This is a genomic window from Streptomyces sp. NPDC057697 (genome assembly GCF_042799335.1).
Taxonomy (GTDB): domain Bacteria; phylum Actinomycetota; class Actinomycetes; order Streptomycetales; family Streptomycetaceae; genus Streptomyces.
In genome coordinates this window covers 1-57,671 of the sequence record NZ_JBHVJA010000022.1, presented here as the reverse complement: position 1 = coordinate 57,671, position 57,671 = coordinate 1, and the positions used below count along the sequence as shown (strand labels likewise).

General features: G+C 71.9%; 43 protein-coding genes (1 of these 43 running past the window's edge). 30 read left to right on the top strand and 13 right to left on the bottom strand.

Going from position 1 to position 57,671, the window contains the following annotated elements:
* The 3 genes in view from ACFVFH_RS34450 to ACFVFH_RS34440 are tightly spaced (each overlapping or abutting the next) and all read left to right on the top strand, a layout consistent with a single transcriptional unit that may run on beyond the window.
* Positions 1–1,331, top strand: the 3' portion of a protein-coding gene (locus tag ACFVFH_RS34450; protein WP_383776489.1) for a dipeptide/oligopeptide/nickel ABC transporter permease/ATP-binding protein. It extends 640 nt beyond the left edge of the window; the window shows 1,331 of its 1,971 coding nt (coding positions 641–1,971); its start codon lies off the left edge, out of view; its stop codon occupies positions 1,329–1,331.
* Positions 1,328–2,317 carry an oligopeptide/dipeptide ABC transporter ATP-binding protein gene (locus ACFVFH_RS34445; protein WP_383776487.1) on the top strand — a complete coding sequence of 330 codons (990 nt, stop codon included), beginning with the start codon at positions 1,328–1,330 and terminating at the stop codon, positions 2,315–2,317. The genes ACFVFH_RS34450 and ACFVFH_RS34445 overlap by 4 nt, the downstream gene beginning before the upstream one ends.
* Positions 2,314–3,249 (top strand): dihydrodipicolinate synthase family protein, encoded by a 936-nt coding sequence (locus tag ACFVFH_RS34440; protein WP_383776484.1) that lies wholly within the window; start codon positions 2,314–2,316, stop codon positions 3,247–3,249. Before ACFVFH_RS34445 ends, ACFVFH_RS34440 begins: the two co-directional genes overlap by 4 nt.
* Before the next feature lie 97 nt (positions 3,250–3,346).
* Here the strand turns inward: ACFVFH_RS34440 and ACFVFH_RS34435 are convergent, their stop codons facing one another.
* Positions 3,347–4,159, bottom strand: coding sequence for a chaplin (locus ACFVFH_RS34435; protein ID WP_383776482.1), 813 nt, complete (start codon positions 4,157–4,159; stop codon positions 3,347–3,349).
* Positions 4,160–4,686: 527 nt separating this feature from the next.
* On the opposite strand from ACFVFH_RS34435, the gene ACFVFH_RS34430 reads away from it, so the two are divergent.
* The 6 genes from ACFVFH_RS34430 (at position 4,687) to ACFVFH_RS34405 (ending at position 7,758) form a co-directional block, all read left to right on the top strand.
* Positions 4,687–5,088, top strand: a complete 402-nt coding sequence (locus ACFVFH_RS34430; RefSeq protein ID WP_383776480.1) for a rodlin — start codon at positions 4,687–4,689, stop codon at positions 5,086–5,088.
* 304 nt (positions 5,089–5,392) lie between these two features.
* Positions 5,393–5,626, top strand: coding sequence for a chaplin (locus ACFVFH_RS34425; RefSeq protein WP_383776478.1), 234 nt, complete (start codon positions 5,393–5,395; stop codon positions 5,624–5,626).
* Between the two features lie 249 nt (positions 5,627–5,875).
* Positions 5,876–6,166 (top strand): hypothetical protein, encoded by a 291-nt coding sequence (locus ACFVFH_RS34420; protein WP_383776476.1) that lies wholly within the window; start codon positions 5,876–5,878, stop codon positions 6,164–6,166.
* Between the two features lie 187 nt (positions 6,167–6,353).
* Positions 6,354–6,764 (top strand): rodlin, encoded by a 411-nt coding sequence (locus ACFVFH_RS34415; RefSeq protein ID WP_383776475.1) that lies wholly within the window; start codon positions 6,354–6,356, stop codon positions 6,762–6,764.
* Between the two features lie 263 nt (positions 6,765–7,027).
* Positions 7,028–7,228 carry a hypothetical protein gene (locus ACFVFH_RS34410; protein WP_383776472.1) on the top strand — a complete coding sequence of 67 codons (201 nt, stop codon included), beginning with the start codon at positions 7,028–7,030 and terminating at the stop codon, positions 7,226–7,228.
* A gap of 119 nt (positions 7,229–7,347) precedes the next feature.
* Positions 7,348–7,758, top strand: a complete 411-nt coding sequence (locus tag ACFVFH_RS34405) for a rodlin (RefSeq protein ID WP_383776469.1) — start codon at positions 7,348–7,350, stop codon at positions 7,756–7,758.
* Positions 7,759–7,906: 148 nt separating this feature from the next.
* Here the strand turns inward: ACFVFH_RS34405 and ACFVFH_RS34400 are convergent, their stop codons facing one another.
* Entirely contained in the window at positions 7,907–8,407 is a 501-nt protein-coding gene (locus ACFVFH_RS34400; RefSeq protein ID WP_383776467.1) for a DUF5949 family protein, read from the bottom strand.
* A 389-nt stretch (positions 8,408–8,796) separates the two neighbouring features.
* Between ACFVFH_RS34400 and rsgA the strand changes: the two genes are divergently transcribed.
* Complete coding sequence (rsgA, locus tag ACFVFH_RS34395; RefSeq protein ID WP_383776464.1) at positions 8,797–9,972, top strand: ribosome small subunit-dependent GTPase A; 1,176 nt, start codon at positions 8,797–8,799, stop codon at positions 9,970–9,972.
* A 103-nt stretch (positions 9,973–10,075) separates the two neighbouring features.
* Complete coding sequence (locus ACFVFH_RS34390) at positions 10,076–11,428, top strand: DNA-3-methyladenine glycosylase 2 family protein (protein WP_383776557.1); 1,353 nt, start codon at positions 10,076–10,078, stop codon at positions 11,426–11,428.
* A 6-nt stretch (positions 11,429–11,434) separates the two neighbouring features.
* On the opposite strand, the gene ACFVFH_RS34385 is transcribed toward ACFVFH_RS34390, so the two are convergent.
* The 3 genes from ACFVFH_RS34385 to ACFVFH_RS34375 all read right to left on the bottom strand — a co-directional run bounded on the left by ACFVFH_RS34385 (position 11,435) and on the right by ACFVFH_RS34375 (position 15,679).
* Positions 11,435–13,774 carry a glycoside hydrolase family 95-like protein gene (locus ACFVFH_RS34385; RefSeq protein WP_383776555.1) on the bottom strand — a complete coding sequence of 780 codons (2,340 nt, stop codon included), beginning with the start codon at positions 13,772–13,774 and terminating at the stop codon, positions 11,435–11,437.
* 308 nt (positions 13,775–14,082) lie between these two features.
* The gene (locus ACFVFH_RS34380) at positions 14,083–14,565 is read right to left on the bottom strand and encodes a DUF456 domain-containing protein (RefSeq protein WP_383776461.1); all 483 of its coding nucleotides are present in this window, start codon (positions 14,563–14,565) and stop codon (positions 14,083–14,085) included.
* A gap of 124 nt (positions 14,566–14,689) precedes the next feature.
* Positions 14,690–15,679, bottom strand: a complete 990-nt coding sequence (locus tag ACFVFH_RS34375; RefSeq protein ID WP_383776458.1) for a helix-turn-helix domain-containing protein — start codon at positions 15,677–15,679, stop codon at positions 14,690–14,692.
* Positions 15,680–15,889: 210 nt separating this feature from the next.
* Between ACFVFH_RS34375 and ACFVFH_RS34370 the strand changes: the two genes are divergently transcribed.
* From ACFVFH_RS34370 to ACFVFH_RS34360, 3 genes are all read left to right on the top strand, one after another.
* Positions 15,890–19,657, top strand: coding sequence for a S8 family serine peptidase (locus ACFVFH_RS34370; RefSeq protein ID WP_383776455.1), 3,768 nt, complete (start codon positions 15,890–15,892; stop codon positions 19,655–19,657).
* A 127-nt stretch (positions 19,658–19,784) separates the two neighbouring features.
* A complete protein-coding gene (locus ACFVFH_RS34365) occupies positions 19,785–21,707 on the top strand; it encodes a protein phosphatase 2C domain-containing protein (RefSeq protein ID WP_383776453.1) in 1,923 nt (640 codons plus the stop codon).
* Positions 21,708–21,772: 65 nt separating this feature from the next.
* Entirely contained in the window at positions 21,773–23,515 is a 1,743-nt protein-coding gene (locus tag ACFVFH_RS34360; RefSeq protein WP_383776450.1) for a pyruvate dehydrogenase, read from the top strand.
* A gap of 266 nt (positions 23,516–23,781) precedes the next feature.
* Here the strand turns inward: ACFVFH_RS34360 and ACFVFH_RS34355 are convergent, their stop codons facing one another.
* Positions 23,782–26,916, bottom strand: coding sequence for an alpha-mannosidase (locus ACFVFH_RS34355; protein ID WP_383776447.1), 3,135 nt, complete (start codon positions 26,914–26,916; stop codon positions 23,782–23,784).
* 156 nt (positions 26,917–27,072) lie between these two features.
* Here ACFVFH_RS34355 and ACFVFH_RS34350 point away from each other — a divergent pair, with 156 nt between their 5' ends.
* From ACFVFH_RS34350 to ACFVFH_RS34320, 7 genes are all read left to right on the top strand, one after another.
* Positions 27,073–28,284 carry an NAD(P)/FAD-dependent oxidoreductase gene (locus tag ACFVFH_RS34350; protein ID WP_383776444.1) on the top strand — a complete coding sequence of 404 codons (1,212 nt, stop codon included), beginning with the start codon at positions 27,073–27,075 and terminating at the stop codon, positions 28,282–28,284.
* A gap of 160 nt (positions 28,285–28,444) precedes the next feature.
* Positions 28,445–28,771 (top strand): (2Fe-2S)-binding protein, encoded by a 327-nt coding sequence (locus ACFVFH_RS34345; protein WP_383776442.1) that lies wholly within the window; start codon positions 28,445–28,447, stop codon positions 28,769–28,771.
* On the top strand, positions 28,752–30,452 hold the full coding sequence (locus ACFVFH_RS34340; RefSeq protein WP_383776440.1) for an NAD(P)/FAD-dependent oxidoreductase: 1,701 nt from the start codon (positions 28,752–28,754) through the stop codon (positions 30,450–30,452). Before ACFVFH_RS34345 ends, ACFVFH_RS34340 begins: the two co-directional genes overlap by 20 nt.
* A 108-nt stretch (positions 30,453–30,560) precedes the next feature.
* Positions 30,561–31,469 (top strand): dihydrodipicolinate synthase family protein, encoded by a 909-nt coding sequence (locus ACFVFH_RS34335; RefSeq protein ID WP_383776437.1) that lies wholly within the window; start codon positions 30,561–30,563, stop codon positions 31,467–31,469.
* A 239-nt stretch (positions 31,470–31,708) separates the two neighbouring features.
* Positions 31,709–32,710 (top strand): proline racemase family protein, encoded by a 1,002-nt coding sequence (locus ACFVFH_RS34330; protein ID WP_383776435.1) that lies wholly within the window; start codon positions 31,709–31,711, stop codon positions 32,708–32,710.
* Entirely contained in the window at positions 32,707–33,651 is a 945-nt protein-coding gene (locus tag ACFVFH_RS34325; protein WP_383776432.1) for an ornithine cyclodeaminase family protein, read from the top strand. Before ACFVFH_RS34330 ends, ACFVFH_RS34325 begins: the two co-directional genes overlap by 4 nt.
* Before the next feature lie 89 nt (positions 33,652–33,740).
* Positions 33,741–34,469, top strand: a complete 729-nt coding sequence (locus ACFVFH_RS34320; RefSeq protein ID WP_383776429.1) for a GntR family transcriptional regulator — start codon at positions 33,741–33,743, stop codon at positions 34,467–34,469.
* 200 nt (positions 34,470–34,669) lie between these two features.
* Here ACFVFH_RS34320 and ACFVFH_RS34315 read toward each other — a convergent pair whose 3' ends face one another.
* The gene (locus tag ACFVFH_RS34315) at positions 34,670–36,262 is read right to left on the bottom strand and encodes an aminopeptidase P family protein (RefSeq protein WP_383776427.1); all 1,593 of its coding nucleotides are present in this window, start codon (positions 36,260–36,262) and stop codon (positions 34,670–34,672) included.
* A gap of 222 nt (positions 36,263–36,484) precedes the next feature.
* On the opposite strand from ACFVFH_RS34315, the gene ACFVFH_RS34310 reads away from it, so the two are divergent.
* The gene (locus tag ACFVFH_RS34310; protein WP_383776425.1) at positions 36,485–38,872 is read left to right on the top strand and encodes a collagenase; all 2,388 of its coding nucleotides are present in this window, start codon (positions 36,485–36,487) and stop codon (positions 38,870–38,872) included.
* A 74-nt stretch (positions 38,873–38,946) separates the two neighbouring features.
* Here the strand turns inward: ACFVFH_RS34310 and ACFVFH_RS34305 are convergent, their stop codons facing one another.
* On the bottom strand, positions 38,947–39,333 hold the full coding sequence (locus ACFVFH_RS34305) for a barstar family protein (RefSeq protein ID WP_383776422.1): 387 nt from the start codon (positions 39,331–39,333) through the stop codon (positions 38,947–38,949).
* A 142-nt stretch (positions 39,334–39,475) separates the two neighbouring features.
* Positions 39,476–39,895 carry a ribonuclease domain-containing protein gene (locus ACFVFH_RS34300; RefSeq protein ID WP_383776419.1) on the bottom strand — a complete coding sequence of 140 codons (420 nt, stop codon included), beginning with the start codon at positions 39,893–39,895 and terminating at the stop codon, positions 39,476–39,478.
* A gap of 376 nt (positions 39,896–40,271) precedes the next feature.
* On the opposite strand from ACFVFH_RS34300, the gene ACFVFH_RS34295 reads away from it, so the two are divergent.
* Positions 40,272–40,634: an ATP-binding protein gene (locus ACFVFH_RS34295; RefSeq protein WP_383776552.1), complete on the top strand. Its 363-nt coding sequence runs from the start codon at positions 40,272–40,274 to the stop codon at positions 40,632–40,634.
* Between the two features lie 59 nt (positions 40,635–40,693).
* Here ACFVFH_RS34295 and ACFVFH_RS34290 read toward each other — a convergent pair whose 3' ends face one another.
* A complete protein-coding gene (locus ACFVFH_RS34290) occupies positions 40,694–41,767 on the bottom strand; it encodes a DUF2637 domain-containing protein (protein ID WP_383776416.1) in 1,074 nt (357 codons plus the stop codon).
* A 191-nt stretch (positions 41,768–41,958) separates the two neighbouring features.
* Positions 41,959–42,807 carry a (2Fe-2S)-binding protein gene (locus ACFVFH_RS34285; protein WP_383776413.1) on the bottom strand — a complete coding sequence of 283 codons (849 nt, stop codon included), beginning with the start codon at positions 42,805–42,807 and terminating at the stop codon, positions 41,959–41,961.
* Positions 42,808–42,953: 146 nt separating this feature from the next.
* Here ACFVFH_RS34285 and ACFVFH_RS34280 point away from each other — a divergent pair, with 146 nt between their 5' ends.
* Positions 42,954–43,703 (top strand): GntR family transcriptional regulator, encoded by a 750-nt coding sequence (locus tag ACFVFH_RS34280; RefSeq protein ID WP_383776411.1) that lies wholly within the window; start codon positions 42,954–42,956, stop codon positions 43,701–43,703.
* 120 nt (positions 43,704–43,823) lie between these two features.
* Here the strand turns inward: ACFVFH_RS34280 and ACFVFH_RS34275 are convergent, their stop codons facing one another.
* Positions 43,824–44,609 (bottom strand): hypothetical protein, encoded by a 786-nt coding sequence (locus tag ACFVFH_RS34275; protein WP_383776409.1) that lies wholly within the window; start codon positions 44,607–44,609, stop codon positions 43,824–43,826.
* A 162-nt stretch (positions 44,610–44,771) separates the two neighbouring features.
* On the bottom strand, positions 44,772–46,517 hold the full coding sequence (locus ACFVFH_RS34270; protein ID WP_383776406.1) for a PucR family transcriptional regulator: 1,746 nt from the start codon (positions 46,515–46,517) through the stop codon (positions 44,772–44,774).
* Positions 46,518–46,777: 260 nt separating this feature from the next.
* On the opposite strand from ACFVFH_RS34270, the gene ACFVFH_RS34265 reads away from it, so the two are divergent.
* The 6 genes from ACFVFH_RS34265 to ACFVFH_RS34240 all read left to right on the top strand — a co-directional run bounded on the left by ACFVFH_RS34265 (position 46,778) and on the right by ACFVFH_RS34240 (position 57,552).
* On the top strand, positions 46,778–47,668 hold the full coding sequence (locus tag ACFVFH_RS34265; protein WP_383776403.1) for an FAD binding domain-containing protein: 891 nt from the start codon (positions 46,778–46,780) through the stop codon (positions 47,666–47,668).
* A 2-nt stretch (positions 47,669–47,670) separates the two neighbouring features.
* Complete coding sequence (locus tag ACFVFH_RS34260) at positions 47,671–48,264, top strand: (2Fe-2S)-binding protein (RefSeq protein WP_383776401.1); 594 nt, start codon at positions 47,671–47,673, stop codon at positions 48,262–48,264.
* Between the two features lie 2 nt (positions 48,265–48,266).
* Positions 48,267–50,651, top strand: coding sequence for a xanthine dehydrogenase family protein molybdopterin-binding subunit (locus ACFVFH_RS34255; RefSeq protein ID WP_383776398.1), 2,385 nt, complete (start codon positions 48,267–48,269; stop codon positions 50,649–50,651).
* A gap of 387 nt (positions 50,652–51,038) precedes the next feature.
* A complete protein-coding gene (locus tag ACFVFH_RS34250; protein WP_383776395.1) occupies positions 51,039–52,490 on the top strand; it encodes an NCS2 family permease in 1,452 nt (483 codons plus the stop codon).
* 51 nt (positions 52,491–52,541) lie between these two features.
* Positions 52,542–53,693, top strand: coding sequence for an XdhC family protein (locus tag ACFVFH_RS34245; RefSeq protein WP_383776393.1), 1,152 nt, complete (start codon positions 52,542–52,544; stop codon positions 53,691–53,693).
* Between the two features lie 103 nt (positions 53,694–53,796).
* Complete coding sequence (locus tag ACFVFH_RS34240) at positions 53,797–57,552, top strand: S8 family serine peptidase (protein ID WP_383776390.1); 3,756 nt, start codon at positions 53,797–53,799, stop codon at positions 57,550–57,552.
* Positions 57,553–57,671 lie beyond the last annotated feature (119 nt).

Sequence of the window (57,671 nt, the reverse complement as noted above, 5' to 3'; positions counted from 1 at the left end):
CGATCATCTTCGAGGCCGGACTGTCCTTCATCGGCGCCGGAGTGCAGGACCCCGACCCCAGCTGGGGCAGCGTCCTCGCCTACGGCCGGCAGATCCTCCTCGCCGGCGGCTGGTGGGCCACCTTCTTCCCCGGCCTCGCCCTGCTGATCACCGTCCTCGCCCTCAACATCCTCTCCGAGGGACTCACCGACGCCTCCGCCGCACCCAGGAGCGCCAGGCCCGCCGCCGACCCCACCACGGCCACCACCACCCCCGACCCGGTCGAGGCCACCTCCACCGTCGACGTCGACGCCGCCCTCGCGAGGCTCGCCGAACGCGTCCACGCCACCGCACCGGCCATCACCCCGGTACGCGCCGACGCCGCCGAACTGCTCGTCGTACGGGACCTGTCGATCCGGTTCCCCGACCGCTACGGCCCGATCCCCGTGGTCGACTCGCTGCGCTTCACCGTCCACGAGGGCGAGACCCTCGGCCTGGTCGGCGAGTCCGGCTGCGGCAAGTCCATCACCAGCCTCGCCGTCATGGGCCTGCTCGCCCGCAACGCCGAGGTCGCAGGCGAGATCCTGTACCGCGGCCGCAACCTGCTGGAGCTCCCGCCGAAGGAACGCCGTGCCCTGATGGGCCCGGAGATCGCGATGGTCTACCAGGACGCGCTCTCCTCCCTCAACCCCTCCGTCCTCGTCGGCACCCAGCTGAAGCAACTCACCTCCCGCGGCGGCACGAAGACCCCGGCCGAACTGCTGGAACTCGTCGGCCTCGCCCCCGAACGCACCCTGCGCAGCTACCCCCACGAGCTCTCCGGCGGCCAGCGCCAGCGCGTCCTGATCGCCATGGCTCTCTCCCGGGACCCCCGCCTGCTCATCGCCGACGAACCCACGACCGCCCTCGACGTCACCGTCCAGGCCCAGGTCGTGGAACTCCTCGTGAAGCTGCGCGACGAACTCGGCTTCGCCATGGTCCTCGTCTCGCACGACCTCGCCCTCGTCGGCGACCTCTCGCACCGGGTCGCCGTGATGTACGCCGGCCGCCTCGCCGAGATCGGCGCCACCCGCTCCGTACTCACCGGCCCCACCCACCACTACAGCCGCGGCCTGCTCGGCTCGGTCGTCTCCCTGGAGGCCGGCGCCGACCGGCTGTACCAGATCCGCGGCATCGTCCCCGCCCCGCAGGGCTTCGGCGCGGGCTGCCGCTTCGCCTCCCGCTGCGACGCGGCCACCGACCTGTGCCGCACCACCGCACCCGGACTCACCGCACGCGACACCGCCGACGACCACGGCTTCGCCTGCCACCACCCCGCGAAGGCCGCACAACTCGAAGGGAGCCCCCGGTGATCAGGCTCGACGGCGTCCACGTACGCCACAGGGCACGCAGCGGCGGCGTCTTCCGCCGGGACGCCGTGCACGCCCTGACCGATGCCACCCTGGAGGTCGCGCGCGGCGAGATCGTCGGCCTGGTCGGCGAGTCCGGCTGCGGCAAGTCCACCCTGGCCCGGGTGCTGACCGGCCTCCAGAAGCCCACCGAAGGCCGGGTCGAGTTCCACGGCCGCGACCTCTGGTCGATGTCCGCGGCGCAGCGCCGTGACGACTTCGGCTCCGCGGTCGGCGTCGTCTTCCAGGACCCCTCCACCGCGCTCAACCCCCGGCTCACCGTCCGGCAGATCCTCCGCGACCCGCTCGACGTGCACAGGCGCGGCACCCGCGAGGCGCGTGAGGCACGGGTCGAGGAACTCCTCGACCTGGTCGGACTGCCCGGACACACCCTCGCCGCGCTCCCCGGCCGGCTCTCCGGCGGCCAGCGCCAGCGCGTCGCCATCGCCCGCGCCCTGGCCCTGGAACCGGAACTGATCGTCGCCGACGAACCGACCTCCGCCCTCGACGTCTCGGTCCGCGCCCAGGTCCTCAACCTCCTGGTCGACCTGCGGGAACGCCTGGGCCTCGGCATGGTGTTCATCTCGCACGACATCCAGACGGTGCGCTACCTCGCCGACCGCCTCGCCGTCCTCTACCTCGGCCGGATCGTCGAGGAGGGGCGGGCGGCCGAGGTGGCGGGCGCCCCCGCGCACCCGTACACCGAGGCGCTGCTCTCCGCGACCCCGTCCCTGCTGGAGACCACCGAACGCATCGTGCTCACCGGGCCCGTCCCCTCGGCCACCAACCCGCCGTCCGGCTGCCCGTTCCGTACCCGCTGCTGGAAGGCCGACGACGCCTGCGCCACGGTCTTCCCCGCCCCGGAAACCGGTCCGGACGGGCACCGCCGGCACTGCGTCCACCCCCAGAGCCCCGCCTCTCCCGTACCGTCCGCAAGGAGCACCGCATGACCGCCCGCACCCCCCGCCACACCGGAGTGATCCCGCCCGTCGTCACCCCGCTCACGGCGGACGGCGCGATCGACCACGCCTCCCTGGAGCGGGTCGTGGGCCATCTGCTCGACGGCGGAGTCAGCGGCCTGTTCGCCCTCGGCAGCTCGGGCGAGACCGCCTATCTGACGCCCGCCCGGCAGGACGAGGTCATCAAGGTCATCACGGCCGCCACCGCCGGCCGGGTCCCGGTACTCGTCGGCGCGATCGAGACCACCACCGGCCGGGCGATCGAGCGGGCCCGTGCCGCGGAACGGCTCGGCGCCGACGCCGTCGTCGTCACCGCCCCCTTCTACACCCGCACGCACCCCACCGAGATCGACCGCCACTTCCGCGACATCGCCGCCGCGCTGGACCTGCCGGTCCTGGCGTACGACGTCCCGGTCTGCGTACACAGCAAACTCGACCCGGAACTTCTGCTGCCGCTCGCCGCGGACGGCGTACTGGCCGGGGTGAAGGACTCCAGCGGCGACGACGGCGCGTTCCGCCGACTGGCCATCGGGGCCCGGGAACTCCCGGAGTTCTCCGTACTCACCGGGCACGAACTGGTGGTCGACGCGATGATGCTCGGCGGTGCCGACGGCTCGGTCCCCGGGCTCGGCAATGTGGACCCGCACGGATACGTGCGCCTCCACGAGGCGGCGGTGCGGGGCGACTGGGCCGCCGCCAGGGCCGAACAGGACCGCCTGGTGGCGCTCTTCGACATCGTCGGGGCGGCCCGGCCCGGCACGGCGTCCGCCACCGCCGCGGGCCTCGGCGCCTTCAAGACGGCGCTCATGCTGCGCGGGATCATCGCGACGAACACGATGAGCGCGCCGATGCGCGCCCTGGACGCGGCCGAGACCGCGGAGATCGCGGCCTGCCTGGACCGCGCGGGGCTCACCCGGGTCTGAACCGGCCCGGATCAGCGGACAGCGGTCCGTCGTCATGGCCGAGGCCGTGACGACGGACCGCTGTGTGCCGTGCTGCGCTAGCTGTCGGCGGAGCCGATCAGCTCTTGGAGGCGCGGGTACGGCGGACCAGCAGGGCTCCACCGAGCACCATGGCCGCGGCGGCCCCACCGGCCACACCCAGGTTGGCGTCGGCACCGGTGTGTGCCAGCTGCGGCTTGTGGTGGTGGTGATGGTGGTGCGTGGCCGGCGTGGGGTGGTTCGGCGGCGTGTGGTGGACGGGCGGCGTGTGGTGGGTGGGCGGCTTGTGGTGCGGGGGAGGGCAGTCGGGCGTGTGGTGGTGCGTCGGCGGCTTGTGGGTCGTCGGCGGCTTGTGCGGCGGGTGCACCGGCGGCTTGTGCGGCGGGTGCACCGGCGGCTTGTGCGGGGGGTGGACCGGCGGCTTGTGCGGCGGGTGCACCGGCGGCGGCGGGGTCTCGTGGCCACCGGACGCGTTGCCGCACTCGTTCCCGAACGCCGGGTTCAGCAGACCGACGACGTCGACGGTGTTGCCGCACGCGTTGACCGGCACGTCCACCGGAACCTGGATGAGGTTGCCGGAGAGCACGCCGGGGGAGCCCGCCGCGACGCCCTCGGCGCTCGCGCCCTGGCCGCCGCCGTCGCCCTGGCCGCCCACGTTCGCGCACTTGTTGCCGAACGCGGGGTTCAGCAGGCCGATCACGTCGACGGTGTTGCCGCACACATTGACCGGTACGTGCACCGGCACCTGGACGGTGTTGCCCGAGCCGACGCCGGGCGATCCGACGGCCGCGCCGTCGGCGGAGGCATCCGCGAACGCGTAGCCACCGGCGGCGGTCAGGATCCCTGACGCCGCCGCCATCACCAGCACGCTCTTACTCAAGGCTTTTCGCATTGATTGCCCCTTCTTAGGACAGTCCGTGCGAGCAGGAGCTCGCAGTTCGTTCATCAGGCCGGTTCGGAGGCCGCCGGGGGGCCACCCCGGCGGTGCCCGTGCATGACGCGGCAAGCGGCGGTTACGGAAATCGCAGAGACCACCAGGACGCGTTCTTCATGTGATGAGTCCTGCTTCTGCCGGTCAAGCGCCCGAACTGCACGCTTGTGACACCCATAACGAGGAGGATTTGTTCAGGAAACTCATCGGGTCGTGGAAATTTTGTGATCACTCGAATGGAGTATGTGAACAGATCGCCCGGTCCATATCGCAGCAGGTATGGGCGTTCGATTGCGCCGGTGGAAAAGGGGCCGCCGGGAGGCGTATCCGGCCGGACGGCCCGATGCCCCCGGCCCGCGTCCGACGTGCCGTTTCGTACTGCCGTTCGCGCATTTTCGGCATTCGGGTGAATGGAGAGAACCAAACGCCCGGTCATGAGTTGGGCAGGGCGCTCCGGTACGGGGCATCCAGTACGAGAAGGGTTAATCGTGATCAAGAAGGTTCTGGCGACGGGTGCCGTTGCCGCCTCCATCCTCGGTCTGGGCGCGACGCAGGCCATGGCCATCGGCGACGACGGCGGTACGACCTCGGTCAACGGCAACGGAGCCTCTCAGTCGTTCGGCAACGCCGAGACCCGTGGTGACGGCAGCCCGCAGTTCGGTCTGGTCCAGGGCAGCCTGAACAAGCCGTGCATCGGCCTGCCGGCCAAGGCCAACGTCGGCTCGCTCATCGGCCTGATCCCGGTCGCGGTCCAGGACATCAACGTGCTGTCCTCGCCGCAGAACCAGCAGTGCACCGAGAACTCCACCCAGGCCAAGGGCGACGAGCCGCTGTCGCACATCCTGGACGACATCCCGGTGCTCTCCGGCAACGGTGCCGGCAACAGCTGATCCGCAGCCGATCCAGCTGTAACGACAGGCCCGGACCGCCGGCGTTCCTCCTCCGCGCGGTTCGGGCCTGTTGCTGCCGTATCCCGACATAGGTACATCGCATTGTCGGAGAACCTCTCCGGTGACGTCGAGTGATCGATGCTGCATCATTCGGGCGATCTTTTGAAGATCTTCAGCTGGAAGAGTTTCACCTACGGTCTTAAATCGTTACGAATTACTGTGGCGGAGTTACGGGTGTCATGACCGCACTCGTGCGGCACGAAAGACGTGGCCGCTTCGCACTCCGCCGAAGAAAGGGAACAAAGTGAAGTACACCAAGGTTGCCGCCATTGCCGCCGGAACCCTGATGGCGATGGGTGCCGCCGCGCCCGCGTTCGCCGACTCCGGTGCCGAGGGCGTCGCCGCCAACTCCCCGGGCGTCCTGTCCGGCAACGTCATCCAGGTCCCGATCCACATTCCGATCAACCTGTGTGGCAACACCGTCAACGTGATCGGCCTGCTCAACCCGGCCTTCGGCAACACCTGCGCCAACGTCTGACCTCCGGTCGGACGGGCCCAGGGCCCGTGACGGGAAGGCCCCGGAACGCATTTCGACGCGTTCCGGGGCCTTCCCCGTTTCCCCCGGCATTCGATCGGGTGGTCGCGCAGAAAAACCGGCCCCGTCCAGTTGCCCTGTCGCAACCGCATCGTTACCCAGGGCGGAAGCGGCAGAAGGCACGGCTAAAGAAGGCTCGTGCGGCGCGGGTACGCGACCGAAACAGATGCCGCTGCAGAAGGGAACCCGAAAGTGAAGTACGCGAAGACTGCCGCATTCGTTGCCGGTTCCGTGGTTGCTCTCGGAACGGCTGCTCCCGCCTTCGCCGTCACCAACGCCACGGCCCCCAACTTCAGCCTCAACGGGGGCCTCAACCAGGTGGTGGAGAGCGCCCCGCGGGCCGTCGACCCGGTCGTCGGCACGGTCGACGGAGCGGCGAAGTCGGTGCAGAAGAACGGCACCGTCACCAAGCTGGCCGACCAGGCCACCGGTGCGGTCAAGGGCGCGGCCCCGCTCATCGGCGGCCTGCCGCTCGGCCGCTGACCCATCGCGTCACGGCGGTTCCCCGCTGATTTCCCGGGCTTTCGCATTCCTCCGGTGCGATGAATTCAGCGAACAACTGAACGTAAAAGCACCGTTCGAGTGAACCGGCACAACCATCCCCGTTGTCGTGAGTTGATCAGGACGCTCCGGACAGGCGGGCAATAGAGAACCCCAGAAGGGCTATTTCATGATCAAGAAGATTATGGCCTCGGCAGCCGTCGCTGCTTCGATCGTCGGCGTCTCCGCCGCGATCGCCCCGCAGGCCATGGCCGTCGGCAACGACGGTGGCACGACGTCGGTCAACGGCAACGACGCCATCCAGTCGTACGGCAACTCCTCCACCCACGGCAACATGAGCCCGCAGTTCGCCCTCATCCAGGGCTCGCTCAACAAGCCCTGCATCGCGCTGCCGGCCAAGGCCAACGTCGGTTCGCTGCTCGGGGCCATCCCGGTCTCGGTCCAGGACCTGAACGTGCTGTCCTCGCCGCAGAACCAGCAGTGCACCGAGAACTCCACCCAGGCCAAGGGCGACGAGCCGCTGTCGCACATCCTGGACAGCATCCCGGTCCTGTCGGGCAACGGCGTCGCCAACAACTGACGCCACACCGCTCCGGGCGCTCCTCGCCGGTTGTCCTGACCGGCACGGGAGCGTGCCGCGGGCAGCTTCGCACCCGCCTGCACGCGGTACCCGCAACGCCCGTGGGGCCGGCACATCCACACGGCAGCCGTTCTTCGGCCGCCCGGATGGGCCGGCCCCACTCGTGTGTCCGGGGGTACCGCGGCGCTCGAAGGGGCGGGCGGACTGGGCCGGTTGCCGTAGTGCCTGCGGACGTCGTACGCCGCACCGGGTAGGGGCCTTGCATGGACCAGTACGACAGTCAACGCCCCCGCGACCGACAGCGGCACGCACAGGACGGCACACCCATCTACGACCGGCTGCTCGCCGAGTGGCGGGCGGCCCACGGCAGTCCGGAGCCCGCGCCGCCCGCCCCGGCCGAACGGCCGTGCGCGGCAGGCAGGGTTCCCGCGGCCCGCACCTCCGGCGAGGCTGTCGAAGGGTGATCGGGAGCGATCGAACTCATGCCGGATCGAACCCGTTTGAGTGGTAGTGCGGAACCGACGCTTCCGTAGCGGGTTGATCAGTACGTTCCAGAACGGGACGCTCCGAAAGGTGAAGCGTGATGAAGAAGATGATGGCCGGCGCAGCAGTGGCCGTGTCCCTGGTCGGCCTGTCCGCCGCAGCGGCCCCCGCGGCCATGGCGATCGGCAACGACGGGGGCACCACGTCGGTCAACGGCAACGGCGCCGTGGACGCGTTCGGCAACAGCGTGACCCGGGGCGACGGCAGCCCGCAGGTCCAGCTTGTCCAGGGCACCCTGAACAAGGCCTGCGTCGGCCTGCCCCTCAAGGCCAACGTCGGTTCGCTGGTCGGCCTGCTGGTGCCGGTCGCGGTCCAGGACGTCGACGTGCTGTCCTCGCCGCAGAACCAGCAGTGCGCCGACAACTCCACCCAGGCCAAGGGCGACGAGCCGCTGTCGCACCTCGTGGACGACATCCCGGTGCTCTCGGGCAACGGCATCGCCAACGACTGACGTCGTTGAGGTGCGGGCCGTCCGGGGTTCCGCCCCGGGCGGCCCGCACCGCACAGCACGACCCGGGGCCTTCGCGCCCCAGGGCTCCACGTATGAGGATGCCCACCGCGCCACGGGGGGCGGTGGGCATCCGGCGTACCTGGGCGGCTCAGCCCAGGCTGCGGACCGGCAGGACGCAGTGGGCGGCGGTGGTGATGACCTCCGGGTCGGCCGCGAAGGACCGCAACAGCTCCTCGCTCACCGGCCGGCCGGGCGTTCCCTGCGGCCACGGGCGGGTGGCGAACATCGCGTGCACCTCGCTCCTGGCTCCGGCCGCGGCCAGCCACTCGGGCGGCGCCGGGTACTGCGCGGTGAAGTGGGGCAGCGTCAGGACCGCCTGGCCCGCCTGGACGAGCAGCTTCACCGGGAGGCCCGGGTTCTCGGAGGCGTACACCGGAGCGGTGCCGACCGGCAGGCCCGCGCGTTCCAGGGCCACGCGCATGGCGGCCTCACCGGCCGCGGGGCCGTCCGAGCCGTCCCCCAGCGAGTAGGCGAGGAGGAAGGCGACGTCCTGGCCGTCGGCGGGGTGTTCGCCGCTCCATCCGATCAGGGTGATCGTGCCCAACTGGGCTTGGGTGAACGTGCCGGAAGCGGTCTGGGGAGAGGTCATGCTCGGCACCATAACGGCCCTGAACCGGTCGTTGCGCATACGTATCACCTGATCGAGGGAGATACCGGGATATCTCTGGTGAACGCGTCCGGGAGCGGCTTCGGACGGGGTAGGTGAGGGGCGGTGTCCGGTGGCCCCGATGAAAATGCGTTGAGCGCGCCGGCCCGTGCGGGCTATCGTGTCCACTGTTCCGGACCGCGGGGATCAACCCCCGCCGTCGGTCCCGTGCTTGAACCAGGAGGTGAGGATCGTGATGGCTGTCACTGCGATGGGCGCTGCCCATAACCCGAAGAGCATCGTTCCCACCCCCGTGGTCGCCGGCTGACCTACTCCGTAACTCCTCGCGCCCGTGTGCGCGTTGCCGGGGCCACCCCTTTGAAGGGTTTCCCTTGTCTTTCCCGTCTTCTTCGTTCTCCGCTTCTTCTCTTCAGGGCTCCTCCGCGTCGCATCCCCTGTCCCCGTACGGCTGGGACGAGGGATGGGAGGCCGCGTTCGCACCGTACGCCGAGCAGGGCCTGTTGCCCGGACGGGTGGTGCGGGTGGACCGCGGGCAGTGCGACGTCGTCACCCCGCGCGGCACGCTCCGGGCCGACACCGCCTTCGTCGTCCCGCGCGATCCGATGCGGATCGTCTGCACGGGCGACTGGGTCGCGGTCGACCCCGACGGCGACCCGCAGTTCGTCAGGACGCTGCTGCCGCGGCGTACCGCCTTCGTCCGCTCGACGTCCTCGCAGCGCTCCGAGGGACAGGTGCTCGCCACCAACGTCGACCACATCGTCATCTGCCTCTCCCTCGCGGTGGAGTTCGACCTGGGGCGGGTGGAGCGGTTCCTGGCGCTCGCCATGTCCAGCTCCAGCGGCGACGCGCTGCTGCGGGACGGCGGGCAGGGCGGCGACGGCGCCGCCGAGCCGATCGTGGTGCTGACCAAGTCCGATCTCGTACCGGACGCCGCGACGCTGTCCTACCTGGTACGGGACATCGAGGGCGTTGCGCCCGGTGTGCAGGTGCTGGCCGTCAGCTCCGCCACCGGGGAGGGCGTCGACATCTTCTCCGCCGTCGTGTCCGGCGGTACGAGCGTGCTGCTCGGGGCGTCCGGTGCGGGCAAGTCGACCCTCGCCAACACCCTGCTCGGCCGCGACGTGATGGAGGTGCGGGCCGCCCGGGACGTCGACGGCAAGGGCCGGCACACCACCACCACCCGCAATCTGCTGGTCCTGCCCTCCGGGGGCGTGCTGATCGACACCCCCGGGCTGCGCGGGGTGGGGCTCTGGGACGCGGAGACCGGCGTCGGCCAGGTCTTCTCCGAGATCGAGGAGCTGGCCGGGCAGTGCCGGTTCCACGACTGCGCCCATGAGACGGAGCCCGGCTGCGCGGTGCTCGCCGCGATCGAGGACGGTTCGCTGCACGAGCGGCGCCTCGACAGCTTCCGCAAGCTGATGCGCGAGAACCGGCGCATCGTCGCCAAGACCGACGCCCGGGTGCGGTCGGAGATGCTGCGCGACTGGAAGCGCAAGGGCGCCGAGGGCCGCGCCGCCATGGAGGCGAAGCGGGGCCGGGTGCGGTAGCCGGTGGCTCCCCGGCCGGGGGGCTGGCGGGGCCGTCGGCCGGGGGTCCGCGTCCGAAATCCGCCAGTGCGGTGCCGGTGGGTGCCGCACACTGGACGGTGTGATGGACGAACGGACCAGGTACGAGGCGGTGAGCAGCCGCGACGCCCGTTTCGACGGGGAGTTCTTCTTCGCCGTCGAGACGACCGGGATCTACTGCCGGCCGAGCTGCCCCGCCGTCACGCCCCAGCGGAAGAACGTCCGCTTCTACCCCACCGCGGCCGCCGCGCAGGGGCACGGCTTCCGGGCCTGCCGACGCTGCCGCCCGGACGCGGTGCCCGGCTCGGCGGACTGGAACGTCCGGGCCGATGTGGTGGGCCGCGCCGTGCGGATGATCGGCGACGGTGTGGTCGACCGGGAAGGCGTGCCCGGTCTGGCCCAGCGGCTGGGCTACAGCGCGCGCCAGGTACAGCGGCAGCTCAACGCCGAGCTGGGCGCGGGCCCGGTCGCGCTCGCCCGTGCCCAGCGGGCCCACACCGCCCGGGTGCTGCTCCAGACGACCGGGCTGCCCGTGACGGAGATCGCCTTCGCGTCGGGCTTCGCCAGTGTGCGCCAGTTCAACGACACGATCCGGCGGATCTACGCCCGTACGCCGAGTGCGCTGCGGGCCGAGGCCGGGACGGGACTGGGCACGCCCGTCCGGGAGGCGCGGGCCGCCGGGATCCCGCTGCGGCTCGCCCACCGGGGCCCGTACGCGGCCCGTGAGGTCTTCGATCTCCTGGCCGGTGAGGCGGTCGCCCGGATCGAGGAGGTCAGCGGTGCGGCGGGCGCGCGTACCTACCGGCGCACCCTGCGGCTTCCGTACGGTACGGGCATCGTCGCGGTCGACGAGCGGTCCGCCGGGGCCTGGCTGGACGCCCGGATCCACCTCACGGATCTGCGGGACCTCACGACCGCCGTCCAGCGGCTGCGGCGCCTCTTCGACCTGGACGCCGATCCGTACGCCGTCGACGAGCTGCTCGGCGCCGACCCGCTCCTCGCGCCGGGCGTCGCCGCGCGCCCCGGACTGCGTTCGCCGGGTGCCGCGGACCCGGAGGAGTTCGCCGTGCGGACGCTGGTGGGCCGGGACGCGGCGGAGCGGCTGGTGGAGGCGTACGGGAAGGTTCTGGACGTGCCGTGCGGAGGGCTGACGCATGTGTTCCCCGAGCCGGGGGCGCTGGCCGGTGCGGCGGAGGCTCCGGAGCTGCGGGCGCTGGCCGCGGCGCTGGCCGACGGCGAGGTACGGCTCGACGCCGGGGCCGACCGCGACGAGGCCGCGCGGGCGCTGCTGCGGCTGCCGGGGATCGGCCCGGCAGCCGCGGCGGTCATCAGGATGCGTGCGCTCGGTGACCCGGACGTGGATCCGGCCGGGCGGCCAAGCGCGGACCGGTGGCGGCCCTGGCGTTCGTACGGGGTGCGCCACCTGGAGCTGTTGTGACGGGGCTCAGGCCGGCAGGCCCCAGCGCGGCGCGGGTGCGTTCGGTGCCACCGGGCGGACGGTCAGGTCCGGGCGGTCGCCCCGCGCCGTGATCAGCGCCGACTCGCCCTTGCGGAGGCGGACGCGGACCGTGCCGTCGGCTCGCTCCTCGTGCTCCAGCGGCCGTCCGTGCCGGTCCCGGACCTCCACCGGGCCGTCGATGCCATGGCGTACGGCGCAGGGCGCCCCGGCCTCGCTGGTCAGCCGCACCCAGCGGGTCCGGCCCTCCTCGCGCACCGCGCTGAGCAGGAACGCGCCCTGGGTCCGGAAGTCGTGCACGGTCAGGTCCCGCCAGGCGGTGGGCAGGGCGGGGAAGACCCTGATCGTGCCGCCCCAGGACTGGCAGACCATGTCGTGCAGGGACTGGGCCGCCGAGAGCGGGGTCTCGATGACCGGACCGGACTCCTTGTACATGGTGTTCGCCTGGATGAAGCGGCTCATCAGCTGCCCGAGGTACTTCAGCGCGTCCTCGCCCTTGCCGAGCAGCGCGGACATCGACGCGGCGCCGGTGAAGGTGTAGCCCTGAAGGGCGCCCTCGAAGCCGACCCAGTGGGCCAGCGACTTCTCGATCAGGGCGCGTTCGTCGTCCGTCGCTCCCGTCAGCTCGTACAGCGGGTACACCGCGAGCAAGTGCGAGTAGTGGCGGTGCGACTGCGCGAAGGGCACCCCGGCGCCGATCATGAACCCGTTGGCGTCGACCGGGTACGGCGCGAGCCGGGCCAGGACCTCCTGCCAGCGAGCCGTCAGCGGGTCCCGGACGCCGAGCCGCGCGGCCGATTCCAGCAGTGTGCGGCAGCCCCAACGCAACAGCATCAGGTCGTAGTTGCAGTCGGGGGCGTTGACGCCGTACTCCGGGGAGAACGTCGCCGGGAGGTGCAGCCGGCCGTCCGCGCCGGGCGTCAGGAAGTGCAGGTAGTAGTTGACCGCCTTGCGCAGCAGCGGGAACAGCGTGTCGCGCAGGATCGACTCGTCCATGGTGTGCCGGTAGGAGAGCCACACGTTGTGCAGCGCCCAGGTCAGGTTGCCGACCTCGGGGGTGGGCGGGTCCTGGCCGGGGATGCCGACCCCGTAGCCGCCTTCGGACACCGAGGCGCCGTTGACCAGCCGGGGATCGGTGGTGCGGGGGATGCCCGCGGAATCGGCCCGGTAGGGGGCGGCGACCTCGCGCGAGAGCTGGTCCCGGAATTCGCTCAGGGCGCGGGTGACGGCGTCGAGTTCGAGGTGGTTGGAGCCGTGGATCAGCCAGTACTCCAGCTGGACGTTGAGGTTCCACCAGGTGTTGGGCCAGGGGGTGGGCTCCAGCCAGGGGCCGGAGGTGGCCATCACCGGGGCGTCCTTGCGGGCCGCCGACGCGGTCTTGTAGAGCTGGATCCAGTAGAAGCGCTGGAGCCGGGCATCGGGCAGGGACAGGAAGCTCTTGCGGTAGAACCGGTCCCACCAGGCGCGGTGGGGCGCGGCGAGCGGACCGTAGGGGAGCGCGGAGGCGGTGCGCACGGTGCGCAGCGCGCGGTCCAGGGCCTTCGCCGAGGGGTGGGAGTGCGCGACCGTGACGTACAGGGTGCGGCGGGGGCCCCTGGTGCGTTCGCGCCAGGCGGTGACGTGCCGGCCGCCCGCGAGCAGCGGCTGGACGGCGGCGGTGGTGTCGCCGTGCCGCTCGGTCACCGCGGGAGGGTTGCCGGTGTAGCCGTCCGGCAGGGGCTTGAAGGCGGCTCTCGGGCTGATCGCCTCGGCCGGGTGGAAGACCCAGCGAAAGCCCCGTTCGCCCTCGGTGGGGGTGACTTCGACGGTGAGCAGATCGCTGGTGGAGTGGACGAAGGCACGGAGCTCCAGGGTGCCCGCTGTGGTGGTGACGGTGCCTTCGAGCTGGGCGGTGTGCAGCCGCATCCACCATTCGACGCCCGTGATGGCGCCGACCGGTTCGAGAGTGAAGTGGCCGATGGGGAGGCGGGCGAGGCCGAAGAGCGAGCCGAATTCGGGGCGGTGGTCCTGGACCTCGGAGTGCTGGACGTTGAAGCGGATGGCCCGGGTGGTGGCGCCGGGCTCCGCGTAGATGCCGGAGCCGAGGCGGCCGTTGCCCAGGTACGGGCCCTCGTACCAGGTCTTCGGCAGCTTCTGCCAGAGCAGGTCGGCGTCGTCGAGGACGGTGCGCCAGCTGTCGCCGGGGGAGTGCACGGTGGTCGGTGCCGGGGCGGTGGGTCCCGGGGCGGCCGGGGTGGCCGCGCGCGCCGGGGCGGGGGTACCGGCCACGAGGGCGCCGCCGAGTGCGGTGCCGGTGGCGAGAACCGTTCGCCGGGAGGGCGACGGCAGGGAAGAGGACGGTGACGAGGCTTCGGTCCGGGGCGTGCGGGAGGGGTCCGGTGCTGTGGGCAAGGCTTCTCCTGGCAACTCGTACGCAGGCTTCAATTCATCCGAGCTATTCAGCGGCTACTCCAGGAGGGAACGTAGGTGCGGGCCACGGTCGCGTCAATGGAGCGGAAGAGATCCGATGTGTTTCTGTCCATCTGGACGGGGTTCTGTCCGGTGTACGGGACGACGGGGTGTGCCCGGCCCTGGAGATCCGGCCGTCCGGCGGCCCCGGGCCCCGAACGTCGCCGCGGGGACCCCGGCCCGGCGTTTCAGGCCCAGAGCACCGCGCCCAGCCAGGTCCCCGCCACCAGGAGGCACGCGTACAGCTCGACGAGCACCGCGTAGCCGGTCGCCCGCATCACCGAGCGCACCGAGGCCCAGCCCGCCCCGCGGCTGCCGAGCCGCAGCCGCTCGGCCCCGTAGACGGCCCCCACGTACCCCATCGCCCCGCCGACCACCGGCACCACGAAGAAGCCCACGATCGCGCCGACCCCGCCCAGCATCAGCGTCCTGCGCGGCGCCCCCGTCTCGCGCGGGCGGCGCGGCGGCAGCAGCGGCTTCAGCGCCTGGTTCAGCAGCAGCAGCGCCGTCGCGCCCATGAGCACGCCCCAGGCGACCGGTGTCGTGTCGGTCAGCGCCCACCACAGCACGGCGGCCCAGACGATCGCCTGCCCCGGCACCCCCGGCACCAGCACCCCCAGCAGGCCGAGGAGCATGACGAGGCCGACGGCGACCAGTTGCCACACGCTCATCCCACCAGCCTGCCGGAGTCCGGCCGGTCCCGCCCGTCAGCGCTCGCGGGCACGGAGGGCGTCGGCGCAGCTCAGGGCCGTGTCCGGGCCGTACCGGTACGGCCCGGGGCGCCGGGAGGCCGTCTCAGGCCCGCGGCGTGCGGGACACCCAGCCCCGTTCGTAGGCGTGCCAGCCCAGCTGGAGGCGGGTCGAGACGCCGGTCAGCTCCATCAGGCCCTTCACCCGGCGCTGCACGGTCCGCAACCCCAGATCCAGCTGCTTCGCCACGCTCGCGTCCGTCAGACCGGCCAGCAGCAGCGAGAGGATCTCCAGATCCGTCGGATCGGGTCCGGTGCCCTCCTCCTGCGGCCGGCCGACCTCGCCCAGCCGGAGCGGCATGGCCTCGCGCCACACCGCCTCGAAGAGTCCCATCAGCGACTCCAGCAGCCCGGAGGCGTGCACCACCAGGGCGGCGGGCTCGGCGCCGCGACCGGTCAGCGGGACCATCGCCAGGGCGCCGTCCGCGACGACCAGCTTGGTCGGCACCCGGTCGATGACCCGGCACTGCTCGTCCCGGCTCAGCGCCGCCGAGAGCTCCATGATCCCGAACGGCAGCGAGAGCAGCTCCCTCTCGACCACCACCCGGTACGACACGCCCCGCGTGGCCGCCCGCTCCTCGGCCTGGTTCTCCATGCCGCTGACCGCGATCGGCTTCCCGGTGACCAGCGCACACACCTCGCTCGTCGCGCCGAGCTGCAACTGGTGGAAGCGGTGCGAGACCGCGCTCGCCCCCGTGACCACCTCGACCAGATCGTGCACGGCGGGTTCGGCGGCCTCCGCACGGTACTCCTCGGCGAGCAGCGCCGCCGCCAGCTCCGCCCGCTCCAGCTCATGGCGCTGCTGGGTCAGCAGCGCCCCGAGCGCCACGCCCGGCGGGGCCGCCACCCAGCGTCCGGTGCGGGCCGACGCCTGCGCCGCCAGACCGTGCTGCTCCAGCCTGCGAAGGGCCCGCTCGGTGTCCGGCTCGGGAAGGCTCAGGCGGTGCGCGAGATCGGAGACCTCCGCGGCCCCCACCGTCACGAGCGCGCGGTACGCCGACTCCTGTATCTCGTCGAGACCTATGGCTCCCAGCATCCTCGGACCCCTCCCGGACGCATTGCTTCCGCACCTTGTCACTGTCGTCGGGCGCCCGGTCGTGGCGGAAAGCGGCCACGGCGTAAACCCGCCGTGTACATCATCCCTTTATCCCCTGTCGCTCTGCCAATGTGGCGCCACCGCAGTACCAACAACCTCCGGAAGACTGCGGTTTGCGCAGGTTGGTTCCGGATTCACTTGGGGAGAGCGATGCGTCCGATATCGCGCACGGCACTGGGAGCGGCCACCGCCGCCGTCCTGGCCGTCACCGCGATCGCACCGTCAGCGGCAGCGCCGCAGGACGACGCGACAGGGAAGAGACCACTGACCGGCAGTGCCGCGGCCGACGCGAAGCGGGCCGAGCCGGTCACCGTGACGCTGGTCACCGGTGACAAGGTCCTGGTGAGCACGGACAGTTCGGGGGCCTCCTCGGTCACCGCGCTGCCCCGCGAGGACGGGACCGTGCCCCTCGTACAGACCAGGCAGTCCGGCAAGGACCTGTACGTCTACCCCGACACCGCCGTCGCCGCGCTGGCCGCGGGCACGGTCGACGAGGAGCTCTTCAACGTCACCGGACTCGTCCGTCAGGGCTACGACGACGCGCACACCACGTCGCTGCCGCTGATCGCGGTCTACGGCAAGGGCCAGTCCCGCTCCACCTTCGCCACTCCGCGCGGGGCCACGCGCGGAGTCGCGCTCGACGCCATCGACGGTGTCGCGCTCAAGGCCGAGAAGACGAAGGCCGCCGACTTCTGGGCGGACCTCACCCGGCCCCGTTCCCGGTCGGCCGCCGGTCCGAAGAAGCTCTGGCTCGACCGCAAGGTTCAGGCCACACTCGACAAGTCGACCAAGCAGATCGGCGCCGACCTCGCCTGGGCCGCCGGATACGACGGCAAGGGCACCAAGGTCGCCGTCCTCGACACCGGTGTCGACGCCGAACACCCCGACCTCAAGGGCCGGGTCACCGCCTCGGAGAACTTCACCGACTCCGACTCCACCGACGACCGGCAGGGCCACGGCACCCACACCATCTCCACCGTCGGCGGCTCCGGCGCGGCCAGCGGTGGCAAGAAGAAGGGCGTCGCCCCCGGCGCCGACCTGCTCGCGGGCAAGGTCCTCAACGACAGCGGCTCCGGCGCCGAGTCCTGGATCATCGCCGGCATGCAGTGGGCCGTCGACCAGAAGGCCGACGTCGTCTCCATGAGCCTCGGCAGCCCGGAACCCACCGACTGCACCGACCCGATGAGCGTCGCGGCCGAGGAACTCGCCCAGAACAAGGGCACCTTGTTCGTGATCGCGGCCGGCAACGAGGGCCCGACGTTCAACACCGTCTCCTCGCCGGGCTGCGCCCCGAGCGTGCTGACCGTCGGCGCCGTCGACCGCGACGACACCACGGCCCAGTTCTCCAGCCGCGGACCCGTGATCGGATCGCACACCCTCAAGCCCGAGATCACCGCCCCCGGTGTCGCCATCTCGGCCGCGGCCGCCGGTGGCCGGGGCATCTACGCGTACCAGTCGATGTCCGGCACCTCGATGGCCACCCCGCACGTCGCGGGCGCCGCGGCCATCGTGAAGCAGCGTCACCCGCACTGGACCGCCCAGCAGATCAAGGCGGCGCTCGTCTCGTCCGCCAAGAGCGACATCCCCGGTGACGTACGCGAGACCGGCGGCGGCCGCCTCGACGTCAAGGCCGCCATCGACACCACCCTCGTCGGCGCCCCCGCCGTCCAGGGCGGCACCTTCAACTGGCCGCAGGACCGGAGCGACCGCACCACGGTCGACGTCCCGTACACCAACTCCGGCACGAAGCCGGTGAAGCTGTCGCTGAAGGTCCGGGGCGTCACCGGTAACGACGGCTCGGCCGTCCGCTCCGCCGTCGCCGAGCTCGGCAAGGGCACCGTCACCGTTCCGGCCGGGGCCACCGTCAAGGTTCCGCTGAAGATCGACCCGACGGCCAAGCTGAAGGCCGCCCAGTACGGCGACGTCACCGGACGCGTCCTGGCCACCGGCCCCGGCGGCGCCAAGGTCTCCACGCCGTTCTCGCTGTACGTCGGCGCCGAGACCGTCACGCTGCGGGTCAAGCTCGTCGACCGTACCGGCAAGCCCGCCGCCGGCTCCTCCTCGCTGGACGTGATCGGCACCGACACCTCCAGCGGCGAGCGCCGCTTCAACGAGGGCGCCACCGACCAGGTCTACCAGGTGCGCCCCGGCGCGTACTTCGTCTCCGGCTTCGTCACCTCGCCCGACCCGAAGGACGCCACCGGCAGCCTGGACGAGTCCGTCGCCTACCTCGCGCGGCCCCAGCTGAACGTCACCAAGGACACCACCCTCGTCCTGGACGCCCGCAAGGCACACCGGATCCAGGTGAAGACCACGGACCGCGCGTCCGAGAACCGCTCCACGACGCTCGCGTTCGGCCGTAGCTGGGACGATGTCTGGCTGCACTCGGGCTCCATCACCGGCGGCTCCGCGATCAAGAACTACCTGGCCGATGTCCAGGGCCGGGCGAGCGACGGCGACTTCGAGTTCGCCAGCTTCTGGCGCGCGTACGCCCCGCAGATCGAGAAGCTGTCGGTCGTCGGCGGCGCCGCACTGCACCCGAGGGCGGCGAGCACCGGTTCCGCCAACCTCGACGGCACCGGCCGGGCCGCACTCGTCGACGCCGGCAAGGGCAGCCCCGACGAGCTGAAGGCGGCGGGCGTCGCCGGAAAGATCGCCCTGGTCGAGGTCGGGGACGACAGCAACAATGTCTACGCCCAGGCACGCGACGCCAAGGCCGCGGGCGCCGTGGCCGTCATCGCCCACCGCCCCTCCGCGGGCCCCTGGCAGCCGTCCATCGGCTACGCGCCCTCGACGCTGCCCGCGCTCGGCATCGAGTCGAGCGAGGCCGACGCGCTGAAGGCCGCCCTGGCCGACGGCACGGTCGAACTGCGCTGGAAGGCCACCGCGGTCAGCCCGTTCGTCTACAACCTCGCGTTCCCCGAGACCGGCCCGGTCACCTCGGACCGCACCTACAAGGTCCGTGACAACAAGCTCGGCAAGGTCACCGCGAACTATGAGGCGATGGGCGTCGCGGCGGACTACGTCGACACGATGATCATCGAGCGGCCGTACGGCGGGACGTTCTCGGCCGTGACCGACTCCGTGGCCGTGCCCGGCAGCCGCACCGAGTACTACTCGGCGGGCGACACCGCGTGGGTGCGCTACCTCTCCTCCAGCTTCCCCTGGGGCGAGATGATGGTCGACCAGCCGCGCACCTACTCGGCGGGCTCGAAGCGTACCGAGAACTGGTACCGGGGCATCCCGGCCCCCGCCGCCCCGCGCGACGCAAACGGCAAGCTCCAGCTCGCCGGTGAGCGCCAGGACAACCTGATCGGCGTCGCCCCGGGCTTCTGGAGCGACAGCGAGCACGCGGGTCTCCAGGGCTCCTTCGGCGACATGGGCAACATGCGTCTGAGCAGCGGCGGCAAGGTGATCGGCGAGACCGGCTGGCCTTCCGGGGTGTTCACCGTCCCCGCGGAGGACGCCGCGTACGAACTCACCATGCAGACCAGCAGGTTCGGACAGCCCACCGAGGTGTGGAAGCGTTCCACCAGCACCGAGACCACCTGGAAGTTCCGCTCGAAGCGTGACGAGAACGTCTACTCCCAGGGCCTTCCGCTGCTCTTCCCGGGCTACGACCTGGCGGCCGACGGCCTCAAGACCCTGGCCGCGAAGAACGGTCAGAAGATCGGCCTGAGCGTCACCGGTCACGCGGGCTACACCCCCGGCAGGCTGACCGCCGCGAAGGTCTCGTACTCCTACGACAACGGGGAGACCTGGATCGCCGCCACCACAGCCCAGCAGGGCGGCAAGTGGACCGCGACCGTGAACCACGCGGGCGCGGCCGGCAAGCCGGTCACCCTGAGGACCGAACTGACGGACGCCAACGGCAACTCCGTCATCCAGACCGTGAACGACGCGTACGCCGTGCGCTGATCACGATCCGACCGGTCCGCCGGGCGTCCTTCCCGTGGGGGGTGGGGGTGCCCGGCGGACCCATGTTCGCGGTCACTTTTTCCGGATGACCCGTTTTCGTACTGGCTCCGCGGACGACAATAAGGTCATGAGTCAGCAGGGGGAGACGCCCGCCGCCCACGAGGACGACTGGTGGCACAGGCTGTACGACGAGAACGCCCGGGACACGGGGACGAGCGACGCGGCGGACAGCCTCGACGACCGCTTCGACTCGGCGTCGGACGCGGTGGGTCCGGGGGGACGCGGCGGGTCGGGCGGGTCCGGTGGGGTGCCGGGAGTGGAGAGCGTGTCGTTGCGGGGGGAGGGTGATTCCTCGGCGGAGGCGGCATTGCCCTCGGGGGCGGAGGGCAGGGTTCCGGGGGCGGTGGCAGTGCCCCGGCCGGTGGAGGAGCGTGCGCCGTGGGAGCCGCCCGTCCCGACCTCGCGCGCCTCGGGGGCGGCCCCGCTGGGCCCCTCGCGGCCGCGAACCTTCGCCGGACCCCCCGTTCCCGCCGGTCCTGCGCCCGCGCCGGACCCTGGTCCCGGCCCCGGTCCCGGCCCTGGCCCCGACTCCGGCCCCGGTCTGTCTGCGGTCTCGCGGCTCCCGGACGGGCCGCCGCACGATGACGTGGTGCCTAGGGATGGTGTGGCGTCGAACGACGACGTGGTGCCGAAGGACGGCGTGATGCCGAAGGACGGCGTGATGCTGAACGACGGCGTGGCGCCCGCACCGTCGTTACCGGCCGTTTCGCCAATACCGCCATTGCCGCCGTTGCCGCCGTTGCCCAGGCGGCCGGTTGCCGAGAGGCCCGCCGTTTCGGCAGCGCCCGTAACCCCAGCCGACCCCACGGCGCTTGTCCCACCGGGCGCCACGGGCGTCGTGGATGTCGCGGGCACCGCTTCCGTCGCAGCCGGACCGGAGACCGGACCGGGACCTGGAGCCGTACCCGGGCCGGTGCCCCGACCCATGATCACTCATGTGGGTGACCGGCCGCCCACCTACGACGCCGAGCCCACCGCGCTGCCCGCCGCCGACCCCTGGGAACTGCACGGACTCGTCCCCGACACCGTGCTCGACGGCGCCCGCTACGGCACGTACACCCTGCGCGCCGCCTCCGTGCGCGGGGACTCCGCACGGTTTCGCGGCGAGCCCCGCCGCGACGCGCTGCTCACCGCGCGCTTCGGCGTGGACGAGCACGCGCTGGTCCTGGTCGCCGTCGCCACCGGCGCCCGCGCCACCGCATCGGCACATCTGGCGGCGGCCGACGCCTGCCGCTGGATCGGCGAATCGGTCGGCCGCAGCCACGCCCGGCTCTCCGAGGACATACGGGCGGGCCGCCGGGGCGAGCTCAAGTCCGGGCTGAACCGTCTCACCGACCGCACGTACGGCAAGCTGCGCGCCCGCGCCGCCGAGCTGGGCAAGGAGCCGGGGCAGTACACGGCGGGCCTGCGCTGCCTGCTGCTGCCCGCGGATCCCGACTGCCGCACGAGGATCTTCTTCGGTATCGGCCCCGGAGGGCTCTTCCGACTGCGCGACGGCATCTGGCAGGACCTCGAACCGGAGGTTCCGGCGTCGGGCGGCACCGGCGCACGTCCCGGTACGGGGTCCTCTCGCTCGGGGCCCGGTTCGGGATCCGGCTCTGGATCCGACTCGGGACGGCCCGGAGGCGGTTCCGGTCCCGGTGGTGCGGGCCCCGACGTGGATGTCGCCGGGGACTCCTCTGCGGGCCCTGCCGACACCACCCCCCGCCCCTCGTACGTCGAGGACCCGCTCGGCCCGCCGGAGCCGCCCGACGTGCCCGCAGAACCGTTCCGGTTCCGGGGCTCGGTGGCCCGGCCCGGCGACGCCCTGCTGCTGTGCAGCCCCGGGCTGGCCGAACCGCTGCGCGGCGAACCCGCACTGGCCCGGGAGCTCGCCGGGCGCTGGGCCACCGGACGGGCACCCGGGCTCGTGGACTTCCTCGCCGACACCCTGCTCCGGGTGAAGGGGTACTCCGACGACCGTACGGGTGCAGGAGTCTGGGAGGCGTAACCGCGCGCGCCATGGGTTGATGGATGCGGAGTCCGGAAGCCGAAGCGCGGAAAGGGTACGCACCCATGGCCAAGCAGAACGTGTCGGAGCAGTTCGTCGACATCCTCGTCCGGGCGGGCGTCAAGCGTATGTACGGTGTCGTCGGCGACAGCCTCAACCCGGTCGTCGACGCCATCCGACGCCACCGCGCCATCGACTGGATCCAGGTCCGGCACGAGGAGACCGCCGCCTTCGCCGCCGGAGCGGAGGCCCAGATCACGGGCTCGCTGGCGGCCTGCGCCGGATCGTGCGGCCCCGGCAATCTGCACCTCATCAACGGCCTCTACGACGCGCACCGCTCCATGGCCCCGGTGCTCGCCCTCGCCTCGCACATCCCGTCGAGCGAGATCGGTCTCGGCTACTTCCAGGAGACCCACCCGGAGCTGCTCTTCCAGGAGTGCAGCCACTACAACGAGATGATCTCCAACCCCCAGCAGATGCCGCGACTGCTCCAGACGGCCATCCAGCACGCGGTCGGTCGCGGCGGGGTCAGCGTCGTCACGATGCCGGGTGACATCGCCTCGCAGCCCGCCCCGGAGAAGTCCATCGAACACGCGCTGGTCACCTCGCGGCCGACGGTCCGGCCCGGGGACGCGGAGATCGACGAACTCTGCCGGATGGTCGACGGGGCGAAACGGGTGACGCTGTTCTGCGGCAGCGGCACGGCGGGCGCCCACGCCGAGGTGATGGAGTTCGCCGAACGGGTGAAGGCGCCGGTCGGGCACGCGCTGCGGGGCAAGGAATGGATCCAGTACGACAATCCGTACGACGTCGGGATGAGCGGCCTGCTCGGCTACGGCGCCGCCTACGAGGCCACCAACGAGTGCGATCTGCTCATCCTGTTGGGCACCGACTTCCCGTACAACGCCTTCCTTCCGACCGATGTGAAGATCGTCCAGGTCGATGTGCGCCCCGAGCACCTGGGCCGCCGCTCCAAACTCGACCTGGCGGTGTGGGGTGATGTCCGCGAGACCCTGCGCTGTCTGACCCCGAGGGTGAAGGCCAAGACCGACCGCAAGTTCCTCGACCGGATGCTGAAGAAACACGCCGACGCGCTGGAGGGCGTGGTCAAGGCGTACACCCGCAAGGTCGAGAAGCACATTCCGATCCATCCGGAGTACGTCGCCTCGGTGCTGGACGAACTCGCCGACGAGGACGCCGTGTTCACCGTCGACACCGGTATGTGCAACGTGTGGGCCGCACGGTACCTCTCGCCGAACGGCAAGCGGCGGGTCATCGGCTCGTTCAGCCACGGCTCGATGGCCAACGCGCTCCCGCAGGCCATCGGCGCCCAGTTCACCGACCCGAACCGGCAAGTGGTCTCGATGTCCGGCGACGGCGGGTTCACCATGCTCATGGGCGACTTCCTGACGCTGGTGCAGTACGACCTGCCGGTGAAGGTGGTCCTGTTCAACAACTCGTCGCTCGGCATGGTCGAACTGGAGATGCTGGTCGCGGGGCTGCCGTCGTTCGGCACCTCCAACAAGAACCCCGACTTCGCCGCGGTCGCCCGCGCCTGCGGGGCGTACGGGGTACGGGTGGAGAAGCCCAAGCAGCTCGAAGGCGCTCTCAAGGACGCCTTCAAGCACAAGGGCCCGGCGCTCGTCGATGTCGTCACCGACCCCAACGCCCTCTCCATCCCGCCGAAGATCAGCGCCGACATGGTCACCGGATTCGCGCTCTCCGCGAGCAAGATCGTGCTGGACGGGGGAGTGGGCCGGATGGTCCAGATGGCCCGCTCCAACCTGCGGAACGTGCCCCGCCCCTGACCTCGCCCGGAGCACGACCGGGACGGGAGCGGCGGGGCGGCCGGAGCGGCGGGGTGGCGGAGTGGAGTGGGGGGCGGTGAAGCGGTGAGGTGGCGGACTGGTGGGGCGGTGAGGCGGTGAGGCGGTACGGCGGTGAAGCGGTGGGGTGGTGGGGTGCTGGCGGGGCCGGGGCCGGGGCGGTGCGCGGTGACATGTGACACCGGGCGCGGCCCCGGACCCACCGGGTCCCGCCACCGGGCCCCGCCACCGGGTCCCGCCCCGGTCCGTCATGCCGGGGTCAGCCGCAGGGTCAGGATCTGGAACGGGCGCAGTGAGAGCACGAGACCGTGCTCATCGGTGTCCGCCTCGTGCAGCGGCCGTTCCAGCAGGTCGGTGACCTGGGCCCGTACGACGGGGAACCCGCACCGCAGCGTGGTGCGGGCGCGGCCGCCCGCCGACTCGTACAGCCGCACGATCACCTCGCCGCTCCGGTCCTCGGCGAGTTTCACCGACTCCACCGTGACGGCCGGATGTCCGGTGTCGACCAGCGAGGGCAGCGCGGGGGCCACGGCCGCCCGCAACGGAAGGTTGAGGGCGAGCCCTTCCCGTACCGAGTCCGTGATGTCGAAGCCCGGGGCCAGCGCGAACGCGAACCGGTGCCGGCCGAGGTCGGTCTCCGGGTCGGGGCTGTGCGGGGCGCGCAGCAGCGTCAGCCGTACGGTCGTGCCGAGGCCCGAGCCGTGCGGGGTACGGGTGACGTCGTGCCCGTACGTCGAGTCGTTGAGCAAGGTCACGCCGTACCCGGGCTCCGCGACCCGGAGCCAGCGATGGGCGCAGATCTCGAAACGGGCGGCGTCCCAGCTGGTGTTGTCGTGCGTGGGGCGGTGCAGATGGCCGAACTGGATCTCGGACGTGGACCGCTCGGCGTGCACATCGAGCGGGAACGCCGCCTTGAGGACCTTCTCCGACTCCCGCCAGTCGATCTCGGTGTCGATGTCGACGCGCCGGCTGCCCGCGGCCAGCCTGATGTCCTGTGTGACATGTGACTGCCCGAAGGAGCGCAGCACACGGACCGAGGCCCGCAACGGCCCCGCCTCCACCAGCTCGACGGAGTCCGCTTCGGTGAGATCGGTGCGGGTGCGGCGGTAGTGCCGGTCGATGTCCCAGGCGTCCCAGTGGTTGGGGTGGTCCGGGTGCAGTTGCAGGAGGTTGGCCCGGTGGCCGGGGACGAGAACGTCCCGCCCCGCGCCGAGATCGCGCACGGCGGCGATCAGACCGTCGCCGTCCACCACCACCCGGAGCAGACCGTTGTCCAGGACGATGCTCCCGCCCGCCGAACCGGACGCCGTGACCGGGCGCTCCGGCACCGCCGAGCCGTTCAGCGGTCCCGCGCCGAGGCCGGGGGCCTCGGCCAGCACCGCCGTACGGCCGTCGCCCAGCTGCTGCACCCGTGCGCCGGACGGCAGTGCCGCGCTCGCCTCCGCGTCGAGCTCGATCACCTGACAGCGGTGGTACGGAGACGAGTTGAGCGCCACCAGACCCTCCGCCCCGCCCAGTGCGGCCACCGCCTCCGCGACCAGGTCCGCCAGTTCCGCCCGCACCCGCTCGTACGTCTCGCGGGCCTCCCGGTGCACCCAGGCGATCGACGAGCCGGGCAGGATGTCGTGGAACTGATGCAGCAGGACCGTCTTCCACAGCCGGTCCAGCGCCTCGTACGGATAGCGGTAACGGCCGCGGTCGCCGTGGGCTGCGGGGTCGAGCAGCGCCGCCGCCGTGGCCCACGACTCGGCCTCCCTGAGGAGGTGTTCGCTGCGCCGGTTGCCCTGCTTGGTCCTGGCCTGAGTGGTGTAGGTGGCCCGGTGCAGCTCCAGGTACAGTTCGCCCGACCAGACCGGGGCCGGCGGACCGTACTCCTCCTCGGCCGCCGCGAAGAACGCCGCCGGCGGTTCGACGCGCACCTTCGGTGAACCCTCCAGGTCTCCGAGCCTGCGCGCCTTCTCCAGCATCTCGCGGGTGGGACCGCCCCCGCCGTCACCCCAGCCGAACGGGACGAGGGAGCGGGTCGCCAGCCCCTTCTCGGCGAAGTTGCGCTCGGCGTGCGCGAGTTCGCCGCCGTGCAGCTGGGAGTTGTAGGTGTCCACCGGCGGGAAGTGGGTGAAGATCCGGGTTCCGTCGATGCCCTCCCACCAGAAGGTGTGATGTGGCATTTTATTGCTCTGGTTCCAGGACAGCTTCTGGGAAAGGAACCACCGCACCCCCGCCAGCCGGGCGAGCTGCGGGAAGGCGGCCGTGTAACCGAAGGAGTCCGGCAGCCAGATCTCCTCGGTCTCCACACCCAGCTCCTGCTGGAAGAACCGCTTGCCGTGCACCAGCTGTCGGGCCAGCGCCTCGCCGCCGGGCATGTTGGCGTCGGACTCCACCCACATCGACCCCACCGGCGCCCACTGCCCGTTCGCCACGGCCCGCTCGATCCTCTCCCAGACGTGCGGTTGATGCTCCTTCACCCAGGCGTACTGCTGGGCCTGCGACGCCGCGAAGACCAGCTCCGGGTACTCCTCGGTCAGCGCGGTGACATTGGCGAAGGTCCGCGCGGCCTTGCGTACCGTCTCCCGCAGCGGCCACAGCCACGCCGAGTCGATGTGCGCATGGCCGGTGGCCGAGATCCGGTGCGCGCTCGCCGCAGCCGGACGGGACAGCACCCCGGCCAGCTCGGCCCGGCCCGCCCGCGCGGTGGCCGCCACGTCGTGCAGGTCCAGTACGTCGAGCATGCGCTCCAGCGACCGCAGGATCTCGTGACGCCGGGAGCGCTCGACGGGAAGCTCCCGCATCAGTTCGGAGAGCACCTCGATGTCCAGGACCAGATGCCAGACCTCCTCGTCCAGCACCGCCAGGTCCGCGGCGGCGAACCGGTACAGCGGCCGGTCGCCCGCCGTCGCCGGGTCTCCCAGTGGCGTCGGGGCGAAGCCGTGCTCCAGGACTGCCGGATTGGCCGCCGCCTCCAGCAGCAGCGACACCGGCTCACCGCCGATCGCCGGGGCGGCCAGCGTCAGATGGCGATTGCGCGGATGGATGCCCTTGAGCGGGACGCCCGTGGCGTCGTACAGCATGCCCTCGGCCTGGAAGCCCGGCCCCTGACCGGAGAACCCGGGGTCGACGACCACCTCGACCCGCCGCCCCGCCCACTCCGCCGGCACGGTCCCCGTCAGCCGGAACCAGCTGGTGGACCAGGGCTTCCCCCACTCGGTGCCGGTACGGAACGGCTCGAACGGCTCCCGGAGGACCTGGTCCACCGCGACGGGTTCGCCGGGGAGGTGGTGCACGGAGAGGGCGAGCGGGGTCCGGACCGGGTACTGGGCGGGGCGGAGGAACTGGTGAAGGGCGCGCTCCAGGCGGTCCTCCACCAGGGTGCGGTCGTCGTGCATCACGGCTCCTCGGGGTCGGTGCCTGCGGGTGTCCATGGCTCCACTTCCCCGGCGGCCGACCGGACACCCCTGCGCACCACACGTCGGGGTGACGGTTGATCAACTGGCCCTGTGCGCACCCTTGGCGACCCTTGAGCAATGTGACATATTACTGCCGTGCTCACGAGACACCCCTTGGATGTCGTCATCGTCGGGGCCGGAGTGGTAGGTGCCGCCTGTGCCCACTACACCTCCCGGTCCGGACTCTCCGTAGCCGTCGTCGACCGCGGGCCGGTGGCCGGCGGCACCACCGGATCCGGTGAGGGCAACCTCCTGGTCTCCGACAAGGTGCCGGGCCCGGAGCTTGAACTGGCCCTGCTCTCCGCCTCGTTGTGGCAGCGGTTGTCCGAGGAGCTGCCCCCGGACATCGAGTACGAGCGCAAGGGCGGTGTGGTCGTCGCGGCGTCCGAGGACTCGCTGACCGCCCTGGCCGGGACGGCCGCCGGTCAGCGGAAGGCGGGCGTGGAGGCGCACCATGTCACACCCGATCGACTCCGCGACCTGGAGCCCCATCTCGCACCGCACCTGGCCGGGGGCTGTCACTACCCGCAGGACGCCCAGGTCCAACCAGCGCTCGCAGCAGCCGAGTTGTTGCGTTCCGCTGCCCGCGAGGGTGCGCTCCTGTACCCGGGGGAGGAGGTGATCGGGGTACTCACGGACCGGCGGGGAGCCGTACGCGGGGTGCGCACGACGAGGGGCGAGCTGCGGGCCCCCGTCGTGGTCAATGCGGCGGGCACCTGGGGCGGCGACCTGGCCGCCCTGGCCGGGGCGCATCTGCCGGTCCTGCCGCGCAGGGGGTTCGTGCTCGTCACGGAGCCGCTGCCCCGGCTGATCCGGCACAAGGTCTACGCGGCGGAGTACGTCGCCGATGTGTCGAGCGGGTCCGCGGCCCTGCAGACCTCGCCGGTGGTGGAGGGCACGCCCTCGGGACCGGTACTGATCGGGGCGAGCCGCGAACGGGTCGGCTTCGACCGGACGCTGTCCGTTCCGGCGGTCGCCCGGCTGGCGGCCCAGGCGACGGAGCTCTTCCCGGTACTCGCCGATGTGCGGGTCATGCGCGCCTACCACGGGTTCCGCCCCTACCTGCCCGATCATCTGCCGGCCATCGGACCGGACCCCCGGGTGCCGGGGCTCTTCCACGCCTGCGGGCACGAGGGCGCCGGAATCGGGCTGGCGCCCGCGACCGGACTGCTGATCGCCGACGCGATCCGGGGGGAGCGGCCCGCGCTCGATCTCGGACCGTTCGCACCCGAGCGGTTCGACACGGGACGAGCCCCCGGAGGGCCACCCGGCACAAGCTCCGGAGCGGCGCCGGGGGAGGCCCGGTGAGGCCCCGGCCCCGGAACAGGCCCCGGAGCGGTACTGGTGGAGGCCCGGCGCGAACCCGGCCCCGGAGCGCTACCGGCGCGGGCCCGGTGAGGTCACGGCCCCGGAACAAGTTGCGGAGCAGTGCCGGGAGAGACCCGGTGAGGAACCAGGAGAGGCTCCAGTGAGACGTACCCGTGCACGTACCCCCGCCGAGCTCGTCGGATCCGAGCCCGAGCCGGAGTTCCAGCTGAGCTTCGACGGCCGTCCGATCCGGGGACTGCCAGGCCAGACCATCGCCGCCGCACTCTGGTCGGCGGGCATCCTGTCCTGGCGCACCACCCGGGTCCATGGCCGGCCGCGCGGCGCCTTCTGCGGTATCGGCGCCTGCTACGACTGTCTGGCCACCGTCAACGGCCGCCCCAACCAGCGTGCCTGCCTGCTGCCCGCGGGGCCGGGCGACACCATCACCACGCAGGAGGGCGACGGGCATGCCGCACTCGACGGATGAGCCCCGGGAACGGGAGACCGCGCGCGCCGACACCGGGACCGCCGCCGCTGTCCCCACTGCCGCGGTCGCCGTGGTGGGCGCGGGACCGGCGGGCCTGGCCGCTGCCGTCACCGCCGCCGACCACGGGCTGGACGTGATTCTGCTGGACGCGGCCGACGCACCCGGCGGGCAGTACTACCGCAGCCCGCCCGCGGGACTCGGCGCGACCCGGCCCGGTCGGCTCCACCACCACTGGCACACCTTCACGGAACTCTCCGCCCGCCTCGCCGCGCACCGCGACAGCGGCGCGATCCGGCATCTCGCCGGCCACCAGGTGTGGACGGTCGAACGAACCGGTGACGCGGACTGGATCCTGCACGCCGTGACCGGCGGCGACCGGGAGTCCCGTACCGCCGTGCGGGCCCGCCGCATGGTCCTGGCGACGGGCGCCCATGAACGTCAACTCCCCTTCCCGGGCTGGACGCTTCCCGGGGTGGTGAGCGCGGCGGGGGCCCAGGCCATGCTCAAGTCCGGGCTGGTGCTGCCGGGCCGCCGGATCGTGGTCGCGGGGAGCGGGCCGCTGCTCCAGGCCGTAGCCGTCTCGTTGACGCGCGCGGGCGCCCGCGTCCCGGCGCTCGTCGAGGCCGGGGGCTACGGGGCGTACGCCCGCGCTCCCCGGGTGCTGGCCGGTAACCCCGGCAAGGCTGCGGAGGCGGCCCGGTTCGGGGTGTCGCTGGCCCGCGCCCGGGTCCGGGTCCTGCCCCATCGGGCGGTCACCGAGGTGCACGGCGACGAGCGGGTGGAGGCGGTGACCGTCAGCCGGGTGGACCAGCGGTGGCGCCCCGTCGCGGGGACCGGCCGCCGGATCGACTGCGACGCCCTCGCCGTCGGCCACGGACTCGTGCCGCAGCTGGAACTCGCCCTGGCCGCGGGGTGCGGTACCCGCCTGAGCCCCGACGGCACGCACGCGGTCGTCCTCGACGCACGGCTCGGGACCACCGTCCCCGGAGTCTGGGCGGCCGGGGAGTCCGGCGGCGTCGGCGGTGTCGAACTCGCCCTGTGCGAAGGGGAACTGGCGGCGCTGTCGGTCGTCCGCGAGGTGCGGGGCGGGGTGCGGAGGGAGGTGGCGCGCCGGGCGGTCGCGCTGGGGCGCGCCCGGCACCGGCTACGGGCCTTCGCCACGCTGATGGGGACCGTGCACCGGCCGGGGGCCGGGTGGAGCGAGTGGCTGACCGGCGATACGGAGGTCTGCCGCTGCGAGGAGGTCACCGCGGGCCGGATCCGCGCGGCGTGCGAGGAGCTGGGTGCCGGTGACACCAGGACCGTCAAGCTGCTCACCCGGGCCGGAATGGGGTGGTGCCAGGGCCGGACCTGCGGATTCGCCGTCCGTGAACTCGCCGTGCACGGGCCGGGGCAGGAGCCCGGCGGACCCGACCGGCGCCCGCTGGCCTGCCCCGTGAAGCTCTCCACACTCGCCGCCCTGGACGGCAACGGACAGACCTCTGCGCAAACACCCGGGCAGACCTCTGAGCCGACTCCTGGGCCGAACCCTGGGCCGACTCCTGGGCAGGCACCTGAGCCGACTCTTGGGCAGGCACCCGGGCCGAACCCTGAGTCGACTCCCGGGCAGGCACCTGGGCAGACCCATGAGTCGACTCCCGAGCAGGCACCCGGGCAGAACCCTGGGACAGCCCTTTCCTAGTGCGACGGCCCGCCGTGACGGGCTTCCACGCATCGGCACACCGCGTTCACCCACCACTGTTCCTGTTCCCGCCACACCGTGACATGTCACACCTCTCAAGGAGCCACGATGCAGACGAACTCCCTTCCGCGCAGCCGCCCCTGGCACGGGGTCATGGTCGCCACCCCGGTCACCCTGCGCGAGGACGGCACCATCGACTACGACGCGTACGCCACCCATGTGCGGCAGCTCGTCGAGGCGGGCTGCGACGGCGTGGTGCCCAACGGCTCGCTGGGCGAGTACCAGACCCTGACCGACGACGAGCGCGACGAGGTGGTACGGGTCGCCGTCGAAGCCGCGGGCGACGGCAGCCGCGTGATGCCGGGCGTCTCCGCCTACGGCAGCGCGGAATCACGGCGCTGGGCGGAACGGGCCGCCGAAGCCGGTGCCGGTTCCGTACTGCTCCTGCCGCCCAACGGATACCGCTGCGAGGAGGCGGCGGTGCGGGCCCACTACGCCGAGGTGGCCGAGGCCGGAGTGCCGGTCGTCGCGTACAACAACCCGTACGACACCAAGGTCGATCTGACGCCGGGCCTGCTCGCCCGCCTCCACCAGGAGGGCAGCATCGTGGCCGTCAAGGAGTTCAGCGGCGATGTCCGCAGAGCCTACGAGATCGCCGAGCAGGCGCCCGGCCTCGACCTGCTCGTGGGCGCCGACGACGTGCTGCTGGAGCTGGCGCTCGCCGGTGCGGTGGGCTGGATCGCGGGATGCCCGAACATGCTCCCGTCCTGCTGCGTCGAGCTGTACCGGGCCGCTGTCACCGGTGACATGGCAACCGCCCTGCCGCTCTACCGGGAGCTGCACCCGCTCCTGCGGTGGGACTCCAAGCCGGAGTTCGTGCAGGCCATCAAGGCGTCCATGGACGTGGTCGGACGCCGCGGCGGCCCCACCCGTCCGCCGCGGTTCCCCCTTCCCGCCGACGACGTGGCCGCCATCCGCGCCGCGACGGAGAAGGCGCTCGCCGGGGGCCTGGGCTGAGACTCCGCCCGATCGCCGCCGCACACCGGGATGGAGCCGCGTCCGGTCCATGACCTTTCCGGTACGCACTCCGTCCGGCCGTAATCCGCCCGGCCACAACCTGTCGGCCGCAACTCGACCGGCCACGACCTGTCGGCCGCAACCCGACCGATCAGCGATCCGTCCGGTCCGTGGCCGGGCGGGCCGGTCCGTCCTGTTCCCGTGTTCTTCGTGTCCGTCGTGACCAGCCAGGGGGAGCCTTGCAGACACGTCACATTTTCCACGCCGTCGACTCGCACACCGAGGGCATGCCCACCCGCGTCATCACCGGCGGCATCGGCACCATCCCCGGTGCCACGATGGCCGAGCGGCGCACCTACTTCCAGGAGCACCGGGACGCCGTACGCACCCTGCTCATGTACGAACCGCGCGGCCACGCCGCCATGAGCGGCGCGATCCTCCAGCCGTCCACCCGGCCGGACGCGGACTACGGCGTCCTCTACATCGAGGTCTCCGGTCTGCTGCCGATGTGCGGGCACGGCACCATCGGGGTGGCGACCGTGCTGGTGGAGACCGGCATGGTGGAGGTCACCGAACCCGTCACCACCGTACGGCTGGACACCCCGGCCGGGCTGGTCGTCGTCGACGTCCGGGTGAAGGACGGCGCGGCCACCGCGGTGACGTTCACCAACGTCCCGGCGTTCAGCGTCGCCCTCGACCGGACGGTGGACGTACCCGGCTACGGGACGCTGCGCTACGACCTCGCCTACGGCGGGAACTTCTACGCGATGGTCCACCTGTCCGACCTGGGGCTGCCCTTCGACCGGGCGCGCAAGGACGACATCCTGGCCGCCGGGCTCGCCCTGATGGACGCGGTCAACGCCACCGACCGGCCCGTCCACCCCGAGGACCCGGCCATCCACGGCCTCAAGCACGTGCAGTGCGTCGCGCCCGGGTCCGACGCACGCCACTCCCGGCACGCGATGGCCATCCATCCGGGCTGGTTCGACCGCTCGCCGTGCGGTACGGGCACCTCGGCCCGCATGGCCCAACTGCACGCACGCGGTGAACTCCCCCTGGACACCGACTTCGTGAACGAATCCTTCATCGGCACCTCGTTCACCGGACGGCTCGTCGAGGAGACCACCGTGGGCGGGCTGCCGGCCGTCGTCCCCGCCATCACCGGCCGCGCCTGGATCACCGGTACCGCACAATTCTTCCTGAACCCGTCCGATCCCTTCCCCGAAGGATTCCTGCTGTGAAACTTCCCCTGCTCGGCGCCGACGACATCATGGCCCTGGGACCGACCGGAGCCGTGGACGCGCTGGAGGCGGCGCTGAGCGGGGGACTCGATCCGGAGACGGCACCGGCCCGGCACCATGTCGACGTGCCCGGCGGGGAGCTGCTGATCATGCCCGCCAGCACGGGGCAGGTGACCGGAGTGAAGATCGCCGGGGTCGCCCCGGACAATCCGGCACGCGGACTGCCCCGGATCACCGGAAGCTATCTGCTGCTCGACGCCCCGACACTGGTGCCGCTCGCCCTGCTGGACGGGGCCGCGCTCACCACCCTGCGCACACCGGCCGTGTCCGCTCTGGCGATCCGCCACCTCAGCGGGCCCGTCGTGCGCCATCTGGTGCTCTTCGGAACGGGCCCCCAGGCGTACGGTCACCTTGCCGCGGTGCTGGCGGAACGCCAGGTCGAACGGGTCACCGTGATCGGCCGGAACCAGGACCGGGCCGAGGCGCTGGCCGAGCACGCCCGCGGTCTCGGAGCGGATGCCCGCGCGGGGCGTGCGCCGGACGCGGGTGAGGTGGCCACGGCCGATCTGGTGCTCTGCTGCACCACGTCCGCCACCCCGCTGTTCGACGGCGCCCTGGTACCGGACGGGGCGACGGTAGTCGCGGTCGGCTCGCACACCCGCGACGCCCGGGAGGTCGATTCCACGCTGGTCGCCCGCTCGGCCGTGGTCGTCGAATCGCGGGCGGCGGCGCTGTCGGAGGCGGGCGATCTGCTGATCCCGATGGCGGAGGGGGCCTTCGGGGCCGAGGACATCGACGTCAACCTCGCCGAGCTGGTGACCGGTCGCGGCCCCGGCGGAAGCCCGGCCGCACTCGACGGACCCCGGTTCTTCAAGAGCGTCGGAATGGGATGGGAGGACCTCGCCGTCGCCGCGGCGGTGCACCGGAATACCGCGCCGTGAGGGCGTTGTCCACAGCTCCGGAACGATGGGCCCCGAGGGAAACGTGACATTGTATTCTGAGGCCCCGTACGGCGCTGGAGGAACAGAATATGGCCCGCCTGACGACGCTCAACGCCATCTCCGCGCAGGAGCACTTGCGTGACCGGGTGGCGAACGCCCTCAGGGCGGCGCTCATCGCGGGGGAACTGCGTCCGGGCGTGATCTACTCCGCCCCCGCCCTCGCCGCCGACTTCGGGGTGTCCGCCACCCCGGTCCGCGAGGCCATGCTCGACCTGGCCCGTGAGGGCCTGGTGGAAGCCGTGCGCAACAAGGGTTTCCGGATAACGGAGTTGACCGAACAGGACCTCGACGACTTCACCGAGCTGCGGGTCATGATCGAGGTCCCCACCGTGGGCCGGATCGCCCGGATGGGCCGGACCAAGGAGCTGGAGGCGCTGCGGCCGCTCGCCCAGGCGATCGTCGCGGCCGCCGCCGAGCACGACATCATCGGCTATCTGGAGGCCGACCGCCGCTTCCACCTCGAACTGCTGGGCCTGGCCGGAAACCGCCGCCTGGTGGAGGAGGTCGGCAATCTGCGCAAGCGGTCGCGGCTCTTCGGGCTGAACCGGCTCGCCGAGACGGGACTGCTGGTCCAGTCGGCCGAGGAGCACGGTCAGTTGCTCGACCTCCTGATCGCCGGGAACGCGGAACGCGCCGAGAGGTGCATGCTGGCTCATATGTCACATGTCAGGAACCTCTGGGCCGAGGAGGACCCCAACGACACGGGCGCCGGAGGCAGGCGGATCAGAAGAGTCTCGCTGCCGGTCACGGAGGCCTGACCAGCCCCCTGCCCACCACACCTGCCCGCCCCGTCCCCGCCGGCCGACGCCCGCCCCCGTCGCCCGCCCCGGCCGGTCGTCGGCCGTCGCGGATCCGGCCGGCGGGCGGGCGCCTGAGGCCCGCGACCCCAGGCCCCCGGGCCCCAGGCCCCCCGGACCTCAGGCCCCTCGGGGCCCCGGGCCCCAGACCCGCCCCGCCATCAGCCCCGGGTCTCCAGCAGCGAGGCCATCCACTCCTCGATGCCGTCGGCGGTGCGCGGCAGCGCCGACGACATGAGGAGGGCCCCGTCGGCCGTGATCACGAGGTCGTCCTCGATCCGCACCCCGATCCCGCGCAGTGAGCGCGGCAGTGTCGCGTCGTCGGGCTGGAGGTAGAGCCCGGGTTCCACGGTCAGCACCTGGCCCGGTTCCAGACGCCCGTCCAGATAGGCATCGGCCCGCGCCTGCGCACAGTCGTGCACGTCCATGCCGAGCATGTGGCCGCTGCTGCACAGCGTGTACCGGCGGTAGAAGCCGTTGTCCGGGTCGAGCGCCTCGTCCGCGGACATCCGCAGCACGCCCCAGTCGTGCAGCCCCTCGGCGATGACCCGCATGGCCGCCAGATGGAAGTCACGGAAGCGCGCCCCCGGGCGCAGGGCCGCGATGCCCGCGTCCTGGGCGGCGAGCACCAGCTCGTAGACCGTGCGCTGCACGGGGGAGAAGCGGCCGGACAGGGGCAGGGTACGGGTGATGTCGGCGGTGTAGAGGGTGTCGGTCTCCACCCCGGCGTCCAGGAGCAGCAACTGGCCCTCCTCCAGCGGGCCGTCGTTGCGGATCCAGTGCAGGACGCAGGCGTGCGCGCCGGCCGCCGCGATGGTGGAGTAGCCCGGACCGTTCCCCTCCAGCCGGGCCCGCAGATCGAAGACGCCCTCGATCCAGCGCTCGCCGCGCGGGTGCCGCAGTGCCTGCGGCAGGCTCCGGACCACGTCCTCGAAGCCCTCCGCCGTCGCGTCGACGGCCCGCTGCAACTGCCCCGTCTCCCAGGGGTCCTTGACGAGCCGCAGCTCGCTGAGCACCGCTTCGAGTCCGGCCGGTGCCGAGCGGCCGGGCGGGAACGTGCGGCGGCAGCGCAGGAGTTCGTCGACGGACGGGTCCACTCCGCCCAGCACCCTCACCGGTGGCTGCGGCCCGGTGAGCAGCTTCTCCCAGGCGTCCGGATGGGCGCAGCGGATGCCGGTCAGCCGGGCCGCCTCCGCCAGGTCGGGCCTGCGGCCCACCCAGAACTCCCCGTATCTGCGGTCGCGGTAGAACTCCTGGCCGGTCCTCGGTGACCTGGGCCGCAGATACAGCACCGCCTCGTGCCGCTCGTCGCCGTCCGGCTCCAGGACGAGGACGTGACCGGCCTGGTCCTCGCCGGTCAGGCCGGTGAGCCAGGCGTAGCCGGTGTGCGGCCGGAACCGGTGGTCGGTGTCGTTGGAGCGAACGGCGAGCGCCCCGGCCGGGATGACCAGGCGCTCGCCCGGGAAGCGGGCGGCCAGCCGGGCGCGGCGGGCGGGGGTGACGTCGTGGGAGGGGACGCGGGCGTCCGCGGGCAGCGGGATCTCCGTCCAGGCCGTACGCATGAACGCGTCCAGTGCGGACGACACCGGCAGGTCGTGGCTGCTGGTGGTACAGGGCACTGCGGGGGAATGGGGCACGGGCCTTGGCTCCTCGGGGCTCTGTGGGTGCCCGGGGCGGGGCTCCGGGCGCTGTCGGGACGCGGTGGTCCGGTGGGCGCGGACGTGGTGGTGGCAACCGGTGCGTCCGGGCCGCATCCCAAATTCCTTGTGGGAACGGGAAGTTGTCACGCAGATGAATGTGCGTAGGAGGGCTTCCTAAGGACATGTGACATGTGCCATTGTACAGCGCGCAGAGGGGAAGGAGCCGTGCTCATGACACAACATGAGTGCAGACAGCCCCGGTCCGGCACCACCCCCCGCGCATTCCCCCACAGCCGCGCCCCGTCGCGCGGCCACCACTCCGCTGGGAGGCGGCACGTGAAGAACCGAACGGTTCGACAGAGATTCACCGGACTGTCCACTGTGGTCCTGGCAGCATGCCTGGGCGTGGGCCTGTTCACCGCACCGAGCCAGGCCGTGGAGCAGCGCCCCGCGACCTCGGCCGCGGCGCGCCACGCCGGGTCCGCCGACGCTCCGGCGCGGGAGACGAGCGGATCCGCGGAACCGGGCGGGCCCGCCGCGCAGTCGCCGACCGCACCGGCCGGCGACCCCGCCCACACCGGCCGCTCATCCCTCAAGGCCGCCGACCGGCCGCCGCTCTCCGCGTCCAAGGACGCGCTCAGGCGGGACTACGACGACCCCGGCACCGCGCTCCCCAGCCACCTCGCGCCCTCGATGAAGGCCGACTCCCGGGCGCGTGCCGCGTCCGGGACGGCGGCCGCGTGCAATGTCTCCGACTTCACCAGCCGCACCGGAAGCGCCCTGGTCGAGCAGGTCAAGTCATCGACCAGCGACTGCGTCAACACCCTGTTCAACGTGAAGGGCAACGACGGCTACCTCGCCTTCCGCGAGGCGCAGATGGTCACCATCGCCAACGCCCTGCGCGACGGATCGGCCTCCTACCCCGGGAACAGCAGCACCGGCATGACCCAGCTGGTCCTCTTCCTCCGGGCCGGTTACTACGTGCAGTACTACGACCCCGGCACCGTGGGGGAGTACGGGCAGCAGCTGCGTACGGCGATCCAGGGCGGGCTCGACGCGTTCTTCGGCTCCTCGCACGCCTTCGACGTCTCCGACGCCAACGGCGAGACCCTCTCCGAGGCCGTCATCCTGATCGACAGCGCCGTGCAGAACGCCCGCTACCTGTCCGTCGTCAAGCGGCTACTGGCCGACTACGACTCCTCGTACAACGGCTCCTGGTACATGCTCAACGCCGTGAACAGCGTGTACACGGTGACATTCCGCGGTCACCAGGTGCCCGAGTTCATCAGCGCGATCGAGGCCGACCCCAGCGTGCTGACCGCGCTGCACGACTTCGCCGCGAACCACCTGGACCTGCTGGGCACGGCCCAGTCGTACCTGGCCTCCAACGCGGGACGTGAGCTCGGCCGCTTCCTCCAGGAGGCGTCCCTGCGCGGCAAGGCCAGTCCGCTCGCCGCCGATCTGCTCGGCAAGAGCTCCATCACCGGGCCCACTGCCGCGCTCTGGGTCGGTGTGGCCGAGATGGTCGACGCCTACGACAAGGCGAACTGCTCGTACTACAACGCCTGCGACCTCGCGCAGCGGCTCAAGACCGCCGTCCTGCCGGTGAACTACACCTGTAGCGACAGCATCCGCATCCTGGCCCAGCAGATGTCCGCCGCGGACCTCGCCGCCAGCTGCACCAGCCTGCGCAACCAGGACGCCTACTTCCACGAGGTGGCCCGGGACAACGGCGCGGTCGCCGACGACCGCAACAACACCATCGAGGTCGTGGTCTTCGACTCCAGCACCGACTACCAGACCTACGCCGGAGCGATCTACGGCATCGACACCAACAACGGCGGCATGTACCTGGAGGGCGACCCCGCGGCGGCGGGCAACCAGCCCCGCTTCATCGCCTACGAGGCCGAGTGGGTCCGCCCCGAGTTCCAGATCTGGAACCTGAACCACGAGTACACCCACTACCTCGACGGCCGCTTCGACATGTACGGGGACTTCGAGGCCGGGATGACCACACCGACCGTCTGGTGGGTCGAGGGCTTCGCGGAGTACGTCTCCTACTCGTACCGCAAGGAGACCTACGACGACGCCGTGGCCCAGGCCGCGAACCACACCTACACCCTGCGGACCCTGTTCGACACCACGTACGACAACGCCGACCAGACCCGCGTGTACAACTGGGGCTACCTGGCCGTCCGTTACATGCTCCAGTCGCACCGCTCGGACGTCGACACCCTTCTCGGCCTCTACCGCAAGGGCGACTGGAACGGTGCCCGTACGCTGCTCACCTCGACCATCGGCAGCCGGTACGACGCCGACTGGAACACCTGGCTGACCGCCTGCGCGGCCGGCAGCTGCGGTACCGGAACCACCAATCCGCCGACCGACCCGGCGGCCGAGTGCACGGCGAGCGACGCCAGGGAGCTGGGCCAGGACTGCAAGCGCAGCGGGCTGTCCGCCGCCAAGGGTGACTACGCCTACCTGTACGTGGTCGTCCCGGAGGGCGCCGCTCAGCTGAAGATCACCGCCTCCGGCGGCACGGGCGACGCCGACCTCTACTACAACGCGGGCGGCTGGGCGACCACCTCCGCCTACACCAGCCGGGCCGTCGGCGCCGGGAACGCGCACACGCTGACCATCGACAACCCGCAGCCCGGATACCACTTCATCAGCCTGCACGGCGTCGAGAAGTTCGACGGCGTGTCGGTCTCCACCCGGTACTGAGCACCACGCACCACAACGGCCGGTCCGCGGAGGGGAGTCCCTCGGCGGACCGGCCACCGCCGTACCTCATCGGCTCACAGCAGCCGCAGCCCGCCGGGCGTTCCGTCCCTCAGGACGTCCACGATCAGGTCGAAGAGTGTCGGACCCCGGCCGGCCTGCGCCGCGTCCAGCCGCCGACGGGCCTCCGTCCGGTTGGAGGGGTGCACCCGTTCCAGTCCCTGCCGCAGCCAGCGGGCCGTCTCCTCGTGGCCCAGCGCCCGTGCGGAGACGGCGTGGTCCCGCCATTCGAAGTCGAAATCGCCGTCGTCGGGGGTGCCCATCCCGCCGCCGAGGCAGTCCGCGAGGGCGTCGAGGTTGCGGCCGAAGTAGCCGCCCGGTCCGTTCACGGCCTCGCCGATCACTTCCCAGAACCGCTCCAGGCCGGTGACCCGGGAGCCGTCGATCACATAGGTCAGGGTCATGGGGGGAGCGTACAAGCCGCGGAGCGGGCGAACCGCGGAGTCCGCGAGCCACGGAGCGTACGGCTCCGCCTGCCGTCCCCCGTCCGTGATCCGCGCCGCAGGTGGGGGGCTGCGGCGCGGACCGGTCCGGAGGGGCGGGGCTTCAGCAGCCCTGGTCGATCAGGTCGAAGGTGGCGTAGTGGTCGCCGGTGTAGTAGTCCTCCTGCGCCTGCTCGCCGGTGACGATCCGTCGCGCGCCGCGGGTCGGAGAGCCGGGGGTGATGACCGTGTACTCGTGGTAGTAGCCGGTGCTCCGGCTGGGCAGGACGCCTTCGCGGTTCTGGAAGACGACGCCGTCCTGCGAGTACGGGAACGGGCCGCCGACATCGATCAGATGGAGGGTGTCGTGCGCCTGGGAGGGCAGCGCCGAGTAGCAGATGCTGCCGACCGAGCTGATGGAGGCGGAGGCGGAGGCGGTGGAAGCGGTCGTGGCGGTGGCCGCGGTGGCCGGGGCGCCGACGAGGAGGACGGACAGGAGGGCGGCCGCGCCGCCGAGCGTGGTGATCCGTGGGGGGATTCGCATAGCCACCATGATGACGCGCGTAGATACAGTCCCGTCAACGTCAACCGATGTGAATTTTTTGGAAGTTAACCCGGGAGGGGAAATGTGTCGCGCGTGTGTCCAGCGGCCTTCGGGCCGGTTCCGGACCTCTGTTCACTTATTGATGAGTCGACAAGCGTGGCGGCCCGTCTGCGGGGCATGCATCCCGTGAACACGTTCCGCGGAGAAGAGCGACAGGAAGCGGACACCACGGGAGACCGGACGACGATCAGGGAGGCGATGAACTGTGCGGGCGGGGGAGACGATGGAACGTCAGGGAGATGCCGATTCCATGGGAGGCGGAGCCTCGCGCGAGCCGGGGGCGAAGGGACGGCAGCCGGTCCGGCTGCGTCGCAGACTGGCCCACGCCGATCTGGCGGCCGTGGGGGAAGTGCGCCACTCGTTACGGGAGTTCCTGCGCTACCGATGGCGCGAGGAGCCGGCCCAGGTGGCCGAGCTCCTGCTCAGCGAGCTGGTGACCAACGCACTGATCCACACGGGGCACGGCGCGGTCGTCACCGTGAGCGTGGCCCCCACCGCCCTGCGGGTGGAGGTACGGGACTTCGTGCCCGGACTGCCCCTGCCGTACGTACCGGACGCCGACGACGGTACGCACGGCCGGGGGCTGTTCCTGGTGGAGAGCCTCGCCGACGCCTGGGGGGTGGGCGCCCACGCGCTGGGCAAGGTCGTGTGGTTCGAGCTGAACGGCGAAAGGCCCTGACGGGCCGGCCGGGGCCGGGCCGTCAGGGCCGGTGAAGCGAGGATCGGCCGAACGGCCGATCAGCCGAACTGCTGCTCCAGGTCCTTCAGTTTCCGCTCCAGCGAATCGAGCCGGGGCAGCGCCTGGGTGTCGTCCTCGGCGGTGAGGTCGACGGTGACGGGATCATCCTGACTCCGCTCCGGGGCGGCGCCCGGCCCCGTCACGGCTTGAAGGGAGGGCCGGGGGCGCAACGGCAGTTGTCCCGGCTCCGATATGGCGGGCTCCACGACGGACTGCGCGGGGCCCGCCGCGGGGGCGATGGCCTGGACGTCCACCTGGGTGCCGTTGCGGCCGACCCGGCGCCAGGCCCGGTTCTGCCGGTTCAGCGCCTTGATGTGGGCCCGGTCCAGCTTCTCCTGGTCCTTCCTGCGCAGGCGGTTCTGCTCCTTCTCCCGCCTGTCCTCACGTACTTCCTCCACGGCCTCGTCCAGCGTGCGTACGCCTTCCAGCAGCATCAGCGACCAGGCGCCGAAGGTCTCCCGGGGGGCACGCAGCCACCGCACGATCCGGATCTGCGGCAGCGGGCGGGGCACCAGGCCCTGCTCGCGCAGCGCGGCTCGGCGGGTCTGCTTCAGCGCCCGGTCGAAGAGCACGGCCGCCGAGAGCGACATCCCCGCGAAGAAGTGCGGGGCGCCCGCGTGGTCGATGCCGCGCGGCGCGTGCACCCAGTTGAACCAGGCGGCGGCACCGGCGAACGTCCACACGAGCAGACGCGAGCCCAGCGCCGCGTCACCGTGGCTGGCCTCGCGCACCGCGAGTACGGAACAGAACATGGCCGCGCCGTCGAGGCCGAAGGGTACGAGGTACTCCCAGCCCCCGGAGAGGCCGAGATTCTGCTCGCCGAAGCCGACGAGCCCGTGGAAGGAGAGTGCGGCGGCGACCGCCGCACAGCAGAAGAGCAGTACGTAGGAGGCGCTGGCGTACAGGGTCTCCTTGCGTCTGCGGCGCTCCTCGCTGCGTTCCCAGCTGTCGTCGGCCGGGGATGTGTCGGCGGCGCGCTTGCCGCGTGCGACCACCGCCACCGCCGCCAGGACTCCCACGAGCAGCACGGCGCCCGGAAGCAGCCAATTCAGCGATATGTCGGTCAGTCTCATGCGCGGTCCCTTGCATTGCGTAGGGCATTTCGGGCGCCATGATTGCCGAAACCCCATCATGCACAGGGGGTTTCGGGGCAAGAGAACGCCATTGGGTCGGCACGGCGTACGGATGACCGGGATCAGCTCGAATGCCCGCACGCGGCCGATGAGTTGCGTTCGAATTGTACTACTCGCTCGGACGGTGTTGATCAGTGAGCGGGAGTCAGCTTCCTTACCCGGTCGGCGTCACAGGTGCGGGGGCACGTGACGCAGGTGTCCTCGGGGCGCAGCGTGTAGAAGAGGCAGCAGCTCGCCCGGTCGCGGGTGGGCAGCGTCTCGCCGTTCGGCCCGGTCAGTTCGCGGAAGCCCGCGGTGCCGACGTACGGCTTCGTGGTGCCCGGCAGGAGCGCCTCCAGCTCGGCCATGGCCCGCCGCTCCTCGCCGAGCAGATGGGCGACGTACCAGAGCCCCTCGACGATCTCGTCGGTCGCCATGCCCCACAGCGCGCGCCCGCGGCGGCGCATCCGGGGGCCGAAGCCGTCGAGCACCGGGCCGATGTGGTCGGCCACCGCCGCGAGCACCTCGGCCCGCAGCGCCGCCTCGTCGGGCACCACACGGGCACCCGGCAGCACGGCGGCCGGATCGTCCGGCAGACAGGCGAACTCCCGCACCCGGAGGGTCAGGTGCCCCAGCGCCCGCTGGAACGTCACGTCCTCGACGGGGATCCGGGGCACCCGCCGGTGCAGGAACCAGGGCACCGTCACCAGCAGGCAGGCGGGCCAGGCGTAGCGGTGCAGCCCGAAGCTGGCGACCACGTCCGGGCGGGGCTCCTGCCCGTAGTCCCGCACCACCTGGGCGTGGTCCCAGGCGAGGAAGGTGTCGAGCGCCGCGCCGCCCGCCGCGAGCTCGTGCGCGCCCACCCAGCCGTTGCCGTCCGGGGCGGGCTCGCCGTCCGTCAGCACCTGTGCGCGCAGCCCGGGGAAGACCTCGGCGAGGCGTGCGTAGGCATCCGTCACGGCGGACGCCGTGGTGCCGGGAAGCAGGGCGGGGAGTGTCATGCAGGGACCACCGAATCGCGACCGTTAGCAGGTTAGCCTTACCTTACCCGACCGGATCGATGTTTGAACTGCGGCGTCCTGCGCCTATCGTGCACGAGGGGCATGGTGCACGCGAGCCGCGCCCACGGCAGGCCGAGGAGGTCCGAGTGGAGCAGGGCAGGGCAGGCGAGGCGTTCGGGACCGCCGCGCCCGCGACCGCCCCGGCGGTCGTCCGGGTGCCCGAACAGGCCCGTGGCGAGCACACCCACAGCGAGCCGCCCGCCCCGCGCGCGGCGGTACGGCGGCACTCCGTGCGCGGCCAGGTCCTGGAGGCGCTGCGCGCGGCCCTGGTCGACGGCAGGCTCGTGCCGGGACAGGTCTATTCGGCCCCGGCCCTCGGCGCCCGCTTCGGGGTCTCCGCCACACCGGTGCGCGAGGCGATGCAGCAGCTGGCCATCGAGGGCGCGGTCGAGGTCGTGCCGAACCGAGGGTTCCGGGTGTCCGAGCGGGGCCCCCGCGAACTCGCCGAGCTGGCCGAGGTACGGGCCCTGATCGAGGTCCCCGTGATGCTGCGGCTGGCCCGTACCGTCCCGCCCGGCGCCTGGCGCGCCCTGCGCCCGCTGGCCGATGCCACGGTGGCCGCCGCGGCCGTGGGCGACCGGGCGAGCTACGCCGAGTCCGACCGTGCCTTCCACGGCGCGGTCCTCGCACTCTGCGGCAACGAGCAGCTGGTGATGGTCGCCGACGACCTGCACCGCCGCTCGCAGTGGCCGCTGGAGAGCAACCCCGCCACCCGCCGCGCCGACCTCCTCGCCGACGCCGCCGAGCACACCGCCCTGCTCGACGCGCTGATCGCCCAGGACCTGCCCGTCGTGCAGTCGCTCGTCCGGGAACACTTCACCGGCGCCGAGGGCTGAGCGGCGGCGGCGCCCCGGCCCGCCGCCCCGCCCGCGCGGCCGTTCCGGGACTCGCGGCGGCCGCACCCCGGACGGCGACGGCTCTCCGACGGCGGACGGGCCCGGGGGCGCCCCGCCCTCTCAGTTCGCGTCGGCGGTCTCCGCGGGAGGCGGGTCCAGATGCGGCGCCAGCCAGGTCGGAACGCCCCCGAGCAGCCGGAACAAGCGGCCCGCCTCGGCGCGCAGCCGGCCCGCCAGCTCGGGTTCCGGCTCGGAGTCGGCGAGGGCGATGAGGGCCGGAGCCGTACCGATCAGATAGCCCAGCTCCTCCCTGATCCGCAGCGACTCCGCGAAGCCGTGCCGGGCCTCCGCCAGCTCGCCCTCGCGCATTGCGAGCAGGGCGAGATGGCGCCAGGTGGAGGAGAGCAGCAGCGCGTCGTTCTGGGCGGTGGCCCCGGCGTGGGCCCTGCGGTAAGCGGCGCGGGCCGCCTCCGGCGAGTCGGCGATGTTCTGTGCGATCAGGCCCCGCCGGAAGTCCAGCAGCGGACGCCCCGGCGCGGACGGGGCCAGCAGCGCGGCGGCCCGGCTCAGCGCGACACTGGCCTCGTCGGCCCGGTCGCGTACCCCCAGGAGGGTCGAGGCGTAGGCCAGATGGCCGCGTTCGCAGGCGGCCGCCCCGCGCTCGGCGTCGTCGTGGGCCAGCGCCTCCGCCGTACGCAGCGCGTCCTCGGCGTCGGTCCAGCCCTTCCCGGTGTACAGACACCGCTCGGTCAGCAGGGCGGTCCGCTGGAGCGCGGCGGCCGGGTCGGTGCCGGCGCCGGGTTCGAGCAGCGCAGCGGCGTCCGTCCAGCAGGCGCGTGAGCGCAGCCGCCATACCGCTGTCTGGAGCGGCGGATCGTCATCTGCTGTCGTTCCGGAACCAGACATGGCGGTATGCGCCACATTGCCCTCCCCGAGCGCGCCATCGAGCTGTTGGGTCTGGCGGAATCTCAGCACGGATCGGCACGCCGGGCCAAGAGGTCGTTCCCTCTCAGGTGAAAGATTTCACAAACGAATGGAACGGCCAACAGCCGTGACGGGGCGGGGAAATCAGCTCATACGCAGGGCGAGGAAGAAATCGAGCTTGTCCTCCAGGCGCGCGAGGTCACGTCCCGTCAACTGCTCGATTCGCCCGACCCGGTAGCGCAACGTGTTGACGTGCAGATGGAGCCGGGCCGCGCAGCGGGTCCAGGAACCGTCGCAGTCCAGGAACGCCTCCAGCGTCGGAATCAGCTCCGCGCGGTGGCGCCGGTCGTAGTCGCGCAGCGGATCGAGCAGGCGTGCGGTGAACGCACGGCGCACGTCGTCGGGGACGAACGGCAGCAGCAGCACGTGCGAGGCCAGTTCGTGGTGCCCGGCCGCACAGACCCGGCCGGGGCGGGCCGCCGCCACCCGGCGCGCGTGCCGGGCCTCCTCCAGGGCGCCGCGCAGCCCCTCCGGCGAGTGGACGGCGGCGCTGACACCCAGGGTCAGCCGGCCGTCGTCGGCGAGTCCCGCGGAGAGCGGTTCACGGACCGCGGCGAGCAGCACGTCCGCGTGGAGCGCGGGATCCTCGTCCGCCTCGGCGCGCGCGTCCTCCGGGCCGGCGTCCCGGGCGGGCGCGGCCACGGCGGGCAGCGGCACGAGGGCGACCGCCTCCTCACCCGTGTGGGCGACCGCGATCCGGTCCGCCGAGTCGGGGCCGGTGACCGCGGGGTCGACCAGGATCTCCTCCAGCAGCGCCTGGGCGACCGGGCCGCCCGCGACATCGGGGCCGGAGCCCTTGGGGGCCCCGGCGGCGGACCGTCCCTCCTCGCCGCCCCACTCGACCCGTGCCACCACGACCTGCCAGTGCGGCGCGGACCCCAGACCCGGCAGCAGCACCGGGGCCGCCACCCGCAGCCGGGCGGCGATCTCGGCGGGCGGCGCGCCCGTCTGGACCAGCTCCAGGACCTCCTGGGCGAGCCTGCGGCGTACCGTACGGGCCGCGTCGCGCCGGTCGCGTTCCACGGCGATCAGCTGGGTGACGCCCTGGAGCAGGTCGAGCCGGGCCGACGGCCAGTCGCCCGCGTCCGCCTCGACCGCCAGCAGCCAGTCCGAGAGCACCGACTCGCGGACGTCGCGGGAGGCCGGGAGGGCGCCGCGGCCGGTGTTCCGGATCGGGAAGAGCGAATACGCGGTACCGCCGACCGTGGCCCGGTGCGGGGCCCGGCGGCCGGTGCGGGTGGCGGCCAGATGGTGCCCGGCCAGGGCCGCGCCGACCGGGCCCGGCAGTGACGTTTCACCGGCGCCCGCGATCTGCCGACCGGTGGGGGAGAGCACCCATGCGTGCAGGTCGAGGTCGGATCCGAGCAGATCGAGGACCACCTCGGGGCCGCCGCCCGTGGGCCCCGAGGTCATGAGTCTGCGGTGCCGGTCCACGACCGCGGCCAGATCGCCCGCCCGCTCCCCGGACACCTGGCGGACCACATGCTCGGTGATCGTTGCGAACGCGACGGTCTCATGGACGGCGAAGAGCGGCAGCCGGTACTGGGCACAGGCGGCCACCAGATCGCCCGGGATGTCGCCCAGCTCCGCCTCGCCCGCCGCCAGCCCGGCCACCCCGGCCCCCGCCAGGATCCGTACGAACGGCTCCGCGTCCGCGGCGTCCCTGCGCCAGGCCAGGCCCGTGAGGACCAGCTCGCCGCCGGACAGATAGCGGCTGGGATCCCGCAGGTCGGTGGTCATCACGCCACGGACGGAGCGGTCCAGCTCGTCCTCGCCGCCGAGCAGCCGCAGGCCCAGCGCGTCGGTCTCCAGCAGTGCGCGCAGCCGCATCTCGTCGCCGCCGATCTCTTTCGTTGGTGCGGGTGAAAACTGGGTATTGCGGTGAGGTTACCGATCCCCGCCATTCGTTCGAATCTACAAGACGAGGAGATCGACCAGCCAACTCCTTCATGGTTTCGGTGACTGCACCGGGTGGAGCACGGCTTGTGTACTTGGCCCCACACCGCGTGAACAACACATGAACGACCAGCCGAGGGCCGGCCGCACCCCGCCCCCCGTGAACGACCCGATCCTGAAGAAGAGAGCCACTCATGGACTTCCTTCGCCCCGCCAGCTGGGAGGAGGCGCTCGCCGCGAAGGCCGAGCACCCGACGGCTGTGCCCATCGCGGGTGGCACCGATGTGATGGTCGAGATCAACTTCGACCACCGGCGGCCCGAGTTCCTCCTGGACCTGAACCGCATCGGAGACCTGACCGAATGGGAGGTGGGCCAGGAGAGCGTACGGCTCGGCGCCTCCGTCCCGTACAGCCACATCATGGAGCACCTGCGGACCGAGCTGCCCGGACTGGCGCTCGCCTCGCACACCGTCGCCTCGCCGCAGATCCGCAACCGCGGCGGCGTCGGCGGCAACCTGGGCACCGCCTCGCCCGCCGGGGACGCACACCCGGCCCTGCTCGCCGCCGGCGCCGAGGTCGAGGCCGAGTCCGTCCGCGGGACCAGGATGATCCCGATCGACGTCTTCTACACCGGCGTCAAGCGCAACGCCCTCGAACCGGACGAACTGATCCGGGCCGTGCACATCAAGAAGGCCGACGGGCCCCAGCAGTACTCCAAGGTCGGCACCCGCAACGCGATGGTCATCGCCGTCTGCGCCTTCGGCCTGGCCCTGCACCCCGGCACCCGCACGGTGCGCACCGGCATCGGCTCCGCCGCCCCCACCCCCGTACGGGCGAAGGAGGCCGAGGAATTCCTGAACGCCGCGCTGGAGGAGGGCGGCTTCTGGGACAGCCGGACCATCATCACCCCGTCCATCGCCAAGCAGTTCGCCACGCTCGCCGCCGGAGCCTGCAACCCCATCGACGACGTGCGCGGCACCGCGAGCTACCGCCGCCACGCGGTCGGGATCATGGCCCGCCGCACCCTCGGCTGGACCTGGGAGTCGTATCGCGGCAACGGCCGCAGCACCGAAGGAGCTGCCTGATCATGCGCGTCAATTTCACGGTCAACGGCCGCAGGCACGAGGCGGACGACGTCTGGGAGGGCGAGTCCCTCCTCTACGTGCTGCGCGAGCGGATGGGCCTGCCCGGCTCGAAGAACGCCTGCGAGCAGGGCGAGTGCGGCTCCTGCACGGTCCGCCTGGACGGTGTGCCGGTCTGCTCCTGCCTGGTCGCGGCCGGCCAGGTGGAGGGGCGCGAGGTCGTCACGGTGGAGGGCCTCGCCGACTTCGCCGCCCACCGCTCCGAACGGCACCCGGGCAGCGGCTGCGCCTCCGGCGCGTGCGGCATCCCGCTCGACGAGGCCCGGCGGTGGGAGGCCAGGCCGGGCGGCGGGGAGAGCCGGGACACCGGTCAACTCTCGCCGATCCAGCAGGCGTTCATCGACGCCGGAGCCGTCCAGTGCGGATTCTGCACCCCCGGCCTGCTGGTCGCCGCCGACGAACTGCTGGAACGCAACCCGGAACCGTCCGACGCGGACATCCGTGAGGCGCTCTCCGGCAACCTCTGCCGCTGCACCGGCTACGAGAAGATCCTCGACGCGGTCCGCCTCGCGGCCGCCCGCGCGGAAGAAACGGTCTGACGATGGGCGTAACCGGCAACCCCACCAGCATCAACCAGGGCACCCGCACCAAGGGCGGCATCGGCGAGTCCACGCTGCGCCCCGACGGCATCCTCAAGGTCACCGGCGAGTTCGCGTACTCCTCCGACATGTGGCACGAGGACATGCTCTGGGGCCACACCCTGCGCTCCACGGTCGCGCACGCCGAGATCGTCTCCATCGACATCTCGGAGGCGCTCGCCACCTCCGGTGTCTACGCCGTGCTCACCTACGACGACCTGCCGACCTCGGTGAAGAACTACGGCCTGGAGATCCAGGACACCCCCGTCCTCGCCCACGGCAAGGTCCGCCACCACGGCGAACCCGTGGCACTCGTCGCCGCCGACCACCCGGAGACCGCCCGCCGGGCCGCCGCGAAGATCAGGATCGACTACCGCGAGCTGCCCGTCATCACGGACGAGGCCACCGCCACCGCCCCCGACGCGATCCTCGTCCACGAGGGCCGCGACGACCACCACGCCGGGCACGTGCCGCACCCCAACATCGTGCACCGCCAGCCCATCGTCCGCGGCGACGCCGACGCGGCGGCGGCCCGCGCCGATGTCGTCGTCAGCGGCGACTACGTCTTCGGCATGCAGGACCAGGCGTTCCTCGGCCCCGAGTCCGGACTGGCCGTGCCCGCCGAGGACGGCGGGGTCGACCTGTACGTCGCCACCCAGTGGCTCCACTCCGACCTGCGCCAGATCGCACCGGTCCTGGGCCTGCCCGAGGACAAGGTCCGCATGACGCTCTCCGGGGTCGGCGGGGCCTTCGGCGGCCGCGAGGACCTGTCGATGCAGATCCACGCCTGCCTGCTCGCCCTGCGCACCGGCAAGCCGGTCAAGATCGTCTACAACCGGTTCGAGTCCTTCTTCGGCCACGTCCACCGGCACCCGGCGAAGCTCCACTACGAGCACGGCGCCACCCGCGACGGCAAGCTGACCCACATGAAGTGCCGCATCGTGCTGGACGGCGGCGCGTACGCCTCCGCCTCCCCGGCCGTGGTCGGCAACGCCTCCTCGCTCGCCGTCGGCCCGTACGTCATCGACGACGTCGACATCGAGGCCATCGCGCTCTACACCAACAACCCGCCGTGCGGCGCCATGCGCGGCTTCGGCGCGGTGCAGGCCTGCTTCGCCTACGAGGCCCAGATGGACAAGCTGGCCGCCGCACTGGACATGGACCCGGTCGAGTTCCGGCAGCTCAACGCCATGGAACAGGGCACCCTGCTGCCGACCGGACAGGTCGTCGACTCGCCCGCCCCGGTCGCCGAACTGCTGCGCCGGGTCAAGGCCAGGCCGCTGCCGCCCGAGCGCCAGTGGGAGGTGGCCGGCGAACAGCCCGACGTACGGGCGCTGCCCGGCGGGCTCTCCAACACCACCCACGGCGAGGGCGTCGTGCGCGGCATCGGCTACGCGGTCGGCCTCAAGAACGTCGGCTTCTCCGAGGGCTTCGACGACTACTCCACCGCCCGGGTGCGCATGGAGGTCATCGCCGGCGAGCCGGTCGCGACCGTGCACACCGCCATGGCGGAGGTCGGGCAGGGCGGCGTCACCGTCCACGCCCAGATCGCCCGTACCGAACTCGGCGTCTCGCAGGTCACCATCAACCCGGCCGACACCCGGGTCGGCTCGGCCGGTTCCACCTCCGCGTCCCGCCAGACCTACGTCACCGGCGGCGCCGTGAAGCACTCCTGCGAGGCGGTCCGCGAGAAGGTCCTGGAGATGGGGCGCCGCAAGTTCGGCACGTACCACCCCGCCTGGGCCACCGCCGAACTGCTCCTGGAAGGCGGCAAGGTCGTCACCGACGGCGGCGAGGTGCTGGCCGACCTGGTCGACGTACTGGAGGACGAGGCGGTCGACATCGAGCTGGAGTGGCGCCACCGGCCCACCGAGGCGTTCGACCTGCGCACCGGACAGGGCAACGGCCACGTCCAGTACTCCTTCGCCGCCCATCGCGCGGTCGTCGAGGTCGACACCGAGCTCGGCCTGGTCAAGGTCATCGAACTGGCCTGCGCCCAGGACGTCGGCAAGGCGCTCAACCCGCTCTCCGTCGAGGGCCAGATCCAGGGCGGCACCACCCAGGGGCTGGGTGTCGCCGTGATGGAGGAGATCCTCGTCGACCCGAAGACCGCGAAGGTGCGCAACCCGTCCTTCACGGACTATCTGATCCCCACCATCCTCGACACCCCGACCATCCCGGTCGATGTGCTCGAACTCGCCGACGACCACGCCCCGTACGGGCTGCGCGGTATCGGCGAGGCCCCCACCCTGTCGTCGACCCCGGCCGTCCTCGCGGCGATCCGGAACGCGACGGGCCTGGAGCTCGACCGGACACCGGTGCGCCCCGAACACCTCACGGGCACCTGAGCCACGGCTCCATCCGGATTCTCCGGGCGGTGCACGCCTGCGGGGACGTCACATGTCACCGCCCGCACCGCCCGGAGAGACCGCCGTACCGCGGCACCACAGCCGCGCGGTACGGCAGTCACGCAGCACCGCAGTGCGGTCGCCACGCAGTGCCACCGTGCGGTGGTCACGCAGCACCGCAGTCACGCACCACCCCGCGCCGCACAGGTACCACGTCACATGTCGTACGCGGCCGCGGCACGTACCGCTTCACCCGTCACATTCCACTCTGCATGAACAGTTCGCCTCGGGCCGTCCCCCGGGTCGTGCCGCCAGCGCAGTCATCCCAAATCCCGTATATCGATTCTTCATCGCGGGTGCCCCTGTGAACCTTGGGAGTCAGGCATCATGACCCAGCAGTCAGTGGAGCCCAGGACCGGAGCGGAGGACGCGGGCAACGGCTCGCGCGTCCCCGCCGGAAGATCCTGGCTCGACCGGTACTTCCACATCTCCGACCGTGGCTCCACCGTCGCGCGCGAAGTGCGCGGCGGCATCACCACCTTCATGGCGATGTGCTACATCCTCCTGCTCAACCCGCTCCTGCTGTCCGGGCCGGACGCGGCGGGCCACCGGCTCAGCCACGCCGGGCTGATCACGGCGACCGCCCTGGCCGCCGCCGTGTCGACCCTGCTGATGGGCTTCATCGGCAAGGTGCCCCTCGCCCTCGCCGCGGGACTCTCCGTCTCCGGCGTGCTCGCCACCCAGGTGGCCCCCCACATGACCTGGCCGCAGGCCATGGGCATGTGTGTCATGTACGGCGCCGTGATCGTGCTGCTGGTCGTCACCGGGCTGCGCGAGATCATCATGAACGCCATACCCCTGGCACTCAAGCACGGCATCACCATCGGCATCGGCCTGTTCATCGCGCTGATCGGGCTGGTCAACGCGGGCTTCGTCGGCAAGGGCGCACCGGTCACGCTCGGCGTCGGAGGACAGCTGGCCGGCTGGCCCGTGCTGCTGTTCTGCGTCACCCTGCTGCTCATCTTCATGCTCCAGGCCCGCAATGTGCCCGGCGCGATCCTGATCGGCATCGTCGTCGGCACGGTCCTCGCCGTCATCGTCAACGCGCTCACCGACATCAGCCCCAAGGCATGGGGCGGCAGCGCGCCCGAACTCCAGGGCAGCGCGGTCTCGATGCCCGACTTCGGGCTCTTCGGCCACGTCGAGTTCGGCGGCTGGGGCGACATCGGCGTGATGACCGTCGGCATGATCGTCTTCACCCTGGTGCTGGCCGGCTTCTTCGACGCGATGGCGACCATCATCGGGGTCGGCACCGAGGCCGGGCTCGCCGACAGCAAGGGCCGTATGCCGGGCCTGTCCAAGGCCCTGTTCATCGACGGTGCGGGCGGCGCGATCGGCGGCGTCTCCGGGGCGTCCGGGCAGACCGTCTTCATCGAGTCGGCGACCGGCGTCGGCGAGGGCGCCCGCACGGGCCTGTCCTCCGTCGTCACCGGTGTGCTCTTCGCCGCCGGACTGTTCTTCACCCCGCTCGCCCAGATCGTGCCGGGGCCGATCGCCGCCGCCGCGCTGGTCGTGATCGGCGCGATGATGATGCAGAACGCCCGCCACGTCGACTGGAGCGACCGCTCCGTCGCCGTGCCGGTCTTCCTGACCGTGGCCCTGATGCCGTTCACGTACTCCATCACCGCCGGTGTCGGCGCCGGGGTGATCTCCTTCGCCGCGATCAAGGCGGCCCAGGGCAAGTTCCGTGAAGTGGGCGTCTTCATGTGGGTGCTGACCGGCGTGTTCGTCGTGTACTTCGCGCTCAGCCCGATCGAGAGCTGGATCGGGGCCAAGTAGCACCGGTGGCCCCTTCAGCCCCCTCCGCACATCCGTAGAAGGAGAGACGCCATGCTGGACATCGCCGAGGAGCTCGACCGGTGGGTCGGGCAGGGACGCGAATTCGCCGTGGCCACCGTCGTGGCGGTCGGCGGCAGCGCGCCCCGCCAGCCCGGAGCCGCACTCGCCGTCGACCGCGACGGCACGGCGATCGGATCGGTCTCCGGCGGGTGTGTGGAGGGCGCGGTGTACGAACTGTGCGGGCAGGCGCTGGACGACGGCGCCGCGGTGCGCGAACGGTTCGGCTACAGCGACGAGGACGCCTTCGCGGTCGGGCTGACCTGCGGCGGCGTCATCGACATCCTGGTGACACCGGTCCGTGCGGACGACCCCGCACGGGCGGTGTTCGCCGCGGCGCTCGCCGCCGCCGCACGGGGGTCGGCGGCGGCGCTCGCCCGGATCACCGACGGCCCGGCGGAGCTCGTCGGGCGCCCGTTGCTCGTCCACCCCGACGGCTCCTACGAGGGCGGGCTCGGCGGGCACCCGGAGCTGGACCGGACCGCGGCCGCGGACGCCTGCGCCATGCTGGACGCGGGCCGCACCGGCCCCGTCGTCATCGGCGCCGACGGCTCGCGCTGCGGACAGCCGCTCACCCTGCTCGTCGAATCGAGCGTCCCACCGCCCAGGATGATCGTCTTCGGGGCCATCGACTTCGCCTCGGCCCTGGTCCGGGCGGGCAAGTTCCTCGGGTACCACGTGACATTGTGCGACGCCCGCTCCGTCTTCGCCACGAAGGCCCGCTTCCCCGAGGCCGACGAACTCGTCGTCGAGTGGCCGCACCGCTACCTCGCGACGACCGAGGTCGACGCGCGTACCGTCCTGTGCGTCCTCACCCACGACGCCAAGTTCGATGTCCCGCTGCTGGAAAGGGCGTTGAAGCTGCCGGTCGCCTATGTCGGGGCGATGGGATCGCGGCGCACCCATCTGGAGCGCAACGACCGGCTGCGCGACGTCGGCGTCACGGAGCTGGAACTGGCCAGGCTGCACTCGCCGATCGGTCTCGATCTCGGAGCCCGTACACCCGAGGAGACCGCACTGTCGATCGCCGCCGAGATCGTCGCCGACCGGCGCGGCGGCAGCGGTGTACCACTCAAGGGCGCGCACACCCCGATCCATCACGAGCCCGGACAGCCGCCCACCGGAGTGATCACTTCCGTGGCCTGAAACGACGGCCCGGTCCCGGCCGGGGCGGGCGGGTTGCCGCCACGGCGGTTTCACGCCAGGGGGAACCCGCTTGCGGCCCCGGCCCGGCAGGTAGATCAGCGGCATGACTTCCACACCTTCCTCCGCCTCCGGCCGGGCGAGATCCGCCCGCGCGGGACGCAGAGCACTGCTCCTGGCGACCTCGGTCGCCCTCGCGAGCGGTGCGCTGGTCCCCGCGGCCGGTTCCGCCACCGCCGCCGCGGGCGGGCCCCGGCCCGCCGAACGCCGGGACGCCTCCGTCCAGGAGTACGACATCACCCTGCTCACGGGCGATGTCGTGCACTACACCGACGGTGCCGGCAAGCAGGACACCGTGACCGTGGACCGCCCCGACGGCGCGAGCGGCGGTGTGCACGTCCAGCAGGCCGGCGACGACATCTACGTACTGCCCGACGAGGCCACCGCGCTGCTCGCGGCCGGGAAGCTGGACCGCAGGCTGTTCAACGTCACGGCCCTCGCGAAGATGGGGTACGACGACAAGCGTTCGGGCGGCATCCCGCTGATCGCCACCTACCCGGCGGGCAAGGGCCGTTCGCTGCCCGCCGCTCCCCGGGGCGCCAGGAAGGTCCGCACCCTCGACAGCATCCACGGCGCCGCGCTGAAGGCGGGCAAGGACACCGCCCGCACCTTCTGGAACGGCATAGCCACCGCGCCGTCGGCCCGTTCGCTGGCGGGCGGCATCGCCAAGCTCTGGCTCGACGGCCGGGTGGAGGCGGCGCTCAAGGACTCCGTGCCCCAGGTCAACGCCCCGCAGGCGTGGGCCGAGGGATACGACGGCAAGGGGTCCAAGGTCGCCGTGCTGGACACCGGCATCGACGCCACGCACCCGGACGTCAAGGACCGCATCCTCGAAACGAGGAGCTTCGTGCCGGGCGAGGAGGTCGTCGACAGGAACGGCCACGGTACGCACGTCGCCTCCACGATCGCGGGCTCCGGCGCGGCCTCCGACGGTGTCAACAAGGGGGTGGCCCCGGGCGCGGACCTGATCATCGGCAAGGTGCTCGGCGACGAGGGCTCGGGCGCCGACTCCGGCATCATCGAGGCCATGGAGTGGGCGAAGGCACAGGGCGCCGACGTCGTCTCCATGAGCCTCGGCTCCAGCATCCCGGACGACGGCTCCGACCCCATGTCCCAGGCGGTGGACGCCCTTTCCGCCGATGGCGGTCCGCTCTTCGTGATCGCCGCGGGCAACGCCTACGGCGAGGGCACCATCGGATCGCCCGGTTCCGCGGAGAAGGCGCTCACCATCGCCGCCGTCGACAAGCAGGACCACCGCGCGGACTTCTCCTCCATGGGCCCGCTGGTCAGGTCCTACGGTCTGAAGCCCGACCTCTCCGCGCCGGGCGTGGACATCAACGCGGCCGCCTCGCAGTCGGTCCCGGGCATCGAGGGCATGTACCAGTCGATGTCCGGTACGTCGATGGCGACCCCGCACGTCGCGGGCGCCGCCGCCATCCTGAAACAGCGTCACCCCGACTGGTCCGGGCAGCGGATCAAGGACGCGCTGATGAGCTCGTCCAAGGAGCTGGCGGACTACACCCCGTACCAGCAGGGGACCGGCCGGCTCGATGTGAAGGCGGCGGTCGACACCACGATCGAGGCCACCGGCTCCGTCGCGGTCGCCTCGTACGACTGGCCGCACTCCCCGTCCGACCCTGTCGCCGAGCGGACCATCACCTACCGCAACACGGGTGCGAAGGACGTCACGCTCGACCTGGCCACGGACACGGACGCCGATGCCTACACCCTGTCGGCGAAGCGGCTGACCGTTCCGGCCGGGTCCACCGCCGAGGCCGTGCTCTCGCTGGACCCGTCGAAGGTCGCGAACGACACGCGGTTCTCCGGCCAGGTCGTCGCCAGGGACGCGGCGGGCGCCACCGTCGCCCACACCGGCTTCGCCCTGAACAAGGAACAGGAGCTGTACGACCTGACGCTGAAGCTCCAGGGCCGCGACGGCAGGCCGATGGACGGCACCGTCGTCCTCGGTGCGCTGGGCGACCCGCAGCTGCAGCCCGTCGAGGTCGCGGGCGAGACCACGCTGCGGCTGCCCCCGGGCAACTACACCGCCTGGACGGCGGCGGACATCGCCGGTGACCGCGCCGACTCCAAGGCCCTCGCCTTCCTCGCGGCGCCCGAGATCCTCCTCGGCAAGGCGACCACGGTCACCCTCGACGCCTCCAGGGCCCGCAAGGTCTCGGTGCGGACGCCGAAGGAGACCGAGACCAGGCAGCTGCGATATGACATGGCACGCACCGCACCGGACGGCACCGTCCAGCGCGACGCCTACCAGATCCCGCTGACCTACGACCAGCTGTGGGCCGCCCCCACCAAGAAGGTCACCCAGGGCGGCTTCTCCTTCCTGACCCGCTGGCGGCAGGGCGAGAAGCTGATCGACCTGACGGCCGGAGGCCGCGACGTCCCGGTGACCGTGCAGGGCGGCTCGCCGGTCGCGGAGAGCGGCACCCGCAAGCTCGCCGCCGTCTTCGCGGGCAACGGCGCGGTGGCCGACTACAAGGGCCTGGACGTCAGGGGCAGGGCGGTCGTCGTCCGCCGCAGCGACGCGGTCGCCCCCGAGGACCGGGCCGCCAACGCGGTGGCCGCGGGCGCCGGCGCGCTCTTCGTCGTCAACGACGGCGACGGCGTGCTGATGGAGTCGTACGCCCCCTACGGCACCGAGACCGCCGTCCCGGTCGCCTCGGTGCAGCGCCTCGCGGGCGCGAAGCTGATCGAGGCGGCCCGGCACGGTTCGAAGGTGACGATCGCGCAGCGGAAGTTCGCCCGCTACGTGTACGACCTGGTCGACCGGCACGACGGTGTGGTCCCGGACCGCTCGCTGGAGTACGCTCCGCCCGCCCGTCGGCTGGCGAAGGTGGAGAACACCTTCTACGGTCACAAGGACATGCTCGGCGGCGGCTACCGCTACGACATCCCCGACTACGGTCCGGGCATCGGCTTCGAGGAGTACGAGAAGTTCCCCGGCACCCGTGACGAGTGGGTCACCCCGCTCCCGGGCGCCTCCTTCTGGTACGAGAACCACTCGGTCCTCGACGCCACCGGGACGGACTTCGTCCAGGAGATGCGCAGCGGCGAGCTGGACTACACGGCGGGCCGCACCTACCCCGCCCAGTGGTTCGCCCCGATCGCCCGCCCCCGCCTGGGCACCGGCTACTGGGGACCGTTCCGGTCCGTCAACAACGACATCCAGTACAACTTCACCCCGTGGACGGACTCCGGCGCGGGCCACTCGGGCGCCATGCCGGTGGACGAGTACGACACCACCGTCACGTCCTTCTACCAGGGCGACACCCTGATCAAGAAGGCCGCGGGCCGGGCCGGCTTCGCCTGGGACGTCTCGCCCGAGAAGCTGCCGTACCGCTTCGTGCTCGACTCCGCCCGGGACGGCGACGTGTGGAAGACGTCCACCCGCACCCACACCGAGTGGAACTTCGTCTCGGGCGCCATGGACGAGAACGGCCCCTACCAGGCCGACATCCCGATGCTCCAGCTGGACTACCGGGTCGGCACCGACCTGGCCGGTGACGTGAAGGCCGGGAAGTGGACCGAGGTCGGTCTCTCCTCCGGTACGCAGGAGTGGCTGGCGGGCGCGGTGAAGGCCACCGGGGCCTCGCTGTCGGTGAGCTACGACGACGGGACGACCTGGGAGGAGGCGCGGCTGCGCAAGGACGCGGCAGGTTCCTGGACCGCCCGGTTCAAGACCCCGAAGAAGGCCGGCGGTTTCGTCTCGCTCAAGGCGCACGCCGAGGCGCCCGGCGGGCTGGGAGTCGACCAGGAGATCGTCCGGGCCTTCGGTCTGAAGTGACCTGCTGAGCTTCTTCCTCAAGGCGGCCGCGCACCCCTGCCGGGGGGGGGCGGCCGCCGCTAGTTACTGTTTGTTTTTGTATAAAATTTTTGTACTTATGTGTCTTTTAAAAAAAAGAA

What these genes read in the sequence shown, in the direction of transcription:
- ACFVFH_RS34285 (WP_383776413.1), bottom strand. Translation starts at nt 42,807, where the DNA reads ATGACACTCCCCGCCCTGCTTCCCGGCACCACGGCGTCCGCCGTGACG.
- ACFVFH_RS34245 (WP_383776393.1), top strand. Translation starts at nt 52,542, where the DNA reads ATGCTGGACATCGCCGAGGAGCTCGACCGGTGGGTCGGGCAGGGACGC.
- ACFVFH_RS34360 (WP_383776450.1), top strand. Translation starts at nt 21,773, where the DNA reads ATGGCCAAGCAGAACGTGTCGGAGCAGTTCGTCGACATCCTCGTCCGG.
- ACFVFH_RS34370 (WP_383776455.1), top strand. Translation starts at nt 15,890, where the DNA reads ATGCGTCCGATATCGCGCACGGCACTGGGAGCGGCCACCGCCGCCGTC.
- ACFVFH_RS34340 (WP_383776440.1), top strand. Translation starts at nt 28,752, where the DNA reads ATGCCGCACTCGACGGATGAGCCCCGGGAACGGGAGACCGCGCGCGCC.
- ACFVFH_RS34435 (WP_383776482.1), bottom strand. Translation starts at nt 4,159, where the DNA reads ATGCGAAAAGCCTTGAGTAAGAGCGTGCTGGTGATGGCGGCGGCGTCA.
- ACFVFH_RS34240 (WP_383776390.1), top strand. Translation starts at nt 53,797, where the DNA reads ATGACTTCCACACCTTCCTCCGCCTCCGGCCGGGCGAGATCCGCCCGC.
- ACFVFH_RS34380 (WP_383776461.1), bottom strand. Translation starts at nt 14,565, where the DNA reads ATGAGCGTGTGGCAACTGGTCGCCGTCGGCCTCGTCATGCTCCTCGGC.
- ACFVFH_RS34355 (WP_383776447.1), bottom strand. Translation starts at nt 26,916, where the DNA reads ATGCACGACGACCGCACCCTGGTGGAGGACCGCCTGGAGCGCGCCCTT.
- ACFVFH_RS34365 (WP_383776453.1), top strand. Translation starts at nt 19,785, where the DNA reads ATGAGTCAGCAGGGGGAGACGCCCGCCGCCCACGAGGACGACTGGTGG.
- ACFVFH_RS34400 (WP_383776467.1), bottom strand. Translation starts at nt 8,407, where the DNA reads ATGACCTCTCCCCAGACCGCTTCCGGCACGTTCACCCAAGCCCAGTTG.
- ACFVFH_RS34270 (WP_383776406.1), bottom strand. Translation starts at nt 46,517, where the DNA reads ATGCGGCTGCGCGCACTGCTGGAGACCGACGCGCTGGGCCTGCGGCTG.
- ACFVFH_RS34415 (WP_383776475.1), top strand. Translation starts at nt 6,354, where the DNA reads ATGATCAAGAAGATTATGGCCTCGGCAGCCGTCGCTGCTTCGATCGTC.
- ACFVFH_RS34440 (WP_383776484.1), top strand. Translation starts at nt 2,314, where the DNA reads ATGACCGCCCGCACCCCCCGCCACACCGGAGTGATCCCGCCCGTCGTC.
- ACFVFH_RS34320 (WP_383776429.1), top strand. Translation starts at nt 33,741, where the DNA reads ATGGCCCGCCTGACGACGCTCAACGCCATCTCCGCGCAGGAGCACTTG.
- ACFVFH_RS34390 (WP_383776557.1), top strand. Translation starts at nt 10,076, where the DNA reads ATGGACGAACGGACCAGGTACGAGGCGGTGAGCAGCCGCGACGCCCGT.
- ACFVFH_RS34335 (WP_383776437.1), top strand. Translation starts at nt 30,561, where the DNA reads ATGCAGACGAACTCCCTTCCGCGCAGCCGCCCCTGGCACGGGGTCATG.
- ACFVFH_RS34250 (WP_383776395.1), top strand. Translation starts at nt 51,039, where the DNA reads ATGACCCAGCAGTCAGTGGAGCCCAGGACCGGAGCGGAGGACGCGGGC.
- ACFVFH_RS34315 (WP_383776427.1), bottom strand. Translation starts at nt 36,262, where the DNA reads ATGCGGCCCGGACGCACCGGTTGCCACCACCACGTCCGCGCCCACCGG.
- ACFVFH_RS34405 (WP_383776469.1), top strand. Translation starts at nt 7,348, where the DNA reads ATGAAGAAGATGATGGCCGGCGCAGCAGTGGCCGTGTCCCTGGTCGGC.
- ACFVFH_RS34290 (WP_383776416.1), bottom strand. Translation starts at nt 41,767, where the DNA reads ATGAGACTGACCGACATATCGCTGAATTGGCTGCTTCCGGGCGCCGTG.
- ACFVFH_RS34275 (WP_383776409.1), bottom strand. Translation starts at nt 44,609, where the DNA reads ATGTCTGGTTCCGGAACGACAGCAGATGACGATCCGCCGCTCCAGACA.
- ACFVFH_RS34300 (WP_383776419.1), bottom strand. Translation starts at nt 39,895, where the DNA reads ATGCGAATCCCCCCACGGATCACCACGCTCGGCGGCGCGGCCGCCCTC.
- ACFVFH_RS34305 (WP_383776422.1), bottom strand. Translation starts at nt 39,333, where the DNA reads ATGACCCTGACCTATGTGATCGACGGCTCCCGGGTCACCGGCCTGGAG.
- ACFVFH_RS34410 (WP_383776472.1), top strand. Translation starts at nt 7,028, where the DNA reads ATGGACCAGTACGACAGTCAACGCCCCCGCGACCGACAGCGGCACGCA.
- ACFVFH_RS34255 (WP_383776398.1), top strand. Translation starts at nt 48,267, where the DNA reads ATGGGCGTAACCGGCAACCCCACCAGCATCAACCAGGGCACCCGCACC.
- ACFVFH_RS34260 (WP_383776401.1), top strand. Translation starts at nt 47,671, where the DNA reads ATGCGCGTCAATTTCACGGTCAACGGCCGCAGGCACGAGGCGGACGAC.
- ACFVFH_RS34265 (WP_383776403.1), top strand. Translation starts at nt 46,778, where the DNA reads ATGGACTTCCTTCGCCCCGCCAGCTGGGAGGAGGCGCTCGCCGCGAAG.
- ACFVFH_RS34375 (WP_383776458.1), bottom strand. Translation starts at nt 15,679, where the DNA reads ATGCTGGGAGCCATAGGTCTCGACGAGATACAGGAGTCGGCGTACCGC.